Here is a 57,671-nt window from a genome sequence, read left to right on the forward strand (position 1 = left end):
GACCGGTTTGGCTTATGACATGTGCCTCTAAGCCCTGCAGCTGGACAATGAAAAGCGGAGGCGGCTTGGTCAGAGGCGACAAGCATAAGATGAATGGGCCTTTGAAGGCGTTTTTAGCCTTCATGGCATAAACCGGCAAATAAAAAAGACAGCAAATAACCTGCTGTCTCGAATACTCTAATATATTAATCATCACCGTTCAAGAAATCACCGATTCCCCCTAAAATACTGCCTTCTCCAGTTGATTTTCCGCCTCCTGGGGCATTTGCATAAATTCTTTCTGCCAAGCGGCTGAATGGAAGTGATTGAATCCATACATTCCCAGGACCGCGCACCGTGGCGAAGAACAGTCCTTCTCCTCCTAGAAAAGCAGACTTTACCTTGCCAACATACTCAATATCGTAGTCAATATCTTTAGTCATGGCGACCAGGCATCCTGTATCGACTCTCAGCAATTCACCTGGCTGGAGTTCCTTTTTATATATAGTGCCCCCGGCATGCAAAAATGCGAGGCCGTCCCCTTCTAGCTTCTGCATGATGAATCCTTCTCCGCCGAAGAAACCCGTACCCAGTTTCTTTTGAAAATCTATCCCGACTGAAACACCTTTTGCTGCACACAAGAAAGCATCCTTCTGACAGATGACTTTCCCGCCTAATTCACTTAAGTCAACAGGGATGATCTTACCAGGGTAGGGAGCAGCAAAAGAAACATGTTTCTTGCCGCTTCCTTCGTTCGTAAAGACAGTCATAAATAAACTTTCTCCTGTCAACAAACGCTTACCGGCTCCGACCAGCTTGCCGAATAAGCCGCCTCCCCTTCCATCATGGGCTCCGTCACCGAAGATCGTTTCCATCGAAATGCCGTCATCCATCATCATCATGCCTCCTGCTTCCGCGACGGCACTCTCTCCTGGATCAAGCTCGATTTCCACGAACTGCATATCATCTCCATGCAGCTTAAAATCTATTTCATGTGAATTCATGGGTAATCCTCCTTATGATTATCTACCATCCCATTATACTGAATGAAAGGATCCAACGGGGTGGTGACCTGTGAATTTTTTCAAAAAAAATCCCCTGTCGGCATATACCAACAGGGGATCGGTCTAGTAATGAGTGTGTATATTCTTTCCGTAAAAGATTTCATCCATTTCCATCTTTAATTTCTTCGTTATTTCATCAGCCTCTTCCTTTTCAAGCTTCTCCTTTGAATAACCGAACAGATAGTTATTCAAGTCGAATTCCTTCAATTTACATTTTGTGTGGAAGATATTTTGTGGATAGACGTTTACATCTATCATGTCATATTCGTCTTTGATTTCTTCCGGAATATAATTCTGGATGGAATTGATATCGTGATCAATGAATAGTTTTCGACCATTGATATCCCTCGTAAAGCCGCGCACCCGGTAATCCATCGTCATGATATCAGTGTCAAAAGAGTGAATCAGATAATTGAGTGCCTTCAATGGCGATATTTCACCGCACGTAGACACATCAATATCTGCACGAAATGTACTGATCCCTTCATGAGGATGATATTCAGGATAAGTATGAACTGTAATATGGCTTTTATCCAAATGCATCGTCACGGAAGATGGAAGCGGTCCAGGCGATTCATCGAAATGTTCAGTCGGGACTTCTACGATGGGTCCCTCTGACACAAGGATCGTCACACTTGCCCCCTGGGGTACATAATCCTGTTTCGCAATATTCAGGACATGTGCCCCTATGATGTCGGAAACGTGCGTAAGTATCTTTGTGAGCCTCTCTGCATTGTACTGTTCATCGATATATTCTATGTAAGCTTCCCTTTCTTCCCTTGTCTTTGTATAACAAATATCATACATATTAAAACTCAAGGACTTTGTCAGATTATTGAATTCATGCAGCTGTATTCTTTCTTCATGTGTAAGTTTCATTGATTAATTCCCCTTTTCATTTATTTCCCGGTCTTAAATGGAATCTACTTTTTATGTTACCCATACAAAACTATACTAAAACAGGGAATATGGATTGAAAGGATGCAAGATGGGGTATATAGAGGTGAAAAGTTTTCCTTTCGTTTTCCTTCCATGATTTTTTGGGTAAAATGAAGGATAGATTGGAGTGTTACCGCATGAAGCGATTAATAATGCTTATTGTTGTTATATTTATTGCATATGGTTCAAAACCGGTCTGGGAGGAAAAAGTAGAGGCGACCGGATTGGATTCCATGCTTTCTAAAATACAGGAAATGAAAGACAACCCGAAAGTACAGAATGCTTTTGACCAATTTTATAATGAATTGAATCTGCTTTTGGTCAAGCTTGATGAGTCAATCGGAGAAATGAAAGATGGCGAAGACAAGCAAGACCGTGGAACCATCGATAAGCCGTCTCTTTCCGCTCCGGAAAACCAGGAATTTTCCATACATAATATTGAACTGGGTGATTCAAGGGGTTCGGTGGAAAAAGAACTTGGTGCTCCAGTACGTAAAACACTTAACGAGTACGGGTCGTACTGGCATACCTATCATGAAGATTATCAAAATTTCTTTATGGTGTCCTATGATTCCGAACAGCATGTGAATGGATTATATACCAATCAGGACTTACTGACTTCTTCTACAGGGATAGAAATTGACAGTCCGAAAGAAACGGTTCAAGGCAGGCTTGGTGATCCCTTGACGTCGATAAGAAAAGGACTTACGGTCTACCAGCTGCAAAACAATGGAGAACATGATGTCTTCCAGGTCGATGACAGCTATGTCACCTTCTTTTATGACAAACATGAGCAGGATTCTGTCACAGCAGTGCAAATCATTGATCGAAGTCTGGAACAAAAGAAGCAGGGATTTTATACAGAACCGAATCCGGAACTGAAAGAAGGATTCGAGTTTCAGTTATTCGACCTTACCAATGCCGCCAGGGTAAATCACGGATTGCTTCCCCTGACATGGGATAATGGGGTGAAGAAGACGGCACGCAAGCACAGTTTGGATATGGCGGACAACAATTATTTCAGCCATACAAACCGCGAAGGAAAATCTCCCTTCGACCGTATGGAAGAAGACGATGTGGCTTTCAGGACAGCGGGAGAAAATCTTGCCTACGGACAGATGAGTTCAATATTCGCACATGAGGGATTAATGAATTCAAAAGGTCACAGGGATAATATCCTTCAGTCACACTACGAATATCTTGGTGTAGGGGTTGCCTTTAATGGTGAATCGCAGCCTTATTATACAGAAAACTTCTTCAGCCGATAATGCAGATAAAAAAGCAAGCGGATCCCGCTTGCTTTTTTACGTTAAGTATTCAATTATTGCCGATGACCACTTACCCCTTCTTTCTTTCCCGCCGCTTACGCTTCAACGCGTGGCATCTGTCACAAATTGGGAAACCAAAGTTGGGTGGAAGCTTCTTCCCGCAATTCCTGCATTTCTTTGAGAGACCTTTCACTTCGGTCCGTAAGCTTTCATGCACACCATCAGCGATTTCCTGCCTTGTTCTTTCCCAATAGTATGCTTCTGTCTGCCTTCCTAAACGGTAAAGAAGTAATAAATGCAGCCCTACTGCCTTATAGGAAATTTCCTTATGTTCAAGGTTTTTATTACTGATATCCGGCTCAGGAAGCTCCTCGTCATTAACAATCGCATGCATGGAATCCAGCCATTGCTGAGTGAGCTTGTTTTCTTTCTTCGAAAACGGCAAGTGCAGAAATCCGTATAAATCATTAAGGGAGAGCCTTGCTTCTATATCTGTCCCCCGGACGAGTCCGTACAATTCCCTCTCTTCTGTTAAAGAAGCTTTTTCTGTCCCGTATGGACTGTCATAGCGGTCCCATAATTCGAAGAAGGTATCCAAATCATGATAATAACGCTGGAATCGTTCAAAAACATTGCTTGTAGGGGCTATCGCAAATGTTTTAAGGGAAGGGTCATCCTGCGTCAATAAGTGCGTCATTTTTTTAATATCCTTGGTGAAGGCGATCTTCCCAGCCTCATAGATACCTTTTCTTCCAGCTCTTCCTGCGATTTGCTTGACTTCCTGTGATGTAAGGAGCCTTCTTCTTGTCCCGTCAAACTTATCGTTTTCCAGAAATACGATTCTCCTTATCGGCAGGTTCAAACCCATTCCAATCGCGTCTGTTGCCACGATTACCTTTGTCTTACCTGTAATGAATTGCATCATCTGTTTCTTGCGCGTCTCTGGAGGCATGCTTCCATAAATCATGCTTACTTTGTGGCCGTTATTCTGAAGTCTGGAGGCTGTATCCAGCACTTTCTTTCTGGAAAAGCAGACAATGGCGTCTCCCTGCTTTGCATGCTTTAATTTAAATTCCTTCTTTTCTACCTGTAAAGGAATCTCTCTTTCATAATTGTGTATCTGCACCTGCTCTTCTCCAACCAGGCCAAGTAAGAGAGTCCGTACGTTTTCACTCCCGATAATATGGACCTCTTTTGCCCTGGCTTTCGTTATGGCCTTATACCATGAGAAACCTCGGTCCTGATCGGCAAGCATCTGTGCTTCGTCGATAACAACCACTTCGTAATCGTTCTTTTCGTGGAACATCTCAACTGTGCATGCCATATGACGTGCCCCGCCGACTTCTTTTTCTTCCTCTCCGGTCTTAAGCCTGCAAGGCACTCCTTCGCTATTCAGCTTATCAAAAACTTCCAGGGCCAATAATCTTAAAGGGGCAAGGTAAATCCCGCTCTCGGCAGCTTTCATGCGGGTCAACGCTTTATGGGTTTTACCTGTATTCGTTTCTCCTATATGGAGGACGTATTCTATCCCTTTTCTTTGGGATGGACTGTATTCCTGGCCGAATATGTCATGCAGTATCCGCGCATCTTCTTCTTGCTTTTCTTTTAATAACGCTTCTTCTTCCTCTTTAAGCTGGAGTCTCTTTTCAAGCGCTGTTCTATAAAGTGAAAGATGCTCTTCTATATCAAAAGGTACAGCTGCAAGCTCCATCAAATCGACGACATATTCTTCTCGGATCCAATTGAAGAAAAGTGTTTTTTCTTTCAAGATGACAGGTTGTGCCCATTTGATAACTTGCTCTTGTGAAAGTTCTCGTCCGTAAATTTCCTTATAAGAAACCAGGATATCAGCCGGAAGATTCTCACATACATAAGATGAAATAACATTCTCTGTGCAAGAAGAAATGAACCGTTCATAAGGAAATTGATACGTTTCGTATTCCCAGAGATTTCGTTCCCATTGTTCACTTTTCTTATGAATGGATCCAGTAAATTCCTTTAGTATGTCAGACACTGTAGTAAAATCATGATTGCTGAGCATTCCTTGTTCTTCTAACTTATCCTCAAGTGCAAATGGATCGATTTGTTTATATTTCGGTTTTGAATTCAAGTCACTCACTATCTTTTTTGAGAATATATACCTTAATTCCAAGTACCAGTTAAGTTCCTGGTCTTCGACCTTTTGCTCAAGGAAGTATAAGATTTCTTTTTGGACACCTTTTCTTTTCGAAGCCGTTAACCTTTCTTCCATTTCTTTGAGGTATCGTTCCCTTTCCTTACGGTGACGAGTTTCCCATTCCTGCTCATCCGGCGCATTCTCCTGAACCCACTCCCTAACATGGAAAGGGCGTTCATTCCGGACTTCATTTCGGAACATTTTATTCAGAATCTTTTTATCGACTCCTTCTACTTCATATCCCTTACTACGCAGAAATGATTTTTTATGACTTCTAAGAATATTATTTGTCACCTTGTTCAGCCATGTATTCAACCAAATCTGCTGAAAAAAGCCGCTTCTTTCTGACAAATAGTCCTGAAATGCAGGACATTCCTTGTGTGACGCAAGAAAATGCGAAATATCTTCTTCAATCTTCATTTTTGTTTCCTCAATCGCTTTTTCGCGGATCGATTCAAGGTTTTGCATCATATGACCCCTCTTTAAAACTTACTGCTTATAGTGTATGTAGTTCCCTGGATTTTTTCGTTAAAAAATTCCATGCTTTATTCAAGCCGAATTATATCTTAGCATAACCTATGTTTTTTCAACTAACAATGAACCTCTGACGGGATGAACCCCGATTTATAAGATTAATTGGAAGAACCAGCGGATTATTTACTCCGCTGGTTCAGCTTTGTCATCTTTATAAGTTGTGGGAATAGAGCCTTTCGATTTCATCGGAAACGTTGTTTGTTAATTCCCTTGTCATATCGGGGACCATTCTTTCAATTATGGGAGTGATCAGTTTGCCCATTGAACTATCAGGCCTGATGGACAACTTTCCCCTTACAATGGTTTCGTATGTTGAAAGACGGGAAGCTTCGAATGAACCGCTGCCAGAAAACTTTTCATTGAGCCCTGTTAAAGTGAATGATACTTTGTTGGGTTTTATCCATTCTTTGATTTCCACTTTTGCATGAATCTTCTTTTTGAAAAGACCTGCATCTACTTTGAATTTCCACTCCGATTCTGCATCACTGATTATTGTATGTTCCATATAGCCGGGGACAAGCGCAGCCCATTTCTCAAGGTCGCTTACTAAATCCCATACTTTATCAATCGACGCATCCACCAACTTCTCATGAAATCCATTTGCCATACGGTGTGCCTCCTTCATGTTGAAAACTACCCTCATGCAGTGCACATTTTATGAAAGCGGGTCACTGAATATGAGAATAATTATAATTGTTTCATCAATTCTGGAAGTCCGCTCAGCTCAGATACTTCGAAATCAGGAATGACTTCTTCGGGTTTCTCATTCCTTCTATTTATCCATATACTTTTTATGCCTGCTTGATTTGCGCCTTTTATGTCTGTCTTTAGATTGTCACCTACCATAATGACATCTTCCTTAGCGAGAGACAGCCGGTCTAGCGCATGCTGAAACATCGCCTTATCGGGTTTACCCTTTCCGACCGCTCCGGAAATAATGACTTCTTCGAAATAAGGAAGGAGTTCCTTAGTCATTTGCAGTTTTAGGTTTTGAAGATCAGGGGAACCATTAGTGAGAAGGACCAGCCTGTATTCCTGCTTTAAAGCGTCCAGTACCTGGAATGTGTCTTGATATACAAAAGGATGATTCTTCCTTTCAGTCCTGAAACGTTCCGCCAATTCCTTGCCCAGATCTTTGTTGTGTATTCCCGCATTTTCTAATCCTAGTGTCCATGCTTGTTCGCGATATTCAGGCACGATTTCCTTCATTTTCATAAATTGTTCATGATGTTCATCGGGAAAATCACCCCAAAGACCTTCAAAGGGATTAATGCCGATCATTTTCGTGAATTCATATGTATCGTACGAAGAGTATAATTCCATGGCTTTTTTTCTTACTTCCTTTTCTAACCTCTCAGGATCAATATCCACCTTAGAACCAGCATATTTACAAGTTTCATCAAAAGCACTTTGGATGCTTTTTGCATCCCATAACAATGTATCGTCCAAATCAAAGAATATTGCTTTTACCATCCACTTTCCCTCCGCTCTCATAAACTTATCAATAGATTACTAGCTGTACGATCGTTAGTAAAGCCATATAGTTAAGAAAATAATAATTAATGAATAAGAAACAGTTAATTTTCTTGAAAACAGGGAAAATATAATAAAACAGAATTAAATATGCAAAGGTGGAGATCATATGTGGCTAATCTATTTAAGTATCGCAATTGTGGCAGTTGCTCTAATAATGCTTGCTGTCAGCGCAAGAAAAACATTCAAAGAAACAAAACCGGCGATAGATTCAATTAACCAAACAGTCAGCAGTATTCAGGCAGATATGAATCGCGTGACTGCAGAAACCGACCAGCTCCAAACAACCCAGGGAGAAATTCAGACAGACATTCAAATGAAAAAAAGCTCGATTATGTACACTGTGAATGAAGCAAAAAGAACACCAAAGGTGGCAAAGGAATTTGCAAGAAGCATGAAAAAATAAGAAAGAGGCTGGGACAAAAGTGATTTAGCATAAGCAAAACCCGAACTATTTTGCATGAGATGAGGCAAAATAGCTCGGGTTTTTAATTTGTTCATTGTACATCTAGGAATTAGCTCATTCAGCGGTTGATTGGAGTGCAAGACGAAGACTCCTGCGGGAAGAGTAGCTTATTAGAAAAGCGGAAGGGCTTCGCTCAGAGGCGGGGGGCATAAGACGAATTGGTCACGAAGGCGTTCTTTGCCTTCTTGGCCGGTTTGGCTTATGACCTGTGCCTCAAAGCCCTGCAGCTAGACAAGTGAGACCCCGCAGGCTTGCCGAGGAGGCTCACGGGCTACCCGCGGAAAGCGTAGTCTTGCACGGAAATCATTAGCGTTATTTAGTCCACTCTGAAATGTTCGTCTTTAGACAAGGGAATTTTAGTTTTGTCCCAATCTCTTTCAAGACAATAAGTATACATAATATTATTACAGTATTCCCCTCATCTATTCTTCAATCTCTCATACCGAAACAATTGCCAGCATGATTGGAATCGTTATGATACTCATTAAGGTCGTGATCAATGTACTGGCTGATACCAAATCTGGTTCAGTGTTGAATTGCAGGGAGAACATCGTCGTATTGGCAGCAGTCGGCATGCTTGCCAAAATGATCAGAATCGCCCCTAGTTCCGCATTAACGGGAAGGAAAGATACAAGAATAAAAGCAAGTACAGGTGACGCGGCCATTCTCAAAATGATAATAAGTGATAACGACCCTTTTTCAACTGCTTTTCCTCCAAGGGTAGCAAGCTGCATACCCAATACCACCATGATGACAGGGATTGTCGCTTGTGAAATCAAATCAATTGTTTGACTCATGAACAACGGGACATGGAGATGCAGCAGCTGAAAACTTAATCCTATCCATGCACCATGGAGTATCGGCATTTTGATAATCTTCATCCAGATCTCCCTATTGTCCCTTGTTATATCACTTCCGCTTACAGCATAATACAAACCGATCGTATTCATGAGAAACGACTGAATCACCATCATGATGACAGCATAGCGAAAGCCAAGTTCCCCGAACGCAAACAGGATGACAGGCGCCCCGTAATTCCCGCTGTTCATAAATACGCCGGAAAGAATCATCGCGGAGACTTTAGGCTTGGAATAATCATTTGCCCTGGCGACTATTTTAATCGTAACAATCAATAGCAGACAAAGGGACAAACAAAAGATAAATATATATAGGTAGTCCATATTTAGTTCATTCTCGTAAAATGTCTTGAATGCAAGAAATGGATACATTAAATAGATGGCCATTTTAGAAATAGAATTGATTTCAAATCCGAGTTTCTTCTGCCCGATGTATCCTACAGCAAAAACCAATAAAGCAGGAAGGACAATCAATATGACATTCATTTTTCTTCACCACAATCATAAGTCATTAAAGATAGGCCTGACTGCAATAGTCAAGCCTTCGTTTAAGTTTAACATGTTTTTACAAGAGAGGTATGATCAGACCGGCCAATAACAATATCAAAGCACCGCCAAGGCGGGAGGAGATTTGAGCAAACGGCATAAGTTCCATTCTCTTTGAAGCGGATAGAACAGCAACATCTCCAGTCCCCCCCATATTCGCCATGCAAAGTCCTGCCGTAATCGCTGATTCTATCGGATAAAAGCCAACCAGTTTTCCCAGGATCGCTGCCCCGATGATCGCTCCGAGCACCACTCCGAAAACAGTTAAAATATACTGAAGAGTCAATGCTTCAAGCACCGTATTCAAGTCAGTATAGGCCACACCGATTCCAAACAACAGGGCAAATGTCCAGTTGCTTGCCACAAACTGATACCACTGACTTGCGCCTTCCACCACATTTTGAGGGATGATATTGGAAATCTTCGCCGCAGCCACAAGAATGATCATGATGGCATATGGATGAAGCGGAAGAACTGTGCCAAGCAATGTCCCGACTGCAAAAAATGTCAAAGCCGCCAATAAACCGACCCCCATCTTTTCCACATTGTACTTTTGCTTTGTTTTCTCATATGTGAAGCCTTTCATCAATTGACCGTTTCCACTTAAGGAGGGAACTTTCTTCCCAATCATATCAAGTACGGACGCCAGTATGATGGCAAATACATTTCCTAACGCCAGAGCAGGTACAAGCATCGAAATATAGTAGCTTGGCTCATTCCCCATCATTTCAGAGTAGATTTGACTCATTGGGACAGCCCCTGCCCCCATTCCTCCGCCCATGATTGGCATCGTAATGACAAGTATGGCTTCTTGCAGAGTGAACCCGACAAGAAATCCAAGCAGCCCGGCGATGATGACAGCTCCTGCAACAGCTCCGAAAATCGGAAGGAAATATCGAAGCCCTACTTTCACAAGCACTTCTGAGTTCATTCCTAAAATGCTTCCTGTAATCAATGCAGCAATATAGAAATTCAGGAATCCTCCTGATTTCATAAAGTCAGTCATCGAAGTAACTGTCTCTTCTGGAAGTAATCCTGCATATACCATAAACGCAGAACCAAAAATCGCAATGATTGCTCCTCCCCCCAGGAATGTCTTGACAACTGGAGTGCGATCACCCGCCCAGCCCAGCAGTTCACCGAGAACCATCATGACAAGAAGGGTCCCGATCATACCTCCCGGGAGATTACCAGTATATAAGCTTACTAGTGTTATAGCTGTGAAAACCAAAAACCATAAGATCGGTATATTGAAAATATGCAAGGACCGATTTTGGTTCGACACGACCTTTTCCTTTCCCCCTTTTTCTTCCTTAAATGCAAGTGTTGAATTTACTTGTCCCATCCTATTCATCCCCCAGTTTGAATTTAAACGTTACTAGTGAATCATTTGTCACTGACTGTTTCCTGACAGAAAATTATTCGGAAAATTAAAAAATAAATATTGTAATTCAATACTATGAAAACGCTTACTGTTTTCAAAGATTTTGAAACTATTGATTGGCTTTTGTAATTAAAAAAAGAGATTGGGACAAAACTAAAAAGTAGAAGTACAATCTCAGTCCAGGTTTTTTACCGCTAATGATTTCCGTGCAAGACTTCGCTTTCCGCGGGCGGGTGGTGAGCCTCCTCGGATTAGCCTGCGGGTTAGAAAGTTGGAAGGGCTTTGGTCAGAGGCGGGTGGCATAAGGCGAATCGACCACGAAGGCGTTGTTCTTTGCCTTCTTGGGCGAGTTGACTTATGACATGTGCCTCTAAGCCCTGGAGCTGGACAAATAGAAAAGCGGAAGCGGCTCGCCCAGAGGCGACAAGCATAAGGCGAGAAAGCCGGAAAGGCGTACTTTGCCTTTTTGGCTTTCTTGACTTATGACCTCGAGCCTCTAGCCGCTGGAGCTGGACAAGTCTCACCTAACACGCTTTCCCGCAGGAGTCTACGTTTTGCACTCCAATCAATCGCTGGAAAGGGCTAAACTCTAAATGTACTTTAAACAATAAAAACCCGAACTCATTTGCCCTATCTTTTGCAAATTAGTTCGGGTTTTACTTAGACTAAAACACTTTTGTCCCAGCCTCTATAAATAGTTCCTTAGCCGGACACCATTCTGTTTATTCAATTTATATTGGTATACCGGTCTTCCGATCCCGTAATTCAAGCTCTCGTACACCACGCCGATTTCATGAAGGAATTTAAGATATTTTCTTATTGAAACCCGTGATATAGTCATTACTTCCGCAAGTTCATCAGTCGAAAACGACTTTTCCCCAAGTTTCTTGATTTCTTCATAAATTATTGACAGCGTTCTGCTTGTCAACCCTTTCGGAAGGCTTGCCTTCCCACTTGGTGACAGAACATCTTTTTTCAGAAGCAGATCAAGCTCGTTCTGTCCAATGGTCGCTTGATTCTCAAAGATTTGTGTAGTCTTTCGATATGAAGTTAAAGCCTTGCTAAACCTCTCAAATTCAAATGGTTTGATCAAATAGTCGACAACCCCCATGCGAAGCGCGGCTTGTATATTCTCTACTTCGGAAGCAGCTGTGATCAGAATGACATCTGTTTCGTATTGCTTCAGCCTGATTTCCTCCAGTAAATCCATTCCCGTCTCATTCCCAGGCATAAAGACATCCAGTAGAATAAGATCGACTTTGCATTTACTCAGCACTTCCTTGGCATGATTTATAGTAGTTGCTACGCCCGCTAGATCAAATCCCGGAATGTCTTGCAGATAAATTTGATTGAACTTGGCCACCATCGGGTCATCCTCTACGATTAAAACCTTTATCATTTATTTCCCCCCCAAACGAAGCTTGTACAATCATGGTTGTCCCTGATTTCTCTTTCGATTCCACATGCAGATGTCCAGCCAATTTATTTAAGCTCTCTCTTACCAGAAAGAGGCCATATCCCCTTCCTGTCCCTTTCGAGGAATATCCTTTTTGAAAAATATCATCAATAATATCCTCCGGGATCCCTTGTCCTGAATCCGTAACGATCAATTCAAGGGTCGTATCTTCATAGGTTAATTCCAAAAGAACCTCTCTTTCAATACACTCTGAGGTTGCTTCAATGCTATTGTCCAATAAATTCCCTATGATAGTAATTAAATGATGGGTCACCTCGGGCTCCATCGGTTCGGGAATTACATTTCGGCAGTCGACTGTTAACTCAACACCTTTCTCCCTTGCATGACTGAGCTTCCCCATAATGAATCCTGCCAGAGCAGGATCTTTTATATTGGAAGATATGGCGCTCACTTCGTCCATATTGATCGAAACGAGTTCTTTGATATATTGGTTCAATCTCGAGTAATCCTTCATTTTCACCAAACCCAGAATGACGTGCATTTTGTTCATGAATTCATGGGATTGAGCCCGGAGTGCTTCTGCATATGACTTTACCCCTGTCAGTTGTTCAGCCAATCGGTTCACATCTGTTTTATCACGGAAGGTAGAAATGGCACCGGCGACTTCGCCATTCACAATTAATGGAACACGATTCTCCAGAATTGAAACCCCATTTATTATCTGCTCTTCATTCAATTCGGGTTTTCCTGTTTTCATCACCGCTTCCAGCCTGGATAGAGGCATGAATTCCTTTATAGGCAAACCGACTGGATTGACGTCAAGGCCAGCTTTGGTAAAGATTCTCAATGCTGATTTATTCACTAAAGAGATCGTCGTGTCCCTATTTACCGCTACAACCCCTTCATGAACCGACTGGAGCATGGTGTTCCTTTCTTCCAGTATCTTTGCGATTGAACCAGGCTCAAGTCCGAATAATATTTTCTTTATGTATCTTGCAATAATCAAAGCCCCGATGATGCCAACGACGATGCCTATGACAGAGCCAGTCAAGATATTATTGTGGCTTTGATTCAGCGCCTCTTCCACCCTGTTCAAAGAAATCCCGACGGCCACCGCCCCGATCTGCTGGTCATTTTCATTATAAATCGGGGAAAACGCCCTCACGGATTGCCCCAGTGTTCCTTCTGAAATTGAGAGGCTTTCCTTTCCCCTCAGTACATCTTTTTCATCACCGCCGACAAAGTGTTTGCCAATCTGTTCCTGGTTAGGGTGGGATTTCCTGATCCCGTTCATATCCATTACGACTACAAACAACACTTCAGCCGACTTTTGAATATCCAGGGTATAATCTTGTATTTCCCCTTCATTCTTTCTGTTTTCCAAACCATCTTTAACAATGGTTGAATGTGCAACGGTCCTGGCAACGACTTTCGCTTTTTCTTCGATTGATGATTCAATGTTTTCATTAATCGTTCTCGATATGAGTAAATCTGTCAATAATAGCGATACAAGGACAACGGTGCATACGAAAAGAATGATCATCGTACTCAGTTTAAGCTGCTTCTTTTTCACAGGACTCACTCCAGACTACATAATACATTACATTTTACACGATAATCAGAAAATTGTGGGATAATGGGTATGATACTTGTATGCTGTTAGAATGAAAGGAAATTCTCAGGAGGGTTGATAATGAAGAAATGGGCATTTGTGTCTGACTTTGACGGGACGATTACAAAGAAAGACTTTTATAAAATCGTCATAGACAAGTATTTTAATGAAGGCAAAGATCTGTATAACCAATGGAAATCCAATGAAATTAAAGATATAGAATTTTTAGCTTCTGTTTTCAGCTCGATCAACCAGGAAGAAGATATTATCATTGAGGATATTAAATCCATCGACATTGATGAATACGTCCCGACTTTTATTAAAAATGTGCAAAATAGCAACGGGGATTTTTACATTTTAAGTGCAGGGACCGATTATTATATCCATCACCTGCTGAACCATTACGGGGTAGACGGAGTAAAAGTATTTTCTAATGAAGGGTACTATGAAGATAAGAATGTGCACCTGCACCTTGACAGCAGTCACCCTCACCATTCTGAACGTTATGGAATCGATAAATCTAAAGTCATTGCAGATTTAAAAAAAGAATATGAATTCGTATGTTTTGCCGGTGACAGTGAGCCTGATTCACATCCAGCCAAACTGGCACATGTAACCTTTGCCTTTGCACAACTCCAAGATCTTCTGAAAAGCCTTTCACTTCCTTGTATCAATGTGCGAAATTTCAAAGAGATTGAAAGGTATTTGCGTGAAAAGAATTACCTTGACTAGTATATCTTCAGCATGTTTTTGCGCTGGAACCTTATACGTTGTATAATGAATATGCCCTTCCCGAACATTCGCTTGTTGCGGGACACTTAACCACTGTACGGACGGGAAGGGCCTCGATTATGAGATAAATAAAAAATAGCTTCAATGATCCGCTACCGGACCCATTGAAGCTATTACTTTTTAAATGATAGAGAATTAATGCTGATGACCATCCTCATCGTGATCATGGTCAAGCGATTCCTCGAATGCATTCAGCTCTTCTTCCGAGACATCCCCTGCAAGGATATGACGGATAGGCATGACATGCATGTCTCTTGCAGTCACATGGGTTTGGACATAGTAGATGCCGTCCTCACTGAATGAAGTCTTGATTTTGTACGTCCCCTCTTTTACATGCTCACCCTTGAACATTTTGCTTTCGTCTTTATTGTGCCCTTTCCAAACCTCGAATTTCACTTCATCTGCGTTATCTACCGCTTCCTTGCCCTGTGTCACTCTCACTTCCAGAATCGTTGCTTCATTTAGAGCCACTTCTTCAGGTGCTGTAATATCTGCTTTTACTTGTTCAGGCAGCTTACTTTCTTTAACCTCTTTACTATTTTCTGAGCATGCTGATAAAAACAGTATGATTCCAAGCACGGATAGCAGCATGATAGACTTCTTCATATATTTACCCCCTACACTTTTTCATAGTTGTTACTTGGGAAATTGCTTCCCTTTCTTTTAGTTTAATAAAGAATTGTGAAGGAAAAATGAAATCTATTTCATTTTTTTCATCTCTGGGTATGGACTCACTATGTAACTCACAATTTCTTCACAAATCTATTGTATAATAAGGTCCGATAGTAGTGAAAAGAAATAACAGGAGGTCATATAGTTATGAGCATGACAATCATGGTCATAGATGATGAAGAGGAGATGCGAAAATTAGTCAGCACCTTTCTGTTGAACGAAGGATATAAAATTGCAGAAGCAACCAACGGGATTGATGCCCTTCAACAAATACACCGCCGGTCCCCCGATCTTATTTTAATAGACGTGATGATGCCTTATATGGATGGTTTTTCTTTTGCAGAAAAATTGAAGGAAACACATGATATACCTCTCATATTCTTGACGGCGAAGGGTGAAGAATGGGATAAAATACACGGACTTCGCTTGGGTGGCGATGATTATATCGTAAAACCTTTTCATCCTGGAGAGTTGATGGCCAGAATCGAATCGGTCTTAAGAAGATCAAAAGCTGCATCCAAACAAGCTTCTTCCTTTAAAGCGGGTCCGCTTAAGATCCTCGTGGAGGCTCATTCTGCTTTTATACATGATAAACCGATATCATTAACCTTGAAGGAATTCGAATTACTGTTGTTATTGATGAAAAATCAAGGAAAGCTCTTCACCCGCGACCAGCTCCTCTATTTGATATGGGGGGATCATTATACAGGAAGTGAGCGTACAGTCGATACACATATCAAAACCTTACGCCTGAAACTGAAGGACGAAGGGAAATTGATTCAAACTGTATGGGGGAAAGGATACAAGTTAGAGGTGCCAAGTTGAAAAAAAGAAGCCGCTCATTGAGTCAAAAAGTATTTCTGCTCATTATTGGGAGTATCGGTGCAACCATCCTTTTTTCCTTTTTCTTCCTCCATTTTCTTTATAAAGATCTTTACCTGAAGAGCATAAGGGAATCCGTAATGCATCAGGGGGAAAATACGGCAGCCCACTATCACTACGGTGTCTTGAATAAGGAAATCATTGATAAAATCCACTGGTTCAATATTGTGTCTGAGTATGAGGTCATTGTGGTGAATGACTTTGACGAGCTAAACGAACATTTTCCGTATAAAGTTGGCGGCAAACCGCTCCTTGAAAGCTCTGAACGTTCTGAACTGACTAAAGGGGATTCCATTCTCAAAGAAGGATACGTTAAAAGCTTTGATCGTGATATCGTGAGTGCCGTCTTTCCCATTCAAGGAGAAAACGGCTTGATCGGGCTGGTGTTTATTTATGTCCCGCTTGAAGCAATGCAGGAAGTCTTTCAAGCCAGTATGCCGATTTTGATAGTGTCAGGCGGCATCTATTTTATCCTTCTCTTTCTGGTGGTCAATCGAATACGACAGTCCATGTTTAAGCCCCTGGACGATATGCAGACCATGTCCCGGGAAGTGGCAAAAGGCAATTATTCGCACCGGCTTGCTCCTTCAGAATATGAGGAAGTCGGGCAGCTTGCACATGCCTTCAATATTATGAGCTCTTCATTGGAAGAACAAGAAGCAAGGAAAAAAGAATTCATATCCAATGTTGTACATGAGCTGAGAACTCCACTGACTTATATCAATGGTTATACAGAAGCTCTCAAGCAAGCCATGTATTCCTCCAAAGAAGAAGCGGACAATTATTTGACGACCATACAGCGTGAAACAGACCGGCTTAATCAAATTGTCCATGACTTGATCGATTTAAACTACCTGGAAGAAAGCTTGTATGTTATCGATAAAGAGCCGATAGCAGTAGCCCAGATCCTTTATGATACCCTCAATCTATTTCAAATCCGTTTATCACAAAAACACCTGCAAACAGATCTGAACATAGATGAGGATTTGATCATCGCCGGGGATCCGAAAAGGATGCAGCAAGTATTCTATAATGTTATAGATAACGCAGTGAAATACTCGCCTGAAAAAGAAATGATTTCCGTTAAGCTGGTACAAAAGGATGAGTGCATGGTCTTTGTGGTCACCAATCAGGGTTTCACCATCAGCGAAGAGGATATTCCCAGACTTGGTGAACGATTTTTCAGGACAGACAAGGCGCGAAGCAGGTCCACCGGAGGGACCGGGCTGGGTCTTTCCATCGTGAGGCAAATTGTTTCTCTTCATGATGGAACATTTTCAGTAGACAGTACGAATGAAAAAGGTACGGAGGTTTCTGTAGCGATCAATTTGATGGAGGAAACATTCAAAGAATGAACGAAAGCACCTCCCCGTCAGCCTAATTGAAAAGAGGAATAAAATGAGTAAGCTGATCTTCCCCCTTCTGTTTTTATTAACTGGGATACTTACGGGATGTGGTATTGATGAGGAAAAAGAATATCAAATGCAAGAATTCTCGTTCACTGATCAAAATGGTCAATCTTTTGGAAGCGAGGATCTTAAGGGGAAAATATGGGTTGCAGATTTCATTTTCACGAACTGCGATACTGTCTGCCCTCCGATGATTGCCAGTATGGCTGCGCTGCAAGATGAAATGAAAACCAAGGGGATTGAAATACAATTCGTTTCATTCAGCGCAGATCCCGAAATCGATACACCGGAAAAATTGAAAGAGTTTGTGAAAAAATTCAATGGAGATGAAAAGAACTGGCATCTTGTGACGGGCTATACACAGTCAGAAATCAAGATGTTTGCCAGGGAAGAATTCCAGACACTCATCCAGAAGCCGGAATCAGCTGACCAGGTCATCCATTCCACCAGTTTTTATGTCATCGACCAGTATGGCCGAATAACGAACAGCTTTGGCTTTCAGAAAAGTCACTTCGAAGAAATCGTGCAGGAAGCCGGGAAGCTGCAATGATAGTGGTTCGATGAATCGTTGCTCGTCCCAACCAGCGGGAAGTTTTGCCTGCCTCCAGGGTGTACACCTTTTCTACCCGGTTAGGCAGGCATTTCTTCATATTTTTCCGATGTTTTTTGGATCTCTACTGATCCCGGGTTGACCCGGCACCCAATTGGCAGGCACCCCTTTACCGATCCTTCGGTTGTACTGCAAACCCTCGATTATCCTTAAAATTTCGTAGACATTTCGACCGACTTCCAAAGGATTCACTAATTTAGTAACAATCATCCCTTCTGGATTGATGATGATGGTTGCTCTCAATGTAGCCCCTGTTTTTTCATTAAGAACCCGATACGTCTTACTGATTTGATGTGTCCGATCACTTAAAAGCGGAAACATCACTTGTGAAGCTGATGGAGAAACCTCTGTAAACACTTTATGGGAGTATACACTGTCGGTGCTAATGGCAAGTACATCAGTATTAAGTAATTTCAGTTGTTCATGGATAGCAGCGACCGCTGCCAGTTCTGTCGGTCAGACGAAGGTAAAATCACTTCCATAAAAAAACAGGATCACCCATTTTCCGCGGTAGTTTTCCAGACTAACCTCTTTAATCTTTTTATCGGCATTATCATAGGCTTCGGCCGTAAATAAAGGAGCTTCATCTGTTGTTTGTGCACAAAACGGAAGGGTGCATCCTGATGGATCATCCTCTCTTCTATTAAATTCCATGCTCTCACCTCCAGTCCCTTTACAAGAAGTTCAGATTTTACTGATTAAACAGAAGGCACTTTCATTCGCATCTTCCATTTATTACTTTCGTTGATTAGTGTATGCGTGATTTTTTGTCCAGTTGAGAACATAAAAAAAGGCAGCCGCCCCCGGCTGTGTTATGGTATCAACACAGTGAGGGACAGGCACCTATCACATTCCATATTCTTTTCTAAAATCATCATGATTAGGTTTAAATACATCTTCATTTGAATGTCTCACGACCGAGAAATGATCAACGTTATAGTGACCATGAAGTGCTTTATTATGATGCTTGATGATCTGTTCACCGCTCAAATCGGATGAATCCTTTGTGGAATGGCCATCCTCCACCAGGGTCACGTCCATTCCGCTGACTGTTGCGTACCTAACGGCTGTATCAATGCAATGCTCGGTTTGACATCCCATCACCACCACATGGTCAACTGCATTTTCTTTTAAATAACTCAGCAGCGGTGTGCCATAAAACGAATTGGTCGCAGACTTGTCAAAGGTGACAGCACCCTCAGGAACCTCGATTCCGCTGTGCACCTGGAAACCGGTTCCCTTACCTTCGGCGACATCCCTGTCCCGGATGAAGACAAGACTTGCACCCGCCTCTGCTGCCTTCCCGATGACGAGATTGATTGCCTCAATCAGTTTCTCTTTTTGAACCACGGGCTGTTCCTTTTCGTTTCCCTCAATTAATTCCTGTTGAGCGTCAATGACGAGCAGTGCCTGCTTCAATATAAATTCCCCCCTCAGTGTAAGTCTTCTACTCAATGATTTTTCTTGAAATTCCCCCTATGAGCACTATGTTATTATTCGACATGTGAGAAGAAGAATCCTTTTGGAATGATTCAACAGACAAATACCCCGGGAACTCCCAAGCCCCGCCAAACTCGCCGCCTCTGTGTTCTATGCCTTCATGAACGCAATCGTTTCCTCAATTCCCTTTTCATAAGAAGTCCCCTTCAATTCCCCCATTAACATTTCTATTTTTTCTCCTGAAAGAATGGTAGGTTCAGAGTTTATATATTGCATCTCGATGGCTTCGCGCATACTTTTTCCAGCGAAGAGGGCGAATATCGCGAACATCGGTTTTGTGATGAAATAGAGCTGCTTCTCTGCTCCGAGTTGTTTTTTCAGAAGCTTCTCCAGATCATATCCGCTTATTGGTGCAACGGCTGGAACATTCCATCTATGTCCATATGCTTCCGGTCTGCATGCCAATTCCACCATCACCTTTGCACCGTCCTTTGTATAAATGAATTCTCGTGATACATTCCCCGGGCCTACGAATCCTGCCTTCTTCTTTTTTATGATTTGCTCCAATGTATAGTGAATGTATGTGTTGGTGGCGTTAGGGCCATAGAAGTCCGGAAAATGACAAACGAACGCCGGAACAGATGAGGTCTTGATCATATTTTCCATTTCCAATCGCAGCCTTCCTTTTCGCGTATGAGGATTCTTTACTGTATTCTCCGCCAGTTTATTGCCTGCACTTTTTCCATAAGCATATATATTGTCCACTACTGCAAGTTTGGCGTTATTTCTTTCAGCTGCCATGATCACGTTTTGCGTGATGACCGCCAACTTATCTTTCCAATCCTGATATGGAATGTTCATTGCATGGAAAATGACATCACAGTCCTTCCCTGCCTCGATAATCTGCTCTTTCACTTCCGCATCCCCAGTGTGGATTTCAATAAGGTCTATTGCGCCGAACAATCTGTGTAACTTTTCTTTCCCCCGTGCAAATGCAACCACTTGGATTCCCCGGTCGACCAACTCATTGACGAGCGCGTACCCCATTCCTCCAGATGCACCGACTACCATTGCCTTTTTCATCTTAAATCCCCCTTTAATTAACCACTGGTCAAATAATCTCAAAAAATTTCATCCTATGGATTTCAGGATAAAATTCACATGGAAATGTGCCAGGTTCTCCACATCTTCATATGTTTCATCACAATGGCAGTAATGACTGACAAAACCGTGCAGAGACAGGAAAACCGACCATGTTTGCTGGATGGTGATCTTTCTCCCGCTTAGCTCGATAAGCGACCGTGCAAATTTTTCATAGGATTCATTCGGTCCGTTATTCACGTAGCTTTTGACTTCTTCATCAGCAAGCAGGAACATCATTTCATATTGGCTTTTGTGGCTCAATCCGAAGCGGATGAATGCCAGCAGGACCTCCCTCAATTTACTTTCTGCTTCCAATTCCTGCTTCATCACTTCATCCAGCCACTGATTGAGAAGTTTAAAATCCGTTTCGATCATGGCATAAAATAGTTCTGCTTTATTTTTAAAATGGTAATAAATCGATCCGTGGCTGTATCCCAGGGCCGCTGCAATCTGCCTCATCGATACCTGTTGATATCCTTTTGTCCGGAAAAGCTCTCTCGCCGCTTTCATTACCATTTCTTTTGTGAGTTCATGTTTTACTGCTTTTCTGGGTGCCATTTTGTACCTCTTCCTTTTTATTGACCAGTGTTTAATTAAACTATATTCCATTACCAACTGTTAAGTCAAGAATATTTTTCCAGCACCTTTCAAGATCTTTTAACTCACATAAAAGAAGGCACGTCCCAGACTGCTTTAAAGCGTTAGCGCAGTCTGGGACGTGCCTTACGATTATTTGTTCAATGTCAATGTAGCGACGCATTCCACATGAACGGTATGCGGGAAAAGATCCACTGGCTGAACTGCATCAAGCGTGTAACCGAATGGTTCCAGTTCCTTGATATCCGTCGCGAATGTATCTGGATTGCATGATACGTAAACGATCCGTTCCGGCTGGGAGCGTCCAATTCTTCTCATGACTTTCCCTCCTGCACCTGAGCGAGGCGGATCAAGCATCAATAATTCCGGATGTCCGAAGCTTTCGAGCACCTGATCGATCCCTTTACGTGCATCCTTCGCAAGGAAGTACGTGTTGGTGATTCCGTTATCCTCGGCATTGCGCTTGGCGGACTCGATCGAGCTTTCGACGATTTCAATGCCGGCAAGCTCTCCCACCCTGTTTGCGAACGGCAGGGAGAAAGTACCGACACCGCAGAAGAGGTCGATCATTTTTTCCGACTTTTTCGGCTGGCTCATTTCTACCGCCAAGTCAACGAGTTTCTGGGCCTGCACCGGGTTCGTCTGGAAGAACGTATCGAACCACAGGCGGAAACGGTATCCATCCATTTCGTCAATGATGTAATCGCGGCCGGCAAGCAGATGAATCTTCTCAGCCTGTGTGCGGTCAGCCCAGTCGGTGTTTTCCATCCACAGCAGACTTTTCACATGCGGGAACTTCTTCTCGACACGGGCTTTCAGGTCGTCCACTGCAGATTGAAGTTCACCCTCAGGGCCCTTCGTCGAAAATACGGCAAGCATCAACTCACCTGTTGCAAACGACTGACGCACCATTAAATGGCGAAGCAGTCCTTCGTGGGTATCTTTGTTGTACCCTCCCAACTCATGATCCTTCACCCAGCCAGCCACTTCCATTGCGGCTTCCACCATCTGTTCGCTGGCGATCAGACAGGTTTCGAGTGAAATGACTTTGCGGAAATTCCCCTGTTCATGAAGACCCATCGAGCCGTCAGGAGCAAAAGTGAACTCCATCTTGTTACGGTACTGCCATGGTTCATCCATTCCGATCGTGTCACGGACAAGAGCAGGGTCAAAGCCCTCCGCTTCGATTGCATCCCTCACATGTTTCGTCTTTTCCTTCAGCTGACCTTTGTATGTCCAGTGCTGCCATACGCAGCCCCCGCAGCGTTCAAAGTGCGGGCAGGGAGCTTCGGTACGCTCTGGATGTGCCTCCACGATTTCGTCAGGCATCGTTTTTCTTCTTTTCTTCTCTGGATGATCAACAGTGACCCTCACTTTTTCACCAGGGAGCGTCTGCGGGACAATCAATCTTAATTTTTTTGGATTCCCGAGTTCATTCTCACGCCAAACTTCGGCTTGGCCAGAACCCTTTTTATCCAATCCATGTATTGAAACAACCATTTCTTCGTTGGTAGTAGGCAATTCCTGAACCTCCTTGTACATACTGTCTAACTTAATACTTTATAAAAATTGAAGTGTGAATGCAACCTTTTTTTCAGTGAATTAACAAGGTTGGAATGGGAACCCGGTAAGAGTTCAGGACTCACGGAAAATTAATGATTGAATGTGAATACAGCAAGTGGAATAATATGGTTATAATATGATTTATGGAGGAATGTCTTATTCTTTTACAAAAGCCTGAAGTTGAACAGTACTTCCACACGGTCGAGATCGGCACATTCAGTGTTAGTAAGGATGAAAAAAAATTGGTGTTCAGTACCAATCTGTCAGGTAAATATAATCTATGGGCAATGGATTTGCCAAATAACTTTCCCTATCAGCTGACAGCAATTAATCAGAGCAGCAGTTTCATTCATATCCATGAAGAGGAGCATCTGATTACTGCTGCATTTGAACATGATGGAGATGAAAATTACCAGCTGCATCATCTGCCGCTTTCAGGAGGAAAGCCCGTTCCTTTCAACAAGGACGAGAACATGTCAGCCTGCTATAATGCGTGTACCTTTAATCATGAAATTTACTACTCTTCTAATCATGAAAATCCTTTGTTGAATATTTATAGATTCGATTTGAAAACCAACAGAAAAGAACTCCTTCAATCAGGAAAGGAAGCACCTATTGTCGTGGCAGCCGTTTCTCCAAATGGCTCTGACTATGTTTTCACTGAAACCTATACAAATACCCACGCAGTGGGTTTCTATCAAGCTGATGATAAAAAAATCCCCCTCGTCCCGGACCCATCCTCTCCGCATATAATCAGGGACGTACGGTTTGCAGATGAGGACACAATTTATTTCCTGACAAACTATCAGGAAGAATTCTCTTATCTGGCATCTTTCACTCTCTCAACAAATGAATTCCGGCAAGTGTTGAAGTTGAAAAATGAAGAAATAAAAATGTTGACTTCGAATGGGAACACCTTTTATTTAGCAAGTGAAAAAGGTGTAAAGGACCACCTTTATCAATTCGAGACCACGACCGGTGATCTGGCATCGATTGATTTACCTTGTGATATTCTGAAAAAAATCGACGCGTCCTCAAGCGGGACATTGTATGCCCTCGCCATGTCATCACACAGGATTGATAATATTTTTAAACGGGAAGCAGATGGAGAGTGGCTTATGCTTACAAATAACAAAGCATTGGGAATCTATGATCGAAACATGATCAAGCCTGAAGTCATCCGTTACCCTTCCTATGATGGTCTGTCGATTGAAGCGCTCCTTTTCAAGCCTGACCAGGATCATGTTGTGAAAGGGACAATACTCTGGCTTCACGGGGGACCGCAACAAGCTGAAAGGATGAAATACCGCCCTCTTATTCAGTATCTTGTACAAAGCGGATACACTATTTTCGCCCCGAATTTCAGGGGAAGCACAGGATATGGTGCAACATTTCAAAAGATGGTCGAAAAGGATTGGGGCGGTGGTCCAAGACTTGACTGTGTTGCCGGGATGGAGTGGCTGATTGAGAACGGCCATGCAAGTAAAGGGAATATCTCAGTTATGGGCGGCAGTTACGGCGGATATTTGAGTCTGCTCCTGGCTGGAAGACATAATGAGTATTTATGCGCTGTCATTGATATTTTCGGTATTTCCAACCTTCTTACTTTCGTTGAGAATGTGCCTTCGAGCTGGCGGACACTCATGAATCAAATGGTAGGAAATCCAGAAGAGGACTACGATAAACTGGTTGCCGCCTCCCCGATTACATATGTGGATCAGATGAGTAAACCAATGTTCATTTTGCATGGAAAAAATGATCCAAGGGTCAAAACGGAAGAATCTGAGCGAATCGTAGGAAAAATGAAAGAGAAAGGAATAAGCGCAGAGTATCTTCTTTTTGAAGATGAAGGTCACGGATTTTCCAAAAAGAAAAATGAAATGGAAGCCAATAAGCGGATCAGGCTTTTCTTGGACCGTATTTATAAATAAGGATGTAGGAGCCCTTCACTGCCTGCGGGCGATGAAGGGCTTTCTTTTACACTATAGAACGGCTCTCTTTAAATCAATTGCGGCTTTTCTTACGTCAGCAGCCGCTGCAATGGCTGATATCAATGATACTCCGTTTGCGCCGGCCTGAATGACTGCCCTGGCATTTCTAGCATTGATGCCTCCTATTCCCACAATCGGTACGGTGATCCCGTTTTTACGGAAGTTTTCTATGATCGACAGTCCGCTGACAGCCCCTGCATCATCTTTTGAAATCGTCGGGTAAATCGGCCCGAGACCAAGGTAATCGGCACCGTCTTCAATGGCTTTCTCAGCTTCTTCAATGGTATGTGCCGATACACCTATTATCTTATCACCAGCCTTTTCACGTACAAAGTCTGCAGCCAGATCCTCCTGTCCGACATGGATGCCATCTGCATCCAACTCGAGAGCCAGGTCAACATCGTCATTCACGATAAAGGGGATGTCTGCATCTTTGCAGACTCGGAAAAGTTTTTCGGCCAGTTTGGTCTTTTCAAGTCCTTCCAAGGCACCCGGACCTTTTTCCCTATATTGAAAGAGTGTGATGCCTCCTTCGATAGCCTGCTCGAGGACATGGACAGGGTCTGCTTTGCAATTTGTGCTCCCCATGATGAAGTAAAGCTGAAGAAGCTCTTCAATCGCAGATTTATCCCGATGATTAGTCATTACTTCTCCCCCCTTTTATTGTAAGCCCAATGGTTGGTCGGTCCGTGTCCCCCGCCGATTCCCAGCCCATCCTCTATTGCAGCACGGATGAATTCCTTCGCAGTCAGGACCGCATCCCTCATCGACATGCCATTTGCAAGCTGTGCCGTAATCGCTGCAGAAAAGGTGCATCCGGTCCCGTGTGTATGAAGGGTTTCGATGCGGGGCGACATGAGCTCTTCGCAGGTTGTACCATCAAAGAATAAGTCAATAACTTCTTTATCATCTGCGTGGCCACCCTTGATGACGACGGCTTTAGCTCCCATACCCATCAACTGTTTTGCAGCTTTTCTACGGTCATCCAAGGAAGAGATTTTCATCTCCGTCAGTACTTCTGCTTCAGGGATATTCGGTGTAATCACCGATGTCAGCGGAAGCAGTTTTTCCTTGAGGGCACGGATCGCTTCATCCTGCAGAAGCTTTGCCCCGCCTTTTGCAATCATAACGGGATCGACGACAATATTTTCCCATCCGTAATGATGAATACGCTCACTCACCGCTTCAATTACCTCACCGGAAAAAAGCATGCCTGTTTTGAGTGCGTCCGTTCCCAGGTCCTCCCCGATTGCGTCAATCTGTTGTACGATTCCTTCAATGCTTACAGGGTACACTCCATGGACGCCCAGCGTATTTTGTGCTGTTACAGCGGTAATGGCAGACATGCCGTATGCCCCGAGTTCCTGAAACGTCTTCAGGTCCGCTTGGATGCCGGCCCCGCCTCCGCTGTCCGATCCTGCTATCGTAAGTGCTTTACTTATAGTCAAAGTTCATCCCTGCCTTTACTCTTTGGTAGTCTTGATCTTAGCATATACTTCGTCTTCTTTACTAATCTTTGAAAGCTGATTTAGGAATTCGATTTGAAAGCTGCCCGGACCTTTATATGCCGTCGTTGCTGCCGCTTTCTCAGCCGCAATCCCGTAGGCTGAAACGGCAGTGCCCGCAGCTTTCACACTATCTTGTTCGAGCGCGCAATAGGCTGCGATAACAGACGATAACAGACAGCCGGTTCCGGTTACCTTGGTTAACAATTCATGACCGTTTTCCACAATATGTGTTCTATCTCCATCGGTGATGACATCCTCCTTGCCCGTGATCACCACAGTGCACCCGAATAGGTGTGCAGCTTTATTAGCAAGTTCAACGATGCTTCCATCCCCTGACCCGGCATCGACCCCTTTAATTTCCCATTTTTCACCTGTAATGGCGGCAACTTCGGCAGCATTGCCCCTTATTATTGATATCTTAACTTCATTCAGGATTTTTCTGGACATCTCTGTGCGAAACGGAGTGGCCCCCGCTCCGACAGGGTCGAATACAACGGGGATCCTTTGTTCGTTTGCCGCTTTTCCCGCCAGGATCATCGACTCCACTTCGGTCTCCGACAGCGTGCCGATGTTCAGAACGAGCGCTCCCGAAATCCTTGCCATGTCAGCTGCCTCTTCCTTTGCATAGGCCATAACCGGAGAAGCTCCGATTGCCAGCAGCCCGTTCGCTGTGAAATTTGTTACCACCACATTCGTCATATTATGTATAAGCGGATTCTTCTCCCTTACTTCATTCACCAGTTGAAACAAATTCGTTTCCCTCCTTGGTTGCGTTTTAATGCTTTCATTTTAACAGGGGGCGTTCAGAGCTGTCACTTAAGGGCTATTCCTTGACCATCAAGCCGAAAACCGGTGCAAACGCAACCGCTTGCTGGGGTGAAATAATGCAGCCCTTGAGATTTTCTGCTTCGACCCTTATTCGTTCAAAGAAGCTCGAGCTGATATCGATCCCTTTAAGATTGGTCACGGTAAAATCGATATCATTTAAATCACATTGATCAAATGTTACATCTTCTAAACGGCAATCAAAGAAATTGGCACTGTGCAAAGTGCACTTTTCAAACAGCACCTTCTTTACTTTTGCATCAATGAAGCTGCTGATATTCAGGATGCAATTTTCAAACGTGACATTCTTTAGGTTTGCCTGGGATAAATCAAGTCCAAGCAGCTTGCAATCCTTGAAATGGACCCTGTGTATGATTCCTTCTTCAAAACGGGTATTTGACAAATCACAGTTTTCAATCACAGTATCAGTGACATCGGCCCTTCTGAAAGACGAGTTTAAAAGCCGCACACCTTTTAATGATACCCTCGTAAGGTCGAGCTTTTCCAGTTCTTCCCCTTCTACAAATGCATGCTTGATTTCGCAGTCTTTTAACATCGGATCTTCATCATAATAGACATCCTCGAATTGGGCAGGTTCGAGATTTGATTGTATTTTCGGTTTCTCTATTTTAAAATTTTTCGGCATACAACATCACATTCCTTTCAATATCCTTACGGGAGATTAATTTCAGTTTAGTAGATAATAAAACCAAATGTAAGTCTTTTAATTGCACGGGGCGTCTGCTACCCGACTGCAGGTTTGAAGACCGGCCCATGGTCTCAAAGGGTTAATATCATCCTGAAAAAGCTATGAGGCAGGAGGTGCTGTACGAAAAAACACCGACCGTTATACCGGCCGGTGGGTTAATTTCTCTATTCATATTGTCTGGGATATGGCTTGTCTCTTAACCCTGTTTTACTTTCGGACCGCCAATGTTCTTGGTGATGAGAAGACTGGTGCGCTTGTTGTTGGTTGCGATAACGTAGATGGCTGCCATTGCAATGAGTGCAACGATGAAACTGCCGAGATTGAAGATTCCTTTTTGAGAGTACCATACAATTGAATATCCGAGTGAGCCTGCAAACAGTGCATAATATGCAAATGGAAGCAGCGTTTTTCGAATGACTGCCCCTTCTTTTCCTACTAAACCGACAACCGCTGAAGCCGCCACAACGTTATGGACGCAGATCATATTGCCTGCAGCTCCTCCGACTGCCTGCAGGGCTACGATCCAGCTTGCGTCAACACCCATCTGCGACCCGACATTGTATTGGAATAGCGAGAACATCATGTTACTTACAGTGTTGCTGCCGGCGATGAAAGCACCTATCCCTCCGATGAAAGTCGAGAAGAACGGCCAGTAATCACCGGCAATCGCTGCAACGCCGTTCGCAAGTTCGATCGGCATCTTTTCAAAGCCGGCCGCTCCTCCCCCAGTGTTCAGGAACACCTGAACCATCGGGACCGTGAAGACGAGGGCAGTCGAGGCTGCAATCATCGTTTTCCCAGATTGTGCCCAGGCCCGCTTGTACGCTCTTCCGTTCATTCCATGAAGGAAGTAAGTGATCAAAGACACTGCGATGAAAATCGTGCCCGGTAAATACAGCGGCTGGAAGCTGGAGCTGATGTCCGTACCGAATAGATTTGGGAACGTGACCGTCCAGGATTGAAGCCACTCCAATAATGGAAGCGATTTCAATCTTGTCAATACTAAAAAGAGGCCGACCAGGATATAGGGTGCCCATGCACGGACCATGCTCATACTTCCGCTTTTATGTGCGATATCCTTGATTTCCAGTCTGCCGCTCCACTCTGAATCCCATTTGGACTTTTCTTCAAAATCCCATGCCTCTTCCTTCGGCGGCATCAGGAACCCTTTTCTAGCAGCAGTGATCACAATCGCAAGACCGACAAGCCCGCCGATCATAGATGGGAATTCAGGTCCGAGCACATTGGCGACGATCAGATAGGGAACCGTCATGGAAAAAGCTGCGAACAACGCGAATTTCCACACTTTGATTCCTTCAGAGAATGATTTGTTTTTCCCGAAGAATCTTGTCATCAGTGCGACGACAAATAACGGGACCAGTGTACCCGTCACCATATGGAGGAATGCCACTTTCGTACCGATATCCGTCACAAATGCAAGGAAATCGGTCGTAATTCCGGAATCGGCCGATAATCCAGACTGGACACCGACAAGAATCGGCGTACCGACTGCCCCGAATGAAACCGGTGTACTCTGAATCACCATGCCGGCCACAACAGCTGCCATCGCCGGGAATCCAAGACCCACCAATAACGGCACTGCCACAGCTGCAGGCGTCCCGAATCCTGCCGAACCTTCAATGAAAGACCCGAACAACCAGGCGATGATGATAACCTGCACTCTTCTGTCGGCTGATATGTCTGTGAAACCTTGACGGATCGTCTTGATTCCCCCGCTTTCCTGCAGTGTGTTCAATAACAGGATAGCCCCAAAGATGATGAAAAGCAGAGTCCCTGCAACAACCAGGCCGTTCACTGAGGCTGCCGCAACATTAGCTCCCGGAACTTTCCAGACAAATAAAGCAAGCCCTACTGCAATTATGTATGAAATGGGCATTGCTTTACTTGCCGGCCACCTAAGGCCTACCAGAAATATTCCGACTGCCAGGATGGGTAATAAAGATAAGATTGCCAACACACCAGTACTCATGAAACGTTTCCCCTTTCTGTTTTGTAATACCAAACACCGTTTCTAATACACCACATACTAAGCAACACTGTTATACAACCATTTCACTTTGTGTTATATAACATTACTAAACCCTAACTAAAATTATACATACATTATGTCCTGATACAACAACTTTTTAGAAAATTTATAATTTTTAAATAAAAAAGCTCTATTTTTCGTTTGTTCGAAAAAATAGAGCCTTTGCTTACGTGATTTGATTATGATGGACATGACCGAGACGCGCTGAAATCCGCTTGGCTATCTCAGGGACACGCTCTTTCAATTCTTCCAACCGCTGACCGGACATACGCATCGTCGGACCGGAGATGCTCACGGCCGCTACAACCTTCTCAAGGTGATCGAAGATGGGTGCAGCGATACAAGTGATCCCGTACTCATTCTCTTCAAGATCGAGGGCATAGCCCTTCTGTTTCACCCCGATCAATTCTTTTAAAAATCGATTTTTATCCGTGATCGTCTGATCGGTATGCATCGGCATGCCTTTACGATCAAGGATTTCGATAACATCATTCGTCGGCAAATGGGCAAGGATCGCTTTTCCGACTGATGTACAGTGCATCGGCGCCCTCTTTCCCACTTTTGAATGCATCCTGAGCACTTCATTGCCTTCAAGCTTTTCGATGTACACCACTTCACCCTGATCATATACGACGAGATGGATGACTTCATTCGTTTCTTCTTCAAGCTCCTGCAGGAAAGGCTTCGCTTCCTCGCGGAGATCGATCGATTCCAGGAGCTTAGAGCTGATCTCCAGGAATTTATACCCGAGCTTATAGCGTCCTGTGATCTCGTCCTGTTCAATGAATCCATATTGGACGAGGGTCGATAATATCCGGTAAACGGAGCTCTTATTGATGTCTATCTGATTTGCGATTTCCGTGACGCCCAAGCCGCCCTTTTTCATGCTGATAAGCTGGATGATGTCCAGTGCCCGGCTTACGGATTTGACCATGTTTTCTCTTTCCACAACCTTCACCCCTGATGACAAAACGTCTTACCTTCCATTATATCACAAGCGTGACGGGAGCTTACGATACCCCGACACCATGACCGACTGCTGAGAACGTATTCTTCAGTGTCCCGATCTCCTTGATTTCACATTCGATCACGTCCCCTGTCCCGACCATTTCAGCACCAATGGGACTTCCCGTTAAAATGACATCTCCCGGCTTCAAGGTCATCACCTTCGTCAGATAGGAAATCATCTCACGGATCGGCACAATCATCAGTGAAGTCGGACTGTTCTGCTTTTCTTCCCCGTTCAGCCTCGCTTCAACATTCACGGAGAATGGGTTCAGCTCGGTTTCAATTACCGGTCCGAGCGGCGTGAATGTGTCAAATGACTTCCCGATCGTCCAGTGCCCAGCCTCATGAAAGAATTGTGGTGCGGTGACATCGTTACCGATCGTATAGCCGAACACATAATCGAGGATCTCCTCCTCAGGAACATTCCTTGCTTCCTTTCCGATGACGACTGCCAGTTCCGATTCGAATTTTACAGAATCAATGTTTCCCGGTATGACGATGTGTTCATCCGGACCGATGACCGAAGAAACGGGTTTGAAGAAGAACACCGGGATGTCCGGTAATGAATCAGGCAGGTCTTCCTGTTTCGATACGAAGTTAGCGCCTATGCCGATGATCTGATTTGGCTTAAGCGGGGCGAGGTGCTTCACCTCATCCGCTTCATAAACTTTGCCTGTATATTCCCAGCCTGAAAAGATATCACCTGTGATTTGTTTAATGGTGCTGCCTTCGAGTACTCCGTGAGATACTGCATTCCCCTTCTGGAATCGAATGAATTTCATAGTGTGTCTCCTTTCGGTGAGTCTTTATTTATTATTGAAAATCCGCTTTTTATTATCGAATCCTTACAATCTATTATCAAAACCATCCTTCTTCCATCGGAAGACCAAAGATATAACCGAATTTGCCATTATATCATCGGATTGGCTCTCTAAAAAAAGTAGTATCGCAGCTTAGGAAGTACCGGTCCATCTTATAAAATGGGGCATTCAAGAAGAATGCCCCACTACACTCCCTATCCCTGTTTCACGCCATACTTCTCTTTCGCTTCGATCCGTCTCCGGTGGAGGATCGGTTCCGTATAGCCGTTTGGCTGTTCGTACCCTTTGAAGACAAGGTCGCAGGTAGCTTGGAAGGCGACAGATTGATCGTAATCTGCGGCCATCGGGCGATACTCAGGGTCGCCGGCATTTTGCTCGTCAACGACCTTCGCCATCCGCTTCAACGTTTCCATCACTTGTTCTTCGGTGCAGATGCCGTGGTGCAGCCAGTTGGCCATGTGCTGACTGGAGATACGCAGCGTGGCTCGGTCTTCCATCAGGCCGACATTGTTGATATCGGGCACCTTCGAGCAGCCCACACCATGTTCTACCCAGCGAACGACATATCCAAGGATTCCCTGCGCATTATTATCTAGTTCCTGCTGGATTTCCTCAGCAGACCAATCTTGAGATTCCGCAACAGGTATTGTCAAAATATCATCGCGCAGGTCAGAAGCTTCTTTCGCCAGCACATCCTGGACATCCTGCACGAATACTTCATGATAGTGAAGTGCGTGGAGCGTCGCAGCCGTTGGCGAAGGCACCCATGCCGTATTGGCTCCGGCTTTGAGATGACCGATTTTCTGCACCATCATTTCGGCCATCATATCAGGCATCGCCCACATCCCCTTGCCGATTTGGGCACGACCCTGAAATCCTGCAGCAAGTCCTGTCTGGACGTTCGATTGTTCATAACCCTTGAGCCATTTTGTTGCTTTCATATCATTCTTTCTGATCATCGGGCCCGCTTCCATCGAAGTATGCATTTCATCCCCCGTACGATCGAGGAATCCAGTGTTGATGAACACGATTCTTTCCTTTACCATTTTGATGCAGTTCTTCAGGTTAAGGGTGGTCCTGCGTTCTTCATCCATGACCCCGATCTTCAGTGTGTTACGTTCCAAGTCAAGCAGATCCTCTACCCGGTCGAACAGTTCATTAGCGAAAGCGACCTCCTCGGAGCCATGCATTTTTGGTTTTACAATATAGACCGAGCCCTTGGATGTATTTTGGTAGCTCCCCGTCCCGCGCAGCGTATGCTTTGCTATTAAACTCGTAATAACGGTATCAAGGATCCCTTCATGCACTTCCCGGCCGTCCTGGTCCAGGACCGCGCTGTTCGTCATAAGGTGTCCGACATTTCGGACAAACATCAGAGAGCGTCCGGAAAGAGTGAGATCTTTACCGCCGTGGGTCTTATACGACCGGTCTGAGTTCAGTGTTCGCGTCACCGTCTTCCCCGCTTTATCAAATACCGCTGCGAGATCCCCTTTCATGAGGCCAAGCCAGTTCCTGTAAACAAGTACCTTGTCCTCTGCGTCGACTGCCGCTACCGAGTCTTCACAGTCCATGATTGTGGTAATCGCTGATTCAAGGACAATATCCTTCACATTCGCATCATCTGACGCCCCGATCGGGTGCTTCTCGTCAAATTGGATTTCGATGTGAAGGCGGTTATTTTTCAGCAGGACGGCTGAAGGGCTTTCAGCTTCTCCCTGATAGCCGGCAAACTTGCTTTCGTCCTCTAATCCTGCTGTTTTTCCATTCATTAACGTTACAGCTAATCTGCCGTCAGCGATTTCATACTTCAACGCATGTTTGTGGGACGCGTCTTTCAAAGGAACGGCCTGATCCAAGAAGTTCCTTCCAAAGTCGATGACTTTCTCGCCCCGGACCGGATTGTACGCGCCTTGACGGCCGGCACCGTCCTCTTCACCGATCGCATCCGTCCCATAAAGGGCGTCATACAGACTTCCCCACCGGGCATTGGCAGCGTTGATGGCGTATCGTGCATTATTCACGGGTACGACCAGCTGAGGCCCGGCCTGGAGCGCGACTTCATCGTCGACGTTTTCAGTCGTCACGGTGAAGTCGTCCACTTCCGGTTCTAGATAGCCGAGTTCTTCAAGGAACGTTTTATAAGTGGCCAAATCGAATTCTTTGTTCTCTTTATGCCAATCGTGGAGTTTATCCTGGATTTCATCACGGCGGGCCAGCAGCGCTTTATTTTTTGGGGTGAGATCCTGCAGCAGTTCACCGAATTCCGGCCAGAAAGCTTCGCTGTCAAGTCCAGTACCGGGTAGGACTTCGGAATTAATAAACTCATACAATTGTTGATCTACCTGCAAGGATCCTGCTTTGACATAATTACTCATTGATCGATTCCTCCTATTTTGGCTCAGGGCGCTGTATTGATGCTGATGAAATAGATGCAATAACCTTTATAAGCCATTGATAAATTTAGTTGGTGTTTCTTATTAAGAAACACCGTTTCATAATTGTTATATCGATGATACCATCTTCAAGTTTACCATTCAATCAGTTTTCTAATAATTCAGGATTTTTATAAGGTGATTAGTTAGTTTCCTGCTTCCTGAAAAAAGAATGAACGATTTTGTGTACATTTTTTCCATACACAAACCAGACCGCTGTCACTATCAATCTATGACCCAATCACTTCCTGCTGTGCCTTCAACTCTGTCTTGATCTCGACGCAACGGCCTGGGCTTGGGAACAGCTTGCCGGCATTCAGTAGATTGTGAGGGTTGAAGACTTCACGTATGCTGCTCTGGGCGATGATTTCATCGTCATTAAAGACAAAGCGCATTTCTTCTTTCTTCTCAATGCCTACGCCGTGTTCTCCCGTAATGGATCCGCCTGCGTCGGCACATGCCTTCAAACATTCGCTCCCAGCTTTCAATGCTTTTTCAGTTTCGCCGGGGATCCGTGCATCAAAGAGGACGAGCGGATGCAGGTTCCCGTCCCCCGCGTGGAAAATATTCGCTATCCGCAGCCCGTATTCAGCACTGATTTCATTGATTCTGTTTAACACTTCAGGAAGCCGGCTTCTCGGAATCACACCGTCCTGAACCAGATAGTCCGGGGAGATGGCTCCCATCGCACCGAAGCCTGTCTTCCTGTTCGCCCACCATCTGCCTCTTTCAAGCTCATCACGGGCGACTTTAACTTCCCGGACGTTCCTTGCCCTGCACACATCCAATATTTGATTGATTTGCTCTTCGATCCCTGCGGATATCCCGTCCACCTCGATCAGAAGCAAGGCTTCTATATCCTTTGGATGTCCCACTGGGAAAGCAGCTGCCTCGACTCCTTCAATCGCGATTTTGTCCATCATTTCCAGTGCTGCAGGGACGATTCCTTTCGATATGATATCGGAAACGGCCTGGCTTCCGTCTTCCACCCGGTCAAAATAGGCAAGCACCGTTTGTTTCGCTTCGGGATTTTTCAAGATGCGAACGGTGATCTTCGTAACGATCCCGAGCGTCCCTTCAGACCCTGTCAGAAGTCCGAGAAGATCATAGCCCGGGGCATCGGGGATACCATTTGGACCGATTTCGATTATGTCCCCGTTCGGCAGGACGACCTCCAATCCGAGAATATGATTGGTGGTGACACCGTATTTCAGACAGTGTGCCCCTCCGGCATTCTCGGCGACATTACCACCGATTGTACAACAGTATTGGCTTGAAGGATCCGGGGCGTAATAATAGCCTTTATCTGAAATCGAGTTAGTCAGCTTCAGATTCACGAAACCTGGCTCGACGACTGCACGCCGGTTTTCTAAATCGACACTTAAAAGCCGTTTCATGCGGACAAGGCTGATGATCACTTCCCCGTTAATAGGGATTGCGCCTCCGGACAGACCGGTGCCGGCGCCCCTGGCCAGGAACGGAAGTCCGTTCTCGGAGCAATAGGTTACAAGTTTAGCCACTTCCTCCGTATCCTTCGGGAAAACGACTGCTTTCGGCAGATGCTTATGGAGGGTGAAGCCGTCGCAATCATAGGCGATCAGGTCCTCCTTGTGATACAGGATACTGTTCGGTCCGCTGACAAGCGCCGCGAGACCTTTGATATGAGGATCTGCAGTCTTCAGCTTTTTCAGTGCCATCATGCCCTCCCCCTTTCTTCATCCTCTTTTTGATACGCCCAATCAAGGAGTTGGACGGTATGGACGACCTGTTGGTTTTTACCGTACTTCTTGACTCCCATCGCCATTTGCAGCATACAGCCGGGATTCCCCATCGATATCATTTCGACATCCTCAGGGACATTCTGCATTTTGCTCTCCAGCACAGCACCTGCCATTTCAGGGTTTGTGATATTGTATATACCGGCACTTCCGCAGCAGCGATCTGCATTCGGCATATGGACCATTTCGACTCCAGGGATGGTGAGTAGAAGATTGCGGGGCTCCTGGCGTACACCCTGCCCATGCGCCAAGTGACAGGCATCATGATACGTAATCCGAGTTTTCAGTTCGGCATCGGGCTTTTCATAGCCTGTATCATGAAGGTATTTGGAAATGTCTTCAACTTTTGCGGAAAACTCCTCAGCCTTTGACCTCCATTCCGGGTCTTCATGGAAGAGTTCCGGATAATCCTTCATCATGCAGCCGCAGCCCGCTGCGTTCACAATGACCTTGTCACTATCCTTGAACGCTTCGATGTTCTGTTTGGCAAGCTTCCTTCCCATTTTCCTGTCGCCGGAGTGAACATGCAGCGCGCCGCAGCACGTTTGATTTTCCGGAATCACCACATCATTACCGTTTCTGGTCAGGACATTGATCGTCGAGTCATTGATTTCCCCGAACATCACATCCATCACACACCCCGTCAGCATGGAAACCTCGTGCTTCGTTTTGCCTTTCGCTTTGATGACCCGCTGGTTCTTATATTTTTGCCGTACAGATTGTTTGATTTCGGGCATGATCGCTTCCATCTCCACCAGATGTCTGGGCATCACGTTGAGAAGGCCTGTCTTCCTTACAAGCGTCTGTGCGCCGCTCTTTTGGTAAAATTTCAGCACGCCACCAAGTGCATTTAAGCGGTTCGGATGCGGGAACAACCCTTCTAGGAATGTTTTGCTGACCATCCCTTTCCATCCCTTAAGCGGCATCGCCTGACGGATTTGTCCACGCGCTTCCTCAATCAGTCCTCCCACATCAACATCGGCGGGACAGGCTGTCGTACAGGCACGGCAGTCGAGGCATGCATAGACGGGGTCCATGAACTGCTCATTCACTTCAAGCTTCCCTTCTGCCACCGACTTTATCAGGTGCACACGCCCACGGGGGGAATGCTGCTCTTGTCCCGTCAGTTCATACGTTGGGCATGATTCCAGGCACATCCCGCAGTGGACGCAGTCTGCCCATTTGTTTTCATCTGGTTTGTCACTCCATAAATAGTTGCTTAAACTCATGTCAGAACAGGGCGGTGTTTTCGCAAGCTCTTTTACACTCACCTAAATCCCTCCTACAAATCGTTTGTAGTTTAATACTGAATTCGGGTCAACTTTTGCTTTGATGCCTTGAAGTAAAAAGAGATAGGACGGATCGTCTCCCCATATTTTGATCTTCTGGCGCTCTATGAACGGAAGGCTCTTAACGATGACATAGCCTCCACGACTTGTTGCTTCCGCCCTCAATTCGCGAATGACTGAAAGGACGTCTTCATGTGCTCCCTTCACATGGACGCCGCATAGTCCATGGCCGAGTCCGCCGTGCGCCAGGATTTCGACCCTGTGACTTTCTTCAAGATGTTCACATTCTTTTATTACATGCAGTACGTCCAGATTGACCACACCTATTTTCAAAATGGCATTCAATTCTGTTCCTTCATTAACGGCTGATCCGAGATTTGAAAAGTGATCCCAGAAGTTCATGGCTTTATCACGTTCATAAATCGTAAGCTGACTGCCCTCAGGCTTCATCCGCTGCACAGTCTCCTCCTGATAACGGACCGAGCTTTCCACATCCTCAAAGCTCATAGCGGCTGTATACAATTTCACTCCTGTCAACTGTTCAGAAAGCGCCGGGTTCAGCAGTTCAAGTGAAGTCGGCTCAAGTGTTGAATCGAGCACATCAATGACAAATTGACGGATTTCAGCCTGCCCGTCTGCCGGAAAGGATACAAGGACGAGGCTCTCGCATTTTGAAATGGGCCGCAGTTTGAGTGTCACTTCAGTCAGCACGCCGATTGTACCCATGGAACCGATGAACAGCTTATTCATGTCATAACCGGCCACATTTTTCACAACTTTCCCGCCAGAGCGGATGATCGTGCCGTCAGGATAGACGACTCGAAGCCCGATGACATTGTCCCTTGCTGATCCGTAGCCGAGCCTCTTGGGACCGCTTTCATTTGCAGCGATGATTCCACCGATGGTTGCTTCGCCTGGCCAAGCCGGATCGAGTGCGATTTTCTGGCCGTGCGCTGCCAGATAAGACTGCAGTTCCTTAAAGGTCGTGCCGGCTTTGACTGTTATGGTCAAGTCACCCGTCGCATGTTCCACTACTCCTTTGTAATCTGCCATTGAGAGAATAATGTCTGCAGACTCAACAAGCCCTCCGTAGCCTCTCTTCGTCCCGCAGCCTTCCACAATCACTTTCTTCCCATTTTCATTTGCGTATTTTACTATCGCTGCAACCTCTTCTTCCGATACTGGATAGACGTTAAGGCCGCCGCCGTTCCCGAAGCGGTCCAGCTTCCCTTCTTTAAACCGCGCTTCCGGCACTTCGTTAGTCAACTCTGTCACTAGCTCAGTCAGCATCTTTCACACTCCTTGTTCCGTAATAAGAAACACCGTTTCTGAATAATACGTAAAAAAAAGAACCTCTTATGATTGGGTAAGTACGTTTTTGACTAGCAGTTTCTCAACAAAATCCAGATGCCTGATCATGTTTTCCCTGGCTGCAGGTGCATCGCCTGATTGAATCGATTTGAAGATGCGGTTGTGCTGATCTCCGACAAGGTTCGAGATATCCTCCCGGCTCTGGATATGCTGATGGACATCGATCATCGCTTTTCTTGTTGACGCTGAAATGAACGCCATTAATTTCACAAGGATCCCATTCCCGGTAATGCGGGCAATCTTCATATGAAACTCGTAATCGGCCTCCCAATTGGCCATCACTTCCTGAGAGAGAAAGCTCTCCAGGATGCGAATATCCTCAATCGTCCTCTTTTCGGCAGCCATTCCAGCAAGCTCTGGCTCAATCATCTTTCTTGCCTCAAACAATTCGCGAATATCCTTCGTATCAGGCAGCATCAGCTGAGTCGTGAAGAAATTCTCTGTATTGAAAGCACGTACATACGCTCCTTCCCCCTGCTTCACCTGCAAAATGCCTTTTCCCTTCAACGTTGTCATCGCATCACGGACGGCTGACCTGCCGACTTCGAACATCTCACAAAGCTCGCGGACGGATGGAAGCTTCTCTTCTTCCTTAAACCTACCCGATCGGATCATTCCTTTGATTCTTTCCTCCACCTGCTCAGATACCTTCTTCACTGCAATCTTATCTGCTGTCAATTTCCCACCACCCTGCTTTTTCAATCTTCATCTCTAGTTGTCACATATCTGATAAGTTTAGTATGATTCTATTTAAACACCAATAGTTTGAAAATTCAATAATTTTTTCGGTTTTCAACATTTTATTTGCCTCGATAATGAAATCCTTAACATAAATGGCGCCCCGTCTCAGCATATATTTCCACCGGCTGAAGGAGCCATTAAAACACAAAAAAGTGCCGAACCCGATTTCCGTTCAACACTGATTTCATACTTCATCATTTTCAGTTATTTTTTCTAAACCTGCTTTTTTTATTCCTCATTATTTAATAGTATAAAAGGGCAATCATGACAATCGTCTCTAATACCTGTGCAGGTGGCGATTACATGTTCAGAATCATCGCTCCCTATTGCGAGCGAAATTTCTACGTTTACATCCCTTTCCGTCCTGCTACACACACCCGATATTCGAAAAGTTTCGCATAAAATATAGACTCCCCCTTTGCTTCCATTAGGGGTTTACCCTTTACACAAAAACGTAAACGGTATAAATGAAAATAGTTTAATAAACTGACAGGAATCTTGTTCTGCCTTCAAAAAAGCGTTCTTCTTCATCTGATCTTTTTATTCCTGCTGTTACCCAACCCAATATCTGTGCTACGATGAAATCAATAGGAGGGAGAGGAATTCATGTCTGTTTTTGATAAAGTGGTTGCGAGTATGGGAATAGGTTCTGCTGCGGTTGATACAAAGCTCAAAAGTCCTTTTATTCAGCAGGGGGAGATACTACATGGAATGGTAGAGGTAAAGGGCGGAAATACAGATCAACGGATAGAAGCCATCAATCTTAAATTAATGACAATGTTCGGCCATGAAGGCAGCGATCGATTATCATCGGCCATAGTAGATTCTTTTCAGCTAAATGAACCTTTTACAATTAATAAAGGTGAAAGAAAGACCATTCCGTTCTCTATCCAAATCCCGCACTATACGCCCGTAACAATGACAGATCCTCACACCCAACAGAATATACCTCCCGTTTGGATCGAGACGGGAATTGATATCCGGCATGCAATCGACCCGAAAGACAAGGATTATGTTGCAGTCGAGCCTTCCACCATACACGAAAACATTATTGATGCAATCAAGGTAATTGGCTTTAAATTCAGGCAGATGGAAAGTCAGAACACTCCTGCATGGGTGAAAACGAAGCGTCCATTTGTACAACAATTCGAATTCATTCCAACTTACGGTAAGTACAACCGGAAGCTCGACGAACTCGAAGTCTATATTCTTCAAGGCGATCGTGAAACAACTGTATATTTTGAAATTGATAAGCGAAGTAAAGGATCCATGGCGGCTTTCAAGGAAAAGTTTAATCTCGATGATTATAGAGGAAGCGTAACTCTCGACAATCAACAGATCCTTATTAATAGAAGCAGGGTAAGTGATTCATTTGAACAGATTATAGACAATGTCCTATGAAGTGAGATTCAATAAAAAACAGGCCTTGAATGCAAGAAATTGCTGTATTCAAGGTCTGTTTTTTATTAATAAGCAGTATACCTTCCGTAATCTCCTGTTACATAAGCTCTTCTGCCATCGTAGATAACTTCCCAATAACCTGAACTGCTATTCTTTCCCCTGACCGAGCCTGTGACCTGAAGGGTCCGCCCTCTTGCAATGGTACCGATATTCTTGGAATTCAATCTGTCAGGGCGATCTTGTATGATTGCCGCCTGCGTTACGCCCATGACCCTGATTTCACCAATCGCGACAGACACCGTGAAAGGATCCGGATTAGATGGTGGCGCCGTTTCTCTGCCTGCACCCTTTACTTTTACAAATTTAGGGGAAGCGGTCACATAATACACATGGCCGCGGGAATTTTTCACTTCATACATATAGGCACCTTCGACCCTTAATTTGCGGAGAACCGCTGAAAATCCGTATCGGAATTTTAACGTCCCTGCCTTGTATGCATCATTGAAAGTCGGCCTGCTGTAAAAGTCCAGCCCTTCAGATCCTCTGTAAATACTTTCTACACGTTTGCCGGTATAATCAGGTGAAACACCATCTGAACCTGGTTCCAGAGGCTTAATCCCGCCTCCTGGTTTTTCGGTCACATATGGAACTCCAAAGAAATCACACACTCCTCTTGCCTGCTCTTTCGCTGTCTCACGCTGAAAAACTTCATTGATCATGAGCAGCGCTTCTTTCTCATTATCCATAAAGCCATTCTCTACAAGTACAGCTGCTTTATTGAATTCCCTTGTCATATGAAGGTTTTGCTCAATGATTCCGCGGAATACTTGCTTCGTTCCCTGCTTCAGATAGTTTGCAATGCTTTCTGCCAGCCTCCTGTCATTCAAATCATTGCAATAAATATGAAGCGAAGGTCCTTCAGGGTCTTTGCCCGGACCATTAAATTTCCCGTCGAACGCATTGAAGTGATTGGAAACCAGTGCATCTGCACCCCTGGAGTTGGCAAGACCCGTCCTTTCCTTCAGTGGAGTATCCCCATCAGTCGGCGCTGTCAAAAGTGTCCTGAAACCACATCTCTCTAATTCTCCTTTCAAATAGAGCGTTACTTTCTCATTGAATTCATTTTCCCGTATCTGCCTCCCGATGGAAGGAATATAAGGCGTACGCTTTCCTGATGTTCCAAGCCCATGACCGTCATCCAGTGCTATTAAATAATCAATAGCTTTAACCATTAAATCTATCACCCCTTCTACTATTGAAATACGCAGAGATTGCACGAAAGGTCACGCCATGCTCAAAAAAACCAAGGTAACAGGGATACCGGTGATGTAACCGGTACTCCTGTCGCCTTGGTTAATATTTTTATAGTTGCTGTTTGGTACAATGCCAGAGATGTTCATTCTATTTTAATATGATGGTACTTTCATTGGTTAGAGTTGATTCTAGAAAGTCCTGATCGATCTTAAAGAAAGAACCTTTAAGTTTCTCTCTCCCTCCCATTTGAGCAAACCATTCCTGAACTCTCTTAATATGCGGCTCATCACTTCTGACTTTCCCTTCAATTATTTCATATTCTTCATAGCTGTCGTACTCCCAAATAGCGAAGATTTCAACTGCTTCTTCATCCGAGGAGGTCTTCCACCTGCCAATCAATCTAGCTCCATGCTTCAACTGGACTGGCAGGAGGGTGTCGTTGAAGTGCTGATTGAATTCATTCACCATTCCTGATGCCAATTTATATACTTTTCTCCTATAAATCATTCCATGTCCCCCTTTTTCATCATGTCAGGCGATGACCCTCTTCCCTGGCTTTAATATATCCATAATAACTGCATGTTCCGTTTTCCGATAAATCCTTTACTTCAAACCCGCAATTTTTATAAAATGGAAAATTATCTGCAGATGTATGGGCAAACCAGTCACCGTGTGGAAGCTTCCCGACACAGAGTTCAACCAGTTTCCTTCCGATTCCCCTTCCCCTGTAATCGGTGGAGACAACAAGATCCATTATATTGGCAGCCATAATCTGATCGGATATCACCCTTACCATCCCGATCATTTCATTCCCATCCCATACTGTAAACGCCCAGGTAGAATTCTCAAAGATCAATGTGAATTTCTCTTTTTGCCATTGAGGTGTTGTCCGGACCCATCCTGCATCTTTAAAAAGGCATTCAACTGCATCTGCCGGTACTCCCTTTGTTCCCTCACGTATAATCATTCCGTTAAAAAATTGATACATAGGCAATCTCCTTCTATTATTAAGTCATTTGTGCTGTTTCGTTCTTCAAAAAATAAGCTCATATTCAATTAGTAAATGGGGCAGCAAAACAACCATCACTCTTTAAACAAGTGAACCAGCAGTCTTTCGCGGTCATCGATAAATTGCTTCATCAATTTATAATGTCCCGTATCTTCAAGGCGTGATTCTGTCATCCCTGACTCACTTAATTCAATGATTTTAGCATCCGGGTATGCCATCACTATGGGTGAGTGGGTCGAAATGATGAATTGGGACCCCTGTTGGACCAGTTCATTAATCCGGGCAAGCATCGACAGCTGGCGCAGAGGTGATAATGCCGCTTCCGGTTCATCCAGTATGTATAGTCCGTTACCGCGGAAACGTTCAGTGAAAGCTGCAAAAAATGATTCACCATGCGACTGCTCATGAAGCGATTTACCACCGAAAGAGTCGATCACTTTGGGGACAGGTAATGGTTCCCTGTCCATTTCTTCTATATTTGAAGCGACATTATAGAAGGTTTCTGCTCTGAAAAAGAAACTGTCCTTTGCCCGTTCAACACCTTTAACGATCCGCAAATACTCATGCAGATCAGAGTGTGAATCATAGCTGGAGAAATTAAAATTCATCGTTCCCCCCTCTGGGTTAAAGCCCAATGCAATGGCAATCCCTTCAAGAAGAGTAGACTTCCCCATGCCATTTTCACCTATGATATAGGTGACATTCGGATGAAACATCAACTCACTGAAATGTTTCATGACGGGCAGACAAAATGGAAATGAGTTATAAGAGGGAATACGGTCTTCCTTCAGAGATAAACCTCGAATATACTGGGTATCCCTCGTCAATTTCATCATGATTCTCCTTTCGATTTTAAGCGCATATATAATTGTAATTCTATTTCCAAGCCGCCATTCCCTCCCATTATCAGCATTTCACATGATTTAGAGGGCTGCCCAACTCCTTATTTCCTCAAAATAAAGATAATGAAAAAAGCCCTCCATATTGGAAGAGCTTTCTTCTCTTTATCGATACACTTTTCTTCTCATCCATTGCGTCGCTGCCCATTTGTCGCCTGTTATTACCGGGCCGCCGCCATGAAGGGTGAGTTCATTCAGCTCCTGGCTGTCATAAAAATACTCAAAATAAACGGCCATCCCTTTTTGAGGAGATACAGAAAAATTCAATTTAGGAAAATAGGTTTCCCCGCCTTCTTCCACGTCATTAAGGTACATGACCAGCGTGCTGATTCGCGGGTTGGTGACAGGTTTAGTTGATGCCGACCTGAAGAAGTCAAAGTGCGCTTTGTACTCCTGCCCGATTTTATAATTCAATATTTGGAGCCCCTCACCGTGTTCTACCGGGATGTTCATGATTTGAGAAACCCTTTTCTCAATTTTCACTACCAACTCATTCTCGGCTTCTTCAAAAAACATGCTGCTGCTGGTGCGTAGTTCATCCACACTGCGTGTATTTCCGATTTTGGACCGGTTCATACGCTCTTTAGAAAGCTGGATGAGCTCATCGCATTCTTCATGGCTCAATACATCTGCCAAAACCACGATACAAGGTTCTTCCATTCTTGCAATGACTTTTATCTCACGGTCCTCCGTGATGATTTTATTCCCTTGATGATGAAAGATACTTTGTTCCTTAATCTGCATTTCCTTTGATTCAATAATCAATTTTCCTCAACCTCTTCATTTTTTTAATATTCCGAATACTCAATGAAAACGAGTCGTCCGGCAGGCTGTAATAACAAGTGCAACAACATATTCGAAAATATCCAGATGTAAATATCACACATAATTTGTATTAATTTTACACCCTGCCTCCTAAAAAAAGAAGTGCTTTTTTACTCTGTTTATGACATATTTTCTACATAATCTTTTTAGTTGTGATGTCTGGAGAACGTCCTCCAAGTATCGGCCGCCTTCCGCCTTCGTTCCTGAGATTCACTCCTGAATGTTTCAACTCACCTTGGTTAAAAGATGCAAAAAGCCTGTCCGTTGATCACTTTTCCAAAGGGTAACAAAGGACAGACTTCATTGAATGGCGCTTCGCTTGCTAAAAATCTGGTGAAATTGAAATTTTCTATTGGTTTTGCTCCAATAATTGAGGTTATGGAGTTGTTTCGTGGTTTCAACTTAGCCTACTACCCTTTTCAGCTCATTCATTAACCCAAATCAATGATTTTCATTCCACTTTTGAAAAATACATTCCTCTTTAACGTTTTTCAATCCAGGTTAGAGAAATACGTTCCAGATATCAGATTTTCATTCCACTTTTCCTAAAATACGTTCCACTTGTCGAATAATCTTTATTCGTCCACCGATACCGGGAAGGACGCAAACTTAATAAAAGATACTATTGATTAATAAATACAAACCTGTGAAAGCTAACAGAAAATAAGTAAAAATCGTGAAAATCCGCTGGTTGACCCAGTTAAATAGATATTGGCCGGCCAGCAGACCGAGGAACACAACAGGGATGGCATACAAACTTGATTTCCATATAACTGAATCGGTACCTGTAAATATGAGCTGGGTTATCAGACTGATCAGATAGATGAAGAGATAAAATGCCAGTGTGGTGGAACGCAACACTTCCTTTTTCGTATCTGTCCCCGTAAAATACAGCAGCAGCGGAGGGCCTGGCATTCCGATGCTTGTCGTCAGAATGCCTGAAGTCCCCCCTATCAGGTAATCCCGTAGTGGTGTCCGTTTGATCCTGAACCTCATGATAAGTAAAACAGTCAGAACCAGCAGGATGACACTGACAACAATATTGAACATGGTAAGGTCTCCAATCGTCATAAAAATAATTAACCCGACCGGAGCCCCCGCCAGACTCCCTCCAATAAGTTTCCTCATTAACTCATAATTTATGGACTCCCTAATTTTCCATATAAGAGCGATGGAAATGAGCAGTGAAAGAATGAGATTGATCTGAATCGCTTCAGCAGGTTGGAAAAGCAGGAGTAAAAAAGGCGTGGCCATGATGGAGAACCCAAAACCTGTGCTTGTCTGAAGAGTGGAAGCGATGAAAATGATAAGTATAAAAATAAATAGGTCTGTCAAAATGGAACCCCCTTAAGTCTTCATCCCCCATTTTATCATTGTTTAAATAACGTAAAGACCCTGATTTGATTGTCGTTCTCTCCTCATCATCAGTATTAGCAAAAATTTAAGTGGTTTCCCAATAAAAAAGCCTGCCCTATTGGACAGACCTCTAAGTTACAACTCAATCTTCACCATATCATCCACGTATTTCGTTGTCGTATATCCTTGAATATCAAGCGTTTTAGGAATGACTTCTTCCCCGAATGTGTCATTGAAAAGTTCGAAACTTTGAACTGTTTGAAAATAGCGTGGCTGCTCGATTTCTTCGAAAGGATAGCCCGGTTCCATGGGATCGTATTCCTTTCCATATTTATCGACAAGGACTCCCTCAGAATCCATCCCCATTGAGATATTTTCATAGTCTTCTTGTCCGGTCACGTGGAATTGAAGTGATTCATATTCACGGTCGGTGAGATCATGATTACTGATTACTACTTTTGTCGGGGATCCCACTTCCACTTTATCAATTGAAATGGTACTTCCCAGATAATCAAATGTCTGTGGGTACGGTTGAGTAGAATCCAATTCTATTATTTTATCATCCTGGACTGCCAGATGAATGGAACCGAACTTCACATTGACTTCTTCTGGCAGCTGCCCGAATAGAGGGTCAAAATGTGCTTGTAAGGAAATCCATTCCATATTTCCTGGATTGTCCGCAAATGAACTGCCGTATAAGTCTGCTTTCAATTTTTCCCGTCCTGCTTGAAGGAGTTCTAAATTGAGCATTTCAATCCGCTTCTCAGCGTCTTGATTCTTGAAGCTATATTGAAGGATCGTTGCAGTAGGGGCAATTTTAAGCTTCTCAAAGCGGACAGGCAAGCCCTCGATTTCTGTTTCCTTTTCCAACGAAAATTCACTTGAAGGATTTTTCTCCACAGGAATCTCAAATTCCCATTTTCCGTCTGCGAATTCCATTTCCTCATAAGCCCAAGGCTTAAATTCCCCTGGATTTTCAGGATCGCCCATCAGCTTCTGCAGCCTGTTAATGTTTAATTTAATTGTCCCGCTTTCATCTTTCAGCGGCAGCAGGCTCAGCTTCCCTTCGAAAATATTCTTTTCATTCTTATCAGAGTCTGCTGGCGGGAACGGAGGAGAGAATCTCTGCTGGGCGGTTCGATCCATGATTTCATATTCATTCTCAACGTTGACGCCGTCATGCAGATTCAGCATGTATCGATTGTCTTTTGCAGTATCTTCTATTTCATAAAAAACCAATGTCTGTACATCGTCCGCAACCACACTTTTGATTTTAACTTTTACCCCGTCACTCTCCGCTTCCATGTCAAGCCGTTCACCTAAATCATTCTGCAGATATGTGCGGAGCTCTTTGTTATCTTCCGTCCAGGAGTAATAGAGGCTGGTGAACGTGCCGGTGACAAAGCCGGTGCACAACAGCAATGTAAACACGGCAGCAAATGACATCCCGATTTTTTTACGTTTCTTTTTCTTTTTTTGCCTGATGCTTTCCTCTTTTTCAATCCTTGCTTTTACATTCATCAATATGACGCCGGGAACCTTCACCCCATCTGCAGTCTCCTTTAAAGTCAGCATGATATCCTGGAATGAAGCGAGTTCCTCCTGGCAGCCGGGACAATTGTAGGTATGTATTTCAAAATCAACTTTTTGCGGGCGTTCAAGGTTTTTTTCCAAGTAATCTATGTAGTGCAGTTTATATTCCGGGCAGCCGTTTTGGCTTCCGTGATAGCCTAATTCCGTTTTCAAAAGCTGGATTCCTGAAAATAGGCGCTTTCTTATTTCGCTAATGTCAGCATTGAGCATCTGCGCCGCTTCCTCAAAGGAATATCCCATTAGGTATACGACCCCAATGGCTTCTTTATCTTTTTCTGAAAGTTTTTGCAGTGCGTCAAATACATCCTGCACTGGTTCGGTCGGTTGAAAAGCTTCTGAAAGCTCACGGCAAACCTGTATAAAAATCGAAGAAGCCCATATATCAAAGGGACTCTTTCTTTTATTATTCGGCAGTTCTTGATGTATTTTTTTAATAGCTCTGTAAAATATCTCCTCCATTTGCTTTTGGTCCGTAAGATGCATCCATCCAATCGTATAAAATGAATTTTGACGCTGTTCAAACCAATTAAAGATGGAGCCCATATCTTTTTCCCTGATCTTGCTGATCAGGAATGGATCTGTTTTTCTGTTCGCCGGGATCATTTTCATATCCCCCTTCAATACTTGTGCCACTTCAAAATGACAAAATTGTAAGAAAATAAATTCCGTGAGTCTATGTTACCATATTCAACCCTTGTGTTCATCCACTTTTTCTGAATTTTGAGTTTCAAACAGGAGTTTCTTCCTTGTTCAGAAGGGAATTCGATTTTTTATGTAAAGAGTGTTGATATGCAAGGATTCCTTTTCCAATCCACCCGACAGCCCCATTTTTCTTAATTAAGTCGTACCCGCTGCAGTTATCGTCGATAAGTGATACGATGTCTCCTTTTTTTACGGTGATATGAGCACAGGAAACATCGTTTTTGGCATATGCACTGCCATTTTCTCCTTGACAAATATATTCATTTTTCACATATAACTTATTTATTGTTTCAACCTGTTCACATAAAGTGAAGTGTTGTCCTGCTATGATGGGAACGAGTTCATAGGATGGGTAGGAGATTGCACCCGTCATTTCAGAATCAGCATGAAAATCTTCTAAAACTTCGAATTTTGGGAATGAATCGGTATATGTATATGTGATCGAATCCTTTTTATTTATACGATCAATGATCAGGGCATTGAGCTGACCGGTTTTTTTAATGATGTTTCCACCATCAATTGCGATCATTTTTTTCACTTCATCGATAATTGGTTTGTGTGACGATATATCGGATGAGTAGTTGACGACCGGCCAGTGGCCGACGATCACATATTTGCCTGCATTGTGCGTGTGATGAAGAAATTCACGGAATGTTATAGCTTTCAATCGATCTGTTTCCTCCCAATCGACCCGTTCCTCAAGACCGGCGTGAACGAAGATATAGTCATCCGCTTCAATTGCAGTCGGCAACTGAAGCAGCCAGATAATTTCTTTTGAAAAATGGCAAGTCAACCCTTCTTTGATTTCGCCGACTGTCGTATCCTCGCCAATGACAAAACCTATTTTATCGAGCCATTCATTCAGGATCGAATGTTGTCTCGTTTTTAAATATCCCACGAGTTCAGGGTTTTCTTCGACCAAATCTTCAACCAATGTGTCGCAGTTGCCTTCAGTGACATGTACATTTGGGTATTGAGCCTCCAGCTCCATGATAAACCTCACCACACCGTCACTGTTGCTGCCTTTTTCACAAAGATCACCGTTTATGATCAAATAATCTCCTGTGTTGAAATCCACTTTATTCAATAGTTGTTTGAAAAGCTCCAGTTCACCATGTATGTCGGATATGACGATTACTCTTGCATTATCGGGTATGAATAGTTTTTTTATTTTTTCCAATAGGGAACACCTCTTTGTACATAGTTTTATCTATAAGTCTATGAGAGCCCGGTTATTTCTCTTTGACCGGAAGCACGATGGAAGAATATACGGTTCCATCAATTTCGATATCCACTCTCCATTTTCCACTTTCGGGGAACCATAGTGTGACAGGCTGCTTCTTATCATGGAGCTGAGAAAGTGTTATCGGTTCTCTTTTTGCTGAACCGTCATGCGTAAATAAAAGACGAACGTTATCTGTCTCCACCGCCGCAATGGGTAAAATCACATTTGTTTCATAGTTCCTTTCTTCCACCACCAAAGATTCGTATTCAATACTTCCGCTCTCATCCCCTAAATACAATACACCATCGGATACATAGTCCGGGCTTATGTGCCATTTGGCTCTTTCCTCGCCTGAAAAGTGAAGGAACACAAAAAGCAGTACAAGAGTCAAGCAGGCAGCTTGGGCTTTCCAGAATCCATTGACAGTTTTGAATGAGTTCATTATTTCAGAATAAGGAGCCACTTTTTTCAACACTAAAAAGACGACATTCAAAAGGAGCAGAAAAAAAGCAAGATATAAAAACAAAGAATTCCTCCTTTTCCCATCATTCTATTTCACTATCATTACATTACTATTCAAACTTTTTTACTAATACTACACCCCTGTTTCCAATTATTGCATTTTACTAAATGTAACTCAAACTCAATTTAAGTAAAAACAGCGGGGATCCCCCCGCTGCACCATTTAACTCTTATTCGATTCTACTGCTGTATTCAATGCCTCGAATGGGTCTTCACTATTTGAAGTGATGGTATATATCAATTTTCCATCCTGCCATTTGACGACGGTTTCCGGATGATCCTTAAATCCATTGATCTCAATCATCCCAATCTTGTTTGGTGCAGGCAGATAATGGTCCTCCAGATAATCTACTACATCCCTCCCCAAATCAGGGCCTTCTTCATACCCGTCAATTGTATATTGGGGATCAGTGGGGAAATTAATTCTTATGAGCCATCGGCCTTCGTTCCAGGATAGGTATTCATGTCCGGCAGCTCCTTCTTGAAAGCCGCTGATTCCATGACCCAGATCAATGTTGGTCTGTTTGATTTTCGTATAACCTTCGAGGGTGCCGGCAGCTTCCTCTGCAGAAGTATAGGCTTTTTCATCTATCACGGCTTCATCATCAGGAGTTTGCGCTTCACTTGATTCTTCATCCGCAGGCTGATTATCTTTTTCATTCTGTGGATCTCCAGTATCTTCTAATCCGATGTTGCTTTCTTCACCCGAATCTGAAGTATCGTCCACTTGATTTTGTTCAGTTTCGGATTCTTTTTCATCCTTTTCAGGTACTGTCCCATTCCCGCTGCATGCCGTTAGGAGGAACATACTGCAAGCAAGGAAAACAGACGCATACGATTTTATGGACATTCCTGCACCACCTTTATTTATAATACTTACAATACCTTTAACATCATGCATATGTTTATAATAGAAAATTGGCAAATCTGTTTGTCAGGAAAAAATTATTTAAGATATGTCCATTGCCATCCGGACCATATCCCTGCACTGAATTCCATTTTCAAAAATCTCTTCATCATAGTGCTTTATGAAAAAGTCTAAATCCACACCCGTTATTCTAAATCCGCATTTTTGATAGAGTGCAAGCTGCCCGACTCCTGAGTTGCCGGTGCCCACTTCAATCGTTTTAAATCCTTTATTCTTCGCCTTCGTTATTGCGTCCATTACAAGCTGTTTTCCGATTCCCCTGCCATGCAATTCCTCTGGAACAGCCACATTCACAAGTTCGATCGTACCTGGCCTGGTCGGCAGTAATACATAGACACCCACAACTTCCTCATAGAGTTCGGCTATAAAGCATTCTCCGCGGCTGGCATATTCCCTTACAATCTCTTCTGAGGGATCAGCCAGCAATAATAGTTTCATAGGAAGCGGTTCATCGTTATTGCGTTTTCTGATGATCATTGTTCACCCTCGTTTTCTGTTAAATTTTAAAGTCAAGGCTTTATAAGCCCGCAGGTACCAGATGAATCAGACAAGCTGCATATTCAGTCTATGATTCAAACTTGCCTTGATCTTTCTGACTGTATCATTCACAAAATCATCCATTTCCTCAGTTGAAAGATAAATAAAATCGTGGTCACCCGGGATCGAGCTGTTCTTATAGAAATTCGTGATATTCTCGATCTGCTCGAGTGTCTGCCCGTCCCTGAAGAAACTCAAGTATTCAGGAAAATCTTCAATATGCTGAAAATCCGTCCAGAAAATGCTTTCTTGATGCTGTTTGAGATATAAAAAATCCTGCCCGTACCAATCCCTTTTAACAATTCTTGCGTAATCAGGAGAGTTCAATATATCCTGATAGACCTTCTCCTTTTTCTTCTCCGCTAAGATCTTCAGCCACTCCTCATCGGTTACCAGATGAATGAAATAGCCAAGATAGTAAGAAAGTTCTTCTGTATCGAACTCACTTTCACCCCGAAGATACTCATCGTAAAATGATTCTGCATTGATTAAGCCTTCACCCTTGAAATGTGTAATGGTCTTCGGCGGATGAGGAATCCCGTCCTCCCCGATAAGGCCGCAGTCCGGACCGATATTCCCTACCAAAAATCCAATCCGTGAAACAGCAAGTTCCGTTCTCAACAATTCTTCTGCGATTCTGAAATGTGTCACCCAAGTAGCCAACTTCATCTCTCCTTTATTATGGGATGATGCGATTTGAAAATATAGCCGCATCTCGCTTTTGGAAACCGGGACCAATTAAATCCGCTTTCACAATTATCCAATAATTCCTAACTCTTAACAACAGTTTAACAAAAAAACTGGAGACCATATGTCTGGTCTCCAGTCACTGTACCTTTACATTCACCCTTTAAAATAAAGAAAAATAATTAGAAATACGATCAGCCCCATTAATAAAATCGGGCCCACACCCATACTGTAGACGATGTACACCTTAGCATTGAGGATAAAACGTATGACATGGATGATGAGTAAAAAAATCAAAATGAAGATGGAGATATTCACAAGTGGATTCCGATTGTTTCTATACAAGAAACCAGCCCCTATCTAGAGCTCCAAGTTGACTTACACATTGCAAAATTCGCTCTCGTACAATTAGTCTCTATATAGATATTCATCTTGTCCATTATCATTCATACATTTTCTCGAGCTTTACACTTTCAGGCCTCATACTCTCGGGTAAATCATATACTCAATATTTAAAAAATGCATCCCAAAGATTTTCATGTTGTGGCTGGCTGCAAGTGAACCCTGGCTTGTTTCCTGGATCAAGAAATGCTCGGAAAGAGGAAGTTTAAAAAGAATATCCCCTGCAGCCAGATAAACACCAGGATCTCCCTTTCCTTCGCTTGTCAAAATCAAGGAGCCATTGAATTCCTTCAATTGAAGAATTCCGACCATCGAGGAATACGGAAGCGGCAGTGCAATATTCATAAAGGTCCTCCCGTCTGTTTCATGCCGGGAATAGATGGCTGCAAACACGGTGGATTGATCCACCTTTCGGACCCATACCCTCGGTTGCTCCCTTCCATCCAGGTCCGGATCAACCTGCAGGATTTCTCCTGTCATTACAGTACTTTTGCTGGAAAGGGGCAGGTTTAATTGCTGCATCCTCGCACTGATGAGCTTGAAACACCATGCCATCGGTTTGAACCAGGATGCCCATTTGACTGATGCAGTTAATTGATACTCTTCTGTGTGCTCATAGAAATGGACGATTGAATGGGGTAAAGAATCCACATCAACAAAGTCTTTAAGATCATCTACGAGACCCGGATGCTTTTTTCCGGTCCATTGAACACCACCCTTTATCCTGCTCACTGGAAAAGTGCACGTTTCCTGCCTGGATGACGGCGGGGATACCCCCCAGCCGATCACACCGGCCAGTCCAAATAAGATACAATTGACAAGACCATGGAACAATAGCATGAATCCGATACTGACATACAAAAATCCAAAAGCACTGTTCAGCGCATAAAGCATTGAAAATAAAATCGTTACTCCAAGCGCTGAATATGAAATCCGGATCAGGAATGCCTGAAGACGGGAGGCAAAACGGGTCCGGAATGAAAGTCCGATAAGACTGTAAATGGCAACTATATACACCAGTACGGACAGGACTTCAAGAATCGGCCAAAAAGTAATTCCAATTGCTACAAGCATAGGACCTGCCAAGATAGCAGGCACGATCCATCGATACATAGGGGACTCATGTATCCTTCCAAATAACCCCAGCGAAACCGGCAGCAAAAAAGCAGAGTAATGGAAATGTATGGCCGTTAACCATGTGATCAGTGGGCCGAACCCTGTATCCACACCATTAATATAAGCAAAAAACCACAGCCCGCCTATAAACAGATACATCAAACCGACATCGATTGAAATTTCTGCCCAATTGGTGAACCCTCTCCTGAAAAATCGTTTCAACCCATTAGATGCAATCAAGAGGGTAAAGCCAACATAAATAATAGAAAGCAGCAGCTTCCCCCCACTCCAGGAAACGAATTGCAGCAGGAAAACGGAAAGCATTGCAATCCAAGTGACTACTCTATTCAGCCTGCTGAACTCAATGATCTGCAGAAGCACGACTGGTACCAAAATCAATTGTGCAGCAGTCAGCATCAACATATGAGGCTGGTCTGTCACCAGCACGCAGCTTATAGTAAACAAAACCACCCCTGCAAGGGTGATGGGATTAACCAGACTGCGCAGTAAATGTACCTTCATAAGTCATCATCCTGCCTATAAATTTATTATGTATATCAACTTTTATCGTATAGCATCGAGAGACCTCATCATATCCTTCCTCCACGGCGACCTCGCCTTTGAATAAGGAAGGGAGCTTGATTTCAAATTTACCGGCAATGAAGCGTTGAGAACCGGATCGGATGCGCAATCCTCCGTCATGACTTACACTAAGATTTAAATCTGAATAAAACAGGCTTGGTTCACCCAGATAATCCTTTACTACCCCGCGCTCGGCATCAATCGTCATGAAGGCATTAAAATGGCGTGTCACTTCTTCAAAAAAGAAGGACCGCTCCCAATAAACCTCTGTCTCTCCGCTTTCCATGAGCCTGCAGCTATTTTTAATTGTGAACGGTACATCCTTATCACTTTCAGGAAAAAGAAACTTTCTGCGGACAGCATAAGTTAAAAAGGGCTTGAGCCAAGCCGGCCCGGTTTCTATTTTTGACATTGTCCCTGTCCCTTGGAAGGGTTGTCCGACAGACAGCATATACCTCTCCTGAAGTTTTGGATGAAGGTTTTTGAATTCTGCCCCTAAAAGTTCTTTGTAAATCGTCACGCTGTAACATCCTTTCTCTTACGTTTGCATCTGGATGCAGTGGGCAGGTCTTTGGAAAGTAAGAACCCTATAATGGAAAGTACCCACAGACTTGCATTGAACGTAACCGGATTGAATGGATGAATGGAAATGGAGGGATCCGACTTTACAGCCAGGATCGTCAATATAGGAAACACGAACATTTGAAGTGCATGCAGATGCCTTTTTTTACGATATAAAAGCCAGACGGCACCGAACAGGATTTCAAAGACCCCTATGATTTGAACCCCTTTTACAGCAGCCATTCCATCCAGAGAAGACAAGGCTGAAAGCATCGAAACTTCTTCGGGATGTCCCGCTATGATCTTCGGTACCAGCCCCTGATAAACCCATACGAAGAAAAAGAGTATGGCCAGCATTGTACTGGTAAAAAGGCGCATATACTGTGAGCGCGGCTGCTCTCCTTTTTCTATCCATTGCTTGAGCACGTCAAAGCTTAGAGCCGTCGCCCATCCCATCAGCGGGCGGAATACGGAGTCTATCAGTCTTCCAAATCCACCGTATCGGACATCATAGCCATATTGGGTCAGGAAGGTTGTTCCTTTTTCCGTAGGGATATATCGCCAGTATCCTCTTCCTTCACTGATCGGGGAAATCTTCTGGTCTGTCCCGAAATGCAGAGAAGAGGTCTTTGAACCATCTTTTTTATGATGTGTGCCGACACTTTCACCCCATCCAGCAACCTTTATAAAGCCGTATTTTGTTTCATATCGAAATGATTGCGGATCATCATCTGATGTTTTTGGCAGATAGGTGATAGATGTAAATCGAAGATCCCACTGCTCATGGAGATGAGGGTCCTGGGACATTTCCCACACCTTTTCGCCAGGGGCATTGATGGAGATTTCTACATAGATTGGTTTGTTTTTCATTGGCGTCACCTCTGCTATTAAAATACCATTACATAAGATGAAAATCTATAAACCTACCAGATTAAATCATGTACGTCTAACAAAAAATAGCAAGCCATCCCCCATTACGGTTTGGCTTGCTATCTTTGTGCGGATCATCCATATCCTATTTATCCAATATTCCGATACTCCTCTGCCATCTCCCCGCTCGTTTGCCGGGTGAGGGCGCTTATCACAACAACAATGACGATATTGCAAATCAAGCCCAGGATGCCGGCATGGATATCAAACGGAGTCGTTTCAGCGATGAGCTGATAATAGTAATTGACAAATGTACCGACGATAAGTCCGGTGATAACGGCAGGTCCAGTTATTTTCTTCGAATAAAGGGCTCCGTATACTCCGGGTGCAAATTGGACGATTGAACCGTACGCACCAAGCAGGAGGGCGATGAGCCCCTGTCCGCCGAACACAGTGATGACGTATGCCAGTCCACCCACTACGAATACCCCTGCTCTCATCAGGAATAGTGTCGTTTTATCCGGAAGGTCAGGCTTCATGTTTTTGATGACTCCATCCGTAAATTCCAGTGATGCGCTGTGAGTGATTGCATCGGCAGTCGACATTGCTGCAGCCAGCGCCCCGGCACCGACAAGGCCGTACACCCAGCCTGGCAGACTGAGTACAGCGGTAATTAAATATGGGAGAATTTCATCAGGTGCCCCTACATCTGCGGGATTCACAACGTTGACTGCAGAAAAGCCGACGAATAACAAAGGGATCAGGAAAAGGGCAAAGATCGGATAGACAAGAACCGTTTTCTTGATTGTACGTGCATTTGACGCATAAGATTTAGAAAAAAGATGCGGCCACATCAAGAATCCGATTAGGGAAACCAGGATCGTTGTTGTGTAGGCCGTACCTGACATCGTCGAACCTTCTTTGCCGATTTCCAGGAATTGAGGATTATCCCGGACGAGGTTTGAAAACATGTCCCCGATACTTCCGTGCATCTGATTGACGATGGCAAGACCGACGACCCAGGAAATGATGATCATAAGCATTCCCTGGAAAACATCAGACCATGCTGCTGCACGGAGGCCTCCCGTAGCGACATAAACGACCACGATGCCATATGCTAGCAGGGCACCCAGCCAGAGTGGAATCCGGCCCTCCGTCATGATATTGAAGATGTACGCCATTCCCTTCATTTGAGTGGCAAGATATTGGATCGAAGCAAGCAGTGCGATGATCCCAATCAAAATCGGCAGCGTTTTCCCTCCATATCTTTTTTTCATGAAACCTGCCACGGTGTAAATATCGAACTTCCGGCCGATTTTTCCGATCTTTGGACCGATGATGTACCACGGAAGAATAGCAAACGCGGTATAAGTCAAAATGTAAAGGGCAGGAGCTCCTTTTGAATAAGCCCAGCCCGGGGCGCCGAGGAAAGAAAATGCGCTGAAAACGGCCCCTCCCATCAAGAACCACATGACAACCAGTCCGAGACCTCCTCCTGCAACTGTAAATTCATCCAGAGAGGTCTTATCATGTCCCCTTCCGGCCATCACTCCAACGATAAGTGCAACCACAAGGTAGCCTATCATCATGATCATTGCAATCTGCCAATCTGCCATCAGTTCGCCTCCTCTTCATCTTTGTCGGGATCGATCCGATAGAGTGCCAGAACGATCAAAAACGTAATGATGATCCACAGAATCACCCAGAACACCGAGAAGGGCAAGCCCATCACCACAGGTGTCGCCCTGTTCCCAAGTGAAAAAAACGGGAAGATTAATAGCAAAAACGGAATTCCC

Annotated in this window: 53 protein-coding genes (1 of these 53 cut by a window edge); 8 read left to right on the plus strand and 45 right to left on the minus strand. The window is 44.0% G+C overall.

Annotated elements, in window-relative coordinates; translation table 11 throughout:
• Positions 1-185: 185 nt before the first annotated feature.
• Together AS034_RS12260 and speD are read right to left on the minus strand one after the other, a co-directional pair.
• Entirely contained in the window at positions 186-983 is a 798-nt protein-coding gene (locus AS034_RS12260) for a TIGR00266 family protein (RefSeq protein WP_058298641.1), read from the minus strand.
• A gap of 123 nt (positions 984-1,106) precedes the next feature.
• Positions 1,107-1,922 (minus strand): adenosylmethionine decarboxylase, encoded by an 816-nt coding sequence (gene speD / locus AS034_RS12265; RefSeq protein ID WP_032088461.1) that lies wholly within the window; start codon positions 1,920-1,922, stop codon positions 1,107-1,109.
• A 197-nt stretch (positions 1,923-2,119) separates the two neighbouring features.
• Between speD and AS034_RS12270 the strand changes: the two genes are divergently transcribed.
• Positions 2,120-3,250, plus strand: a complete 1,131-nt coding sequence (locus AS034_RS12270) for a CAP domain-containing protein (RefSeq protein ID WP_032088460.1) — start codon at positions 2,120-2,122, stop codon at positions 3,248-3,250.
• Positions 3,251-3,320: 70 nt separating this feature from the next.
• On the opposite strand, the gene AS034_RS12275 is transcribed toward AS034_RS12270, so the two are convergent.
• The 3 genes from AS034_RS12275 to AS034_RS12285 form a co-directional block, all read right to left on the minus strand.
• A complete protein-coding gene (locus AS034_RS12275; RefSeq protein ID WP_336433367.1) occupies positions 3,321-5,897 on the minus strand; it encodes a helicase-related protein in 2,577 nt (858 codons plus the stop codon).
• Positions 5,898-6,111: 214 nt separating this feature from the next.
• On the minus strand, positions 6,112-6,567 hold the full coding sequence (locus tag AS034_RS12280) for an SRPBCC family protein (RefSeq protein WP_032088459.1): 456 nt from the start codon (positions 6,565-6,567) through the stop codon (positions 6,112-6,114).
• A gap of 80 nt (positions 6,568-6,647) precedes the next feature.
• On the minus strand, positions 6,648-7,433 hold the full coding sequence (locus AS034_RS12285) for an HAD family hydrolase (protein ID WP_032088458.1): 786 nt from the start codon (positions 7,431-7,433) through the stop codon (positions 6,648-6,650).
• Between the two features lie 169 nt (positions 7,434-7,602).
• On the opposite strand from AS034_RS12285, the gene AS034_RS12290 reads away from it, so the two are divergent.
• The gene (locus AS034_RS12290) at positions 7,603-7,899 is read left to right on the plus strand and encodes a DUF948 domain-containing protein (protein WP_032088457.1); all 297 of its coding nucleotides are present in this window, start codon (positions 7,603-7,605) and stop codon (positions 7,897-7,899) included.
• Between the two features lie 497 nt (positions 7,900-8,396).
• Here the strand turns inward: AS034_RS12290 and AS034_RS12295 are convergent, their stop codons facing one another.
• The 4 genes from AS034_RS12295 to dcuS all read right to left on the minus strand — a co-directional run bounded on the left by AS034_RS12295 (position 8,397) and on the right by dcuS (position 13,736).
• Positions 8,397-9,302: an AEC family transporter gene (locus tag AS034_RS12295; RefSeq protein ID WP_058298642.1), complete on the minus strand. Its 906-nt coding sequence runs from the start codon at positions 9,300-9,302 to the stop codon at positions 8,397-8,399.
• 79 nt (positions 9,303-9,381) lie between these two features.
• Complete coding sequence (locus AS034_RS12300; protein WP_032088455.1) at positions 9,382-10,707, minus strand: 2-hydroxycarboxylate transporter family protein; 1,326 nt, start codon at positions 10,705-10,707, stop codon at positions 9,382-9,384.
• A 727-nt stretch (positions 10,708-11,434) separates the two neighbouring features.
• Positions 11,435-12,145: a response regulator gene (locus AS034_RS12305; protein WP_058298643.1), complete on the minus strand. Its 711-nt coding sequence runs from the start codon at positions 12,143-12,145 to the stop codon at positions 11,435-11,437.
• Complete coding sequence (dcuS, locus tag AS034_RS12310; protein ID WP_058298644.1) at positions 12,117-13,736, minus strand: DcuS/MalK family sensor histidine kinase; 1,620 nt, start codon at positions 13,734-13,736, stop codon at positions 12,117-12,119. Before dcuS ends, AS034_RS12305 begins: the two co-directional genes overlap by 29 nt.
• A gap of 120 nt (positions 13,737-13,856) precedes the next feature.
• Between dcuS and AS034_RS12315 the strand changes: the two genes are divergently transcribed.
• On the plus strand, positions 13,857-14,507 hold the full coding sequence (locus AS034_RS12315) for an MtnX-like HAD-IB family phosphatase (protein WP_058298645.1): 651 nt from the start codon (positions 13,857-13,859) through the stop codon (positions 14,505-14,507).
• 195 nt (positions 14,508-14,702) lie between these two features.
• On the opposite strand, the gene AS034_RS12320 is transcribed toward AS034_RS12315, so the two are convergent.
• Positions 14,703-15,173 carry a FixH family protein gene (locus AS034_RS12320; protein ID WP_058298646.1) on the minus strand — a complete coding sequence of 157 codons (471 nt, stop codon included), beginning with the start codon at positions 15,171-15,173 and terminating at the stop codon, positions 14,703-14,705.
• A gap of 213 nt (positions 15,174-15,386) precedes the next feature.
• Here AS034_RS12320 and AS034_RS12325 point away from each other — a divergent pair, with 213 nt between their 5' ends.
• From AS034_RS12325 to AS034_RS12335, 3 genes are read left to right on the plus strand one after another with little or no spacing between them, the layout of a single operon-like run.
• Positions 15,387-16,064: a response regulator transcription factor gene (locus AS034_RS12325; RefSeq protein WP_058298647.1), complete on the plus strand. Its 678-nt coding sequence runs from the start codon at positions 15,387-15,389 to the stop codon at positions 16,062-16,064.
• Positions 16,061-17,476, plus strand: a complete 1,416-nt coding sequence (locus AS034_RS12330) for a sensor histidine kinase (RefSeq protein WP_058298648.1) — start codon at positions 16,061-16,063, stop codon at positions 17,474-17,476. The genes AS034_RS12325 and AS034_RS12330 overlap by 4 nt, the downstream gene beginning before the upstream one ends.
• Positions 17,477-17,519: 43 nt before the next feature.
• Complete coding sequence (locus tag AS034_RS12335; RefSeq protein ID WP_058298649.1) at positions 17,520-18,080, plus strand: SCO family protein; 561 nt, start codon at positions 17,520-17,522, stop codon at positions 18,078-18,080.
• A 96-nt stretch (positions 18,081-18,176) separates the two neighbouring features.
• On the opposite strand, the gene AS034_RS12340 is transcribed toward AS034_RS12335, so the two are convergent.
• From AS034_RS12340 to rlmD, 5 genes are all read right to left on the minus strand, one after another.
• Positions 18,177-18,794, minus strand: a complete 618-nt coding sequence (locus AS034_RS12340; protein ID WP_176716094.1) for a peroxiredoxin — start codon at positions 18,792-18,794, stop codon at positions 18,177-18,179.
• Between the two features lie 192 nt (positions 18,795-18,986).
• Positions 18,987-19,559, minus strand: a complete 573-nt coding sequence (locus AS034_RS12350; protein WP_032088368.1) for a cysteine hydrolase family protein — start codon at positions 19,557-19,559, stop codon at positions 18,987-18,989.
• Positions 19,560-19,730: 171 nt separating this feature from the next.
• A complete protein-coding gene (locus AS034_RS12355) occupies positions 19,731-20,663 on the minus strand; it encodes an NAD-dependent epimerase/dehydratase family protein (RefSeq protein WP_058298652.1) in 933 nt (310 codons plus the stop codon).
• 48 nt (positions 20,664-20,711) lie between these two features.
• Positions 20,712-21,281: a TetR/AcrR family transcriptional regulator gene (locus AS034_RS12360; protein ID WP_032088366.1), complete on the minus strand. Its 570-nt coding sequence runs from the start codon at positions 21,279-21,281 to the stop codon at positions 20,712-20,714.
• A 171-nt stretch (positions 21,282-21,452) separates the two neighbouring features.
• Positions 21,453-22,820, minus strand: coding sequence for a 23S rRNA (uracil(1939)-C(5))-methyltransferase RlmD (gene rlmD, locus AS034_RS12365; RefSeq protein WP_141687716.1), 1,368 nt, complete (start codon positions 22,818-22,820; stop codon positions 21,453-21,455).
• A 206-nt stretch (positions 22,821-23,026) separates the two neighbouring features.
• Here rlmD and AS034_RS12370 point away from each other — a divergent pair, with 206 nt between their 5' ends.
• Positions 23,027-24,814 (plus strand): S9 family peptidase, encoded by a 1,788-nt coding sequence (locus AS034_RS12370; RefSeq protein ID WP_058298654.1) that lies wholly within the window; start codon positions 23,027-23,029, stop codon positions 24,812-24,814.
• A gap of 51 nt (positions 24,815-24,865) precedes the next feature.
• Here AS034_RS12370 and thiE read toward each other — a convergent pair whose 3' ends face one another.
• The 12 genes from thiE to AS034_RS12430 all read right to left on the minus strand — a co-directional run bounded on the left by thiE (position 24,866) and on the right by AS034_RS12430 (position 39,343).
• On the minus strand, positions 24,866-25,519 hold the full coding sequence (gene thiE / locus AS034_RS12375) for a thiamine phosphate synthase (RefSeq protein ID WP_058298655.1): 654 nt from the start codon (positions 25,517-25,519) through the stop codon (positions 24,866-24,868).
• Positions 25,519-26,322 (minus strand): bifunctional hydroxymethylpyrimidine kinase/phosphomethylpyrimidine kinase, encoded by an 804-nt coding sequence (gene thiD / locus AS034_RS12380; protein WP_058298656.1) that lies wholly within the window; start codon positions 26,320-26,322, stop codon positions 25,519-25,521. Before thiD ends, thiE begins: the two co-directional genes overlap by 1 nt.
• 15 nt (positions 26,323-26,337) lie before the next feature.
• Complete coding sequence (gene thiM / locus AS034_RS12385) at positions 26,338-27,132, minus strand: hydroxyethylthiazole kinase (protein WP_058298657.1); 795 nt, start codon at positions 27,130-27,132, stop codon at positions 26,338-26,340.
• A gap of 73 nt (positions 27,133-27,205) precedes the next feature.
• On the minus strand, positions 27,206-27,853 hold the full coding sequence (locus AS034_RS12390) for a pentapeptide repeat-containing protein (RefSeq protein WP_058298658.1): 648 nt from the start codon (positions 27,851-27,853) through the stop codon (positions 27,206-27,208).
• A gap of 259 nt (positions 27,854-28,112) precedes the next feature.
• Positions 28,113-29,906: an L-lactate permease gene (locus tag AS034_RS12395; RefSeq protein ID WP_058298659.1), complete on the minus strand. Its 1,794-nt coding sequence runs from the start codon at positions 29,904-29,906 to the stop codon at positions 28,113-28,115.
• Positions 29,907-30,132: 226 nt separating this feature from the next.
• The gene (locus tag AS034_RS12400; protein WP_058298660.1) at positions 30,133-30,915 is read right to left on the minus strand and encodes an IclR family transcriptional regulator; all 783 of its coding nucleotides are present in this window, start codon (positions 30,913-30,915) and stop codon (positions 30,133-30,135) included.
• Between the two features lie 61 nt (positions 30,916-30,976).
• The gene (locus tag AS034_RS12405) at positions 30,977-31,756 is read right to left on the minus strand and encodes a fumarylacetoacetate hydrolase family protein (RefSeq protein WP_058298661.1); all 780 of its coding nucleotides are present in this window, start codon (positions 31,754-31,756) and stop codon (positions 30,977-30,979) included.
• A 233-nt stretch (positions 31,757-31,989) separates the two neighbouring features.
• The gene (locus tag AS034_RS12410) at positions 31,990-34,170 is read right to left on the minus strand and encodes a malate synthase G (protein ID WP_058298662.1); all 2,181 of its coding nucleotides are present in this window, start codon (positions 34,168-34,170) and stop codon (positions 31,990-31,992) included.
• 287 nt (positions 34,171-34,457) lie between these two features.
• The gene (locus AS034_RS12415) at positions 34,458-35,924 is read right to left on the minus strand and encodes an FAD-linked oxidase C-terminal domain-containing protein (RefSeq protein WP_141687708.1); all 1,467 of its coding nucleotides are present in this window, start codon (positions 35,922-35,924) and stop codon (positions 34,458-34,460) included.
• Positions 35,924-37,234 (minus strand): (Fe-S)-binding protein, encoded by a 1,311-nt coding sequence (locus AS034_RS12420; RefSeq protein ID WP_176716100.1) that lies wholly within the window; start codon positions 37,232-37,234, stop codon positions 35,924-35,926. Before AS034_RS12420 ends, AS034_RS12415 begins: the two co-directional genes overlap by 1 nt.
• 42 nt (positions 37,235-37,276) lie before the next feature.
• Complete coding sequence (locus AS034_RS12425) at positions 37,277-38,584, minus strand: FAD-binding oxidoreductase (protein ID WP_058298665.1); 1,308 nt, start codon at positions 38,582-38,584, stop codon at positions 37,277-37,279.
• Positions 38,585-38,650: 66 nt separating this feature from the next.
• Positions 38,651-39,343 carry a FadR/GntR family transcriptional regulator gene (locus tag AS034_RS12430; protein ID WP_058298757.1) on the minus strand — a complete coding sequence of 231 codons (693 nt, stop codon included), beginning with the start codon at positions 39,341-39,343 and terminating at the stop codon, positions 38,651-38,653.
• A 669-nt stretch (positions 39,344-40,012) separates the two neighbouring features.
• Between AS034_RS12430 and AS034_RS12435 the strand changes: the two genes are divergently transcribed.
• Entirely contained in the window at positions 40,013-40,807 is a 795-nt protein-coding gene (locus AS034_RS12435) for a sporulation protein (protein WP_058298666.1), read from the plus strand.
• A 65-nt stretch (positions 40,808-40,872) separates the two neighbouring features.
• Here AS034_RS12435 and AS034_RS12440 read toward each other — a convergent pair whose 3' ends face one another.
• From AS034_RS12440 to AS034_RS12525, 18 genes are all read right to left on the minus strand, one after another.
• The gene (locus tag AS034_RS12440; protein WP_058298667.1) at positions 40,873-42,039 is read right to left on the minus strand and encodes an N-acetylmuramoyl-L-alanine amidase; all 1,167 of its coding nucleotides are present in this window, start codon (positions 42,037-42,039) and stop codon (positions 40,873-40,875) included.
• 169 nt (positions 42,040-42,208) lie between these two features.
• The gene (locus tag AS034_RS12445; protein WP_058298668.1) at positions 42,209-42,568 is read right to left on the minus strand and encodes an NIPSNAP family protein; all 360 of its coding nucleotides are present in this window, start codon (positions 42,566-42,568) and stop codon (positions 42,209-42,211) included.
• A gap of 19 nt (positions 42,569-42,587) precedes the next feature.
• Positions 42,588-43,049, minus strand: a complete 462-nt coding sequence (locus AS034_RS12450) for a GNAT family N-acetyltransferase (protein ID WP_058298669.1) — start codon at positions 43,047-43,049, stop codon at positions 42,588-42,590.
• A 95-nt stretch (positions 43,050-43,144) separates the two neighbouring features.
• The gene (locus AS034_RS12455; protein ID WP_058298670.1) at positions 43,145-43,903 is read right to left on the minus strand and encodes an AAA family ATPase; all 759 of its coding nucleotides are present in this window, start codon (positions 43,901-43,903) and stop codon (positions 43,145-43,147) included.
• Between the two features lie 171 nt (positions 43,904-44,074).
• Positions 44,075-44,713, minus strand: a complete 639-nt coding sequence (locus AS034_RS12460; protein WP_058298758.1) for a 2OG-Fe(II) oxygenase — start codon at positions 44,711-44,713, stop codon at positions 44,075-44,077.
• Between the two features lie 690 nt (positions 44,714-45,403).
• Entirely contained in the window at positions 45,404-46,129 is a 726-nt protein-coding gene (locus tag AS034_RS12465) for a sulfite exporter TauE/SafE family protein (RefSeq protein ID WP_058298671.1), read from the minus strand.
• 156 nt (positions 46,130-46,285) lie between these two features.
• Entirely contained in the window at positions 46,286-48,346 is a 2,061-nt protein-coding gene (locus tag AS034_RS12470; protein ID WP_058298672.1) for a DUF4179 domain-containing protein, read from the minus strand.
• A 124-nt stretch (positions 48,347-48,470) separates the two neighbouring features.
• The gene (locus tag AS034_RS12475) at positions 48,471-49,625 is read right to left on the minus strand and encodes a metallophosphoesterase (RefSeq protein ID WP_058298673.1); all 1,155 of its coding nucleotides are present in this window, start codon (positions 49,623-49,625) and stop codon (positions 48,471-48,473) included.
• A 52-nt stretch (positions 49,626-49,677) separates the two neighbouring features.
• Positions 49,678-50,196, minus strand: a complete 519-nt coding sequence (locus AS034_RS12480) for a hypothetical protein (RefSeq protein WP_058298674.1) — start codon at positions 50,194-50,196, stop codon at positions 49,678-49,680.
• Between the two features lie 159 nt (positions 50,197-50,355).
• A complete protein-coding gene (locus AS034_RS12485; RefSeq protein WP_058298675.1) occupies positions 50,356-51,042 on the minus strand; it encodes a hypothetical protein in 687 nt (228 codons plus the stop codon).
• A 99-nt stretch (positions 51,043-51,141) separates the two neighbouring features.
• The gene (locus tag AS034_RS12490) at positions 51,142-51,597 is read right to left on the minus strand and encodes a GNAT family N-acetyltransferase (protein WP_058298676.1); all 456 of its coding nucleotides are present in this window, start codon (positions 51,595-51,597) and stop codon (positions 51,142-51,144) included.
• A 66-nt stretch (positions 51,598-51,663) separates the two neighbouring features.
• Complete coding sequence (locus AS034_RS12495) at positions 51,664-52,320, minus strand: zinc dependent phospholipase C family protein (RefSeq protein WP_058298677.1); 657 nt, start codon at positions 52,318-52,320, stop codon at positions 51,664-51,666.
• A 180-nt stretch (positions 52,321-52,500) separates the two neighbouring features.
• Entirely contained in the window at positions 52,501-52,689 is a 189-nt protein-coding gene (locus tag AS034_RS12500) for a hypothetical protein (protein ID WP_032088344.1), read from the minus strand.
• Positions 52,690-52,824: 135 nt separating this feature from the next.
• Positions 52,825-54,384, minus strand: coding sequence for a YndJ family protein (locus AS034_RS12505; protein ID WP_058298678.1), 1,560 nt, complete (start codon positions 54,382-54,384; stop codon positions 52,825-52,827).
• Entirely contained in the window at positions 54,353-54,964 is a 612-nt protein-coding gene (locus tag AS034_RS12510) for a DUF4166 domain-containing protein (RefSeq protein ID WP_058298679.1), read from the minus strand. Before AS034_RS12510 ends, AS034_RS12505 begins: the two co-directional genes overlap by 32 nt.
• Positions 54,961-55,875 carry a DoxX-like family protein gene (locus AS034_RS12515; RefSeq protein ID WP_058298680.1) on the minus strand — a complete coding sequence of 305 codons (915 nt, stop codon included), beginning with the start codon at positions 55,873-55,875 and terminating at the stop codon, positions 54,961-54,963. The genes AS034_RS12510 and AS034_RS12515 overlap by 4 nt, the downstream gene beginning before the upstream one ends.
• A 149-nt stretch (positions 55,876-56,024) precedes the next feature.
• Positions 56,025-57,491 (minus strand): sodium:solute symporter family protein, encoded by a 1,467-nt coding sequence (locus AS034_RS12520; protein ID WP_058298681.1) that lies wholly within the window; start codon positions 57,489-57,491, stop codon positions 56,025-56,027.
• Positions 57,491-57,671, minus strand: partial view of a DUF3311 domain-containing protein gene (locus AS034_RS12525; RefSeq protein WP_058298682.1) — the 3' portion only. The gene runs 41 nt beyond the window's last position; 181 of the gene's 222 nt are visible here — the last part of the coding sequence; the start codon falls outside the window, past its right edge — the gene reads right to left on this strand; the stop codon is at positions 57,491-57,493. The genes AS034_RS12520 and AS034_RS12525 overlap by 1 nt, the downstream gene beginning before the upstream one ends.

Origin of the sequence: [Bacillus] enclensis (assembly GCF_001456935.1) — a bacterium.
Lineage (GTDB): Bacteria > Bacillota > Bacilli > Bacillales > Bacillaceae_B > Rossellomorea > Rossellomorea enclensis.

Bases quoted from the DNA above. Each gene is read 5' to 3' on its own strand.
- AS034_RS12260 (WP_058298641.1), bottom strand. From the start codon at position 983: ATGAATTCACATGAAATAGATTTTAAGCTGCATGGAGATGATATGCAG.
- speD (WP_032088461.1), bottom strand. From the start codon at position 1,922: ATGAAACTTACACATGAAGAAAGAATACAGCTGCATGAATTCAATAAT.
- AS034_RS12270 (WP_032088460.1), top strand. From the start codon at position 2,120: ATGAAGCGATTAATAATGCTTATTGTTGTTATATTTATTGCATATGGT.
- AS034_RS12275 (WP_336433367.1), bottom strand. From the start codon at position 5,897: ATGATGCAAAACCTTGAATCGATCCGCGAAAAAGCGATTGAGGAAACA.
- AS034_RS12280 (WP_032088459.1), bottom strand. From the start codon at position 6,567: ATGGCAAATGGATTTCATGAGAAGTTGGTGGATGCGTCGATTGATAAA.
- AS034_RS12285 (WP_032088458.1), bottom strand. From the start codon at position 7,433: ATGGTAAAAGCAATATTCTTTGATTTGGACGATACATTGTTATGGGAT.
- AS034_RS12290 (WP_032088457.1), top strand. From the start codon at position 7,603: ATGTGGCTAATCTATTTAAGTATCGCAATTGTGGCAGTTGCTCTAATA.
- AS034_RS12295 (WP_058298642.1), bottom strand. From the start codon at position 9,302: ATGAATGTCATATTGATTGTCCTTCCTGCTTTATTGGTTTTTGCTGTA.
- AS034_RS12300 (WP_032088455.1), bottom strand. From the start codon at position 10,707: ATGGGACAAGTAAATTCAACACTTGCATTTAAGGAAGAAAAAGGGGGA.
- AS034_RS12305 (WP_058298643.1), bottom strand. From the start codon at position 12,145: ATGATAAAGGTTTTAATCGTAGAGGATGACCCGATGGTGGCCAAGTTC.
- AS034_RS12315 (WP_058298645.1), top strand. From the start codon at position 13,857: ATGAAGAAATGGGCATTTGTGTCTGACTTTGACGGGACGATTACAAAG.
- AS034_RS12320 (WP_058298646.1), bottom strand. From the start codon at position 15,173: ATGAAGAAGTCTATCATGCTGCTATCCGTGCTTGGAATCATACTGTTT.
- AS034_RS12325 (WP_058298647.1), top strand. From the start codon at position 15,387: ATGAGCATGACAATCATGGTCATAGATGATGAAGAGGAGATGCGAAAA.
- AS034_RS12335 (WP_058298649.1), top strand. From the start codon at position 17,520: ATGAGTAAGCTGATCTTCCCCCTTCTGTTTTTATTAACTGGGATACTT.
- AS034_RS12355 (WP_058298652.1), bottom strand. From the start codon at position 20,663: ATGAAAAAGGCAATGGTAGTCGGTGCATCTGGAGGAATGGGGTACGCG.
- AS034_RS12360 (WP_032088366.1), bottom strand. From the start codon at position 21,281: ATGGCACCCAGAAAAGCAGTAAAACATGAACTCACAAAAGAAATGGTA.
- rlmD (WP_141687716.1), bottom strand. From the start codon at position 22,820: ATGGTTGTTTCAATACATGGATTGGATAAAAAGGGTTCTGGCCAAGCC.
- AS034_RS12370 (WP_058298654.1), top strand. From the start codon at position 23,027: ATGGAGGAATGTCTTATTCTTTTACAAAAGCCTGAAGTTGAACAGTAC.
- thiE (WP_058298655.1), bottom strand. From the start codon at position 25,519: ATGACTAATCATCGGGATAAATCTGCGATTGAAGAGCTTCTTCAGCTT.
- AS034_RS12390 (WP_058298658.1), bottom strand. From the start codon at position 27,853: ATGCCGAAAAATTTTAAAATAGAGAAACCGAAAATACAATCAAATCTC.
- AS034_RS12395 (WP_058298659.1), bottom strand. From the start codon at position 29,906: ATGAGTACTGGTGTGTTGGCAATCTTATCTTTATTACCCATCCTGGCA.
- AS034_RS12405 (WP_058298661.1), bottom strand. From the start codon at position 31,756: ATGAAATTCATTCGATTCCAGAAGGGGAATGCAGTATCTCACGGAGTA.
- AS034_RS12410 (WP_058298662.1), bottom strand. From the start codon at position 34,170: ATGAGTAATTATGTCAAAGCAGGATCCTTGCAGGTAGATCAACAATTG.
- AS034_RS12415 (WP_141687708.1), bottom strand. From the start codon at position 35,924: ATGGCACTGAAAAAGCTGAAGACTGCAGATCCTCATATCAAAGGTCTC.
- AS034_RS12420 (WP_176716100.1), bottom strand. From the start codon at position 37,234: ATGAGTTTAAGCAACTATTTATGGAGTGACAAACCAGATGAAAACAAA.
- AS034_RS12425 (WP_058298665.1), bottom strand. From the start codon at position 38,584: ATGCTGACTGAGCTAGTGACAGAGTTGACTAACGAAGTGCCGGAAGCG.
- AS034_RS12435 (WP_058298666.1), top strand. From the start codon at position 40,013: ATGTCTGTTTTTGATAAAGTGGTTGCGAGTATGGGAATAGGTTCTGCT.
- AS034_RS12440 (WP_058298667.1), bottom strand. From the start codon at position 42,039: ATGGTTAAAGCTATTGATTATTTAATAGCACTGGATGACGGTCATGGG.
- AS034_RS12445 (WP_058298668.1), bottom strand. From the start codon at position 42,568: ATGATTTATAGGAGAAAAGTATATAAATTGGCATCAGGAATGGTGAAT.
- AS034_RS12450 (WP_058298669.1), bottom strand. From the start codon at position 43,049: ATGTATCAATTTTTTAACGGAATGATTATACGTGAGGGAACAAAGGGA.
- AS034_RS12455 (WP_058298670.1), bottom strand. From the start codon at position 43,903: ATGAAATTGACGAGGGATACCCAGTATATTCGAGGTTTATCTCTGAAG.
- AS034_RS12460 (WP_058298758.1), bottom strand. From the start codon at position 44,713: ATGCAGATTAAGGAACAAAGTATCTTTCATCATCAAGGGAATAAAATC.
- AS034_RS12470 (WP_058298672.1), bottom strand. From the start codon at position 48,346: ATGATCCCGGCGAACAGAAAAACAGATCCATTCCTGATCAGCAAGATC.
- AS034_RS12485 (WP_058298675.1), bottom strand. From the start codon at position 51,042: ATGTCCATAAAATCGTATGCGTCTGTTTTCCTTGCTTGCAGTATGTTC.
- AS034_RS12490 (WP_058298676.1), bottom strand. From the start codon at position 51,597: ATGATCATCAGAAAACGCAATAACGATGAACCGCTTCCTATGAAACTA.
- AS034_RS12505 (WP_058298678.1), bottom strand. From the start codon at position 54,384: ATGAAGGTACATTTACTGCGCAGTCTGGTTAATCCCATCACCCTTGCA.
- AS034_RS12515 (WP_058298680.1), bottom strand. From the start codon at position 55,875: ATGAAAAACAAACCAATCTATGTAGAAATCTCCATCAATGCCCCTGGC.
- AS034_RS12520 (WP_058298681.1), bottom strand. From the start codon at position 57,491: ATGGCAGATTGGCAGATTGCAATGATCATGATGATAGGCTACCTTGTG.